59 protein-coding genes, 2 tRNA genes and 1 other RNA gene are annotated in these 52,968 nt (G+C 43.0%); 46 read left to right on the forward strand and 16 right to left on the reverse strand.

Translation table 11 applies throughout. The annotated features are described in order from the left end of the window. Nucleotides 1-1,394, forward strand: a 1,394-nt coding sequence (locus tag O8C65_00680; GenBank protein MCZ7355423.1) for an S-layer protein domain-containing protein, incomplete at its 5' end; no start/stop codon positions are given. Nucleotides 1,395-1,532: 138 nt separating this feature from the next. Here the strand turns inward: O8C65_00680 and O8C65_00685 are convergent. Further along, a complete protein-coding gene (locus O8C65_00685) occupies nucleotides 1,533-2,429 on the reverse strand; it encodes a DUF72 domain-containing protein (GenBank protein ID MCZ7355424.1) in 897 nt (298 codons plus the stop codon). A 39-nt stretch (nucleotides 2,430-2,468) separates the two neighbouring features. Here O8C65_00685 and O8C65_00690 point away from each other — a divergent pair, with 39 nt between their 5' ends. The 4 genes from O8C65_00690 (at nucleotide 2,469) to O8C65_00705 (ending at nucleotide 4,891) form a co-directional block, all read left to right on the forward strand. Next, nucleotides 2,469-3,629 carry a DUF72 domain-containing protein gene (locus O8C65_00690; GenBank protein MCZ7355425.1) on the forward strand — a complete coding sequence of 387 codons (1,161 nt, stop codon included), beginning with the start codon at nucleotides 2,469-2,471 and terminating at the stop codon, nucleotides 3,627-3,629. A 325-nt stretch (nucleotides 3,630-3,954) separates the two neighbouring features. Continuing rightward, nucleotides 3,955-4,107, forward strand: a complete 153-nt coding sequence (locus tag O8C65_00695) for a hypothetical protein (GenBank protein ID MCZ7355426.1) — start codon at nucleotides 3,955-3,957, stop codon at nucleotides 4,105-4,107. Between the two features lie 19 nt (nucleotides 4,108-4,126). Further along, nucleotides 4,127-4,450, forward strand: coding sequence for a type II toxin-antitoxin system VapC family toxin (locus tag O8C65_00700; GenBank protein ID MCZ7355427.1), 324 nt, complete (start codon nucleotides 4,127-4,129; stop codon nucleotides 4,448-4,450). A 234-nt stretch (nucleotides 4,451-4,684) separates the two neighbouring features. Next, a complete protein-coding gene (locus O8C65_00705) occupies nucleotides 4,685-4,891 on the forward strand; it encodes a hypothetical protein (protein MCZ7355428.1) in 207 nt (68 codons plus the stop codon). A 100-nt stretch (nucleotides 4,892-4,991) separates the two neighbouring features. On the opposite strand, the gene O8C65_00710 is transcribed toward O8C65_00705, so the two are convergent. Both O8C65_00710 and ffs read right to left on the reverse strand, forming a co-directional pair. After that, nucleotides 4,992-5,077: transfer RNA gene (locus tag O8C65_00710), tRNA-Ser, on the reverse strand. Nucleotides 5,078-5,252: 175 nt separating this feature from the next. Beyond that, nucleotides 5,253-5,566: signal recognition particle sRNA (gene ffs / locus O8C65_00715), an RNA gene on the reverse strand. A gap of 59 nt (nucleotides 5,567-5,625) precedes the next feature. Between ffs and O8C65_00720 the strand changes: the two genes are divergently transcribed. Beyond that, nucleotides 5,626-5,859 carry a hypothetical protein gene (locus O8C65_00720; GenBank protein MCZ7355429.1) on the forward strand — a complete coding sequence of 78 codons (234 nt, stop codon included), beginning with the start codon at nucleotides 5,626-5,628 and terminating at the stop codon, nucleotides 5,857-5,859. A gap of 1 nt (nucleotide 5,860) precedes the next feature. Here the strand turns inward: O8C65_00720 and O8C65_00725 are convergent. Then, a tRNA-Pro gene (locus O8C65_00725) sits at nucleotides 5,861-5,935 on the reverse strand. 154 nt (nucleotides 5,936-6,089) lie between these two features. Here O8C65_00725 and O8C65_00730 point away from each other — a divergent pair. The 11 genes from O8C65_00730 (at nucleotide 6,090) to O8C65_00780 (ending at nucleotide 16,713) form a co-directional block, all read left to right on the forward strand. Further along, nucleotides 6,090-6,968 (forward strand): RAD55 family ATPase, encoded by an 879-nt coding sequence (locus O8C65_00730; protein ID MCZ7355430.1) that lies wholly within the window; start codon nucleotides 6,090-6,092, stop codon nucleotides 6,966-6,968. Between the two features lie 190 nt (nucleotides 6,969-7,158). Next, on the forward strand, nucleotides 7,159-7,863 hold the full coding sequence (locus tag O8C65_00735) for an AAA family ATPase (protein ID MCZ7355431.1): 705 nt from the start codon (nucleotides 7,159-7,161) through the stop codon (nucleotides 7,861-7,863). After that, a complete protein-coding gene (locus O8C65_00740; GenBank protein MCZ7355432.1) occupies nucleotides 7,856-8,728 on the forward strand; it encodes a hypothetical protein in 873 nt (290 codons plus the stop codon). Before O8C65_00735 ends, O8C65_00740 begins: the two co-directional genes overlap by 8 nt. Nucleotides 8,729-8,747: 19 nt before the next feature. Further along, the gene (locus tag O8C65_00745) at nucleotides 8,748-10,655 is read left to right on the forward strand and encodes an ATP-binding protein (GenBank protein MCZ7355433.1); all 1,908 of its coding nucleotides are present in this window, start codon (nucleotides 8,748-8,750) and stop codon (nucleotides 10,653-10,655) included. Nucleotides 10,656-10,719: 64 nt separating this feature from the next. Further along, nucleotides 10,720-11,076 (forward strand): response regulator, encoded by a 357-nt coding sequence (locus O8C65_00750; protein ID MCZ7355434.1) that lies wholly within the window; start codon nucleotides 10,720-10,722, stop codon nucleotides 11,074-11,076. A 36-nt stretch (nucleotides 11,077-11,112) separates the two neighbouring features. Beyond that, nucleotides 11,113-11,475 (forward strand): response regulator, encoded by a 363-nt coding sequence (locus O8C65_00755; protein ID MCZ7355435.1) that lies wholly within the window; start codon nucleotides 11,113-11,115, stop codon nucleotides 11,473-11,475. Between the two features lie 172 nt (nucleotides 11,476-11,647). Continuing rightward, nucleotides 11,648-12,004: a response regulator gene (locus O8C65_00760; protein ID MCZ7355436.1), complete on the forward strand. Its 357-nt coding sequence runs from the start codon at nucleotides 11,648-11,650 to the stop codon at nucleotides 12,002-12,004. A 6-nt stretch (nucleotides 12,005-12,010) separates the two neighbouring features. Continuing rightward, nucleotides 12,011-14,314: a PAS domain S-box protein gene (locus O8C65_00765; GenBank protein ID MCZ7355437.1), complete on the forward strand. Its 2,304-nt coding sequence runs from the start codon at nucleotides 12,011-12,013 to the stop codon at nucleotides 14,312-14,314. A gap of 37 nt (nucleotides 14,315-14,351) precedes the next feature. Continuing rightward, the gene (locus O8C65_00770; GenBank protein ID MCZ7355438.1) at nucleotides 14,352-14,723 is read left to right on the forward strand and encodes a response regulator; all 372 of its coding nucleotides are present in this window, start codon (nucleotides 14,352-14,354) and stop codon (nucleotides 14,721-14,723) included. 1 nt (nucleotide 14,724) lies between these two features. After that, complete coding sequence (locus O8C65_00775) at nucleotides 14,725-15,468, forward strand: response regulator (GenBank protein ID MCZ7355439.1); 744 nt, start codon at nucleotides 14,725-14,727, stop codon at nucleotides 15,466-15,468. Between the two features lie 36 nt (nucleotides 15,469-15,504). Then, complete coding sequence (locus O8C65_00780) at nucleotides 15,505-16,713, forward strand: PAS domain-containing sensor histidine kinase (protein ID MCZ7355440.1); 1,209 nt, start codon at nucleotides 15,505-15,507, stop codon at nucleotides 16,711-16,713. 11 nt (nucleotides 16,714-16,724) lie between these two features. On the opposite strand, the gene O8C65_00785 is transcribed toward O8C65_00780, so the two are convergent. Further along, nucleotides 16,725-19,886 carry a hypothetical protein gene (locus O8C65_00785; GenBank protein MCZ7355441.1) on the reverse strand — a complete coding sequence of 1,054 codons (3,162 nt, stop codon included), beginning with the start codon at nucleotides 19,884-19,886 and terminating at the stop codon, nucleotides 16,725-16,727. A gap of 340 nt (nucleotides 19,887-20,226) precedes the next feature. On the opposite strand from O8C65_00785, the gene O8C65_00790 reads away from it, so the two are divergent. From O8C65_00790 to O8C65_00800, 3 genes are read left to right on the forward strand one after another with little or no spacing between them, the layout of a single operon-like run. After that, on the forward strand, nucleotides 20,227-20,661 hold the full coding sequence (locus tag O8C65_00790) for a type IV pilin N-terminal domain-containing protein (GenBank protein ID MCZ7355442.1): 435 nt from the start codon (nucleotides 20,227-20,229) through the stop codon (nucleotides 20,659-20,661). 35 nt (nucleotides 20,662-20,696) lie between these two features. Beyond that, the gene (locus tag O8C65_00795) at nucleotides 20,697-21,116 is read left to right on the forward strand and encodes a type IV pilin N-terminal domain-containing protein (GenBank protein ID MCZ7355443.1); all 420 of its coding nucleotides are present in this window, start codon (nucleotides 20,697-20,699) and stop codon (nucleotides 21,114-21,116) included. 57 nt (nucleotides 21,117-21,173) lie between these two features. Beyond that, on the forward strand, nucleotides 21,174-21,635 hold the full coding sequence (locus tag O8C65_00800) for a hypothetical protein (GenBank protein ID MCZ7355444.1): 462 nt from the start codon (nucleotides 21,174-21,176) through the stop codon (nucleotides 21,633-21,635). A 20-nt stretch (nucleotides 21,636-21,655) separates the two neighbouring features. Here the strand turns inward: O8C65_00800 and O8C65_00805 are convergent, their stop codons facing one another. Together O8C65_00805 and O8C65_00810 are read right to left on the reverse strand one after the other, a co-directional pair. Next, the gene (locus tag O8C65_00805) at nucleotides 21,656-23,494 is read right to left on the reverse strand and encodes a type II secretion system F family protein (GenBank protein ID MCZ7355445.1); all 1,839 of its coding nucleotides are present in this window, start codon (nucleotides 23,492-23,494) and stop codon (nucleotides 21,656-21,658) included. Continuing rightward, nucleotides 23,491-26,076, reverse strand: coding sequence for an ATPase, T2SS/T4P/T4SS family (locus O8C65_00810; GenBank protein MCZ7355446.1), 2,586 nt, complete (start codon nucleotides 26,074-26,076; stop codon nucleotides 23,491-23,493). Before O8C65_00810 ends, O8C65_00805 begins: the two co-directional genes overlap by 4 nt. Before the next feature lie 328 nt (nucleotides 26,077-26,404). Between O8C65_00810 and O8C65_00815 the strand changes: the two genes are divergently transcribed. From O8C65_00815 to prf1, 16 genes are all read left to right on the forward strand, one after another. Continuing rightward, a complete protein-coding gene (locus O8C65_00815; protein MCZ7355447.1) occupies nucleotides 26,405-27,094 on the forward strand; it encodes a helix-turn-helix domain-containing protein in 690 nt (229 codons plus the stop codon). A 41-nt stretch (nucleotides 27,095-27,135) separates the two neighbouring features. Further along, the gene (locus O8C65_00820; GenBank protein MCZ7355448.1) at nucleotides 27,136-28,176 is read left to right on the forward strand and encodes a hydroxymethylglutaryl-CoA synthase; all 1,041 of its coding nucleotides are present in this window, start codon (nucleotides 27,136-27,138) and stop codon (nucleotides 28,174-28,176) included. Between the two features lie 12 nt (nucleotides 28,177-28,188). Beyond that, nucleotides 28,189-29,358 carry a thiolase domain-containing protein gene (locus tag O8C65_00825; protein MCZ7355449.1) on the forward strand — a complete coding sequence of 390 codons (1,170 nt, stop codon included), beginning with the start codon at nucleotides 28,189-28,191 and terminating at the stop codon, nucleotides 29,356-29,358. Between the two features lie 2 nt (nucleotides 29,359-29,360). Next, nucleotides 29,361-29,771: a Zn-ribbon domain-containing OB-fold protein gene (locus O8C65_00830; protein MCZ7355450.1), complete on the forward strand. Its 411-nt coding sequence runs from the start codon at nucleotides 29,361-29,363 to the stop codon at nucleotides 29,769-29,771. A gap of 366 nt (nucleotides 29,772-30,137) precedes the next feature. Next, nucleotides 30,138-31,094 (forward strand): site-specific DNA-methyltransferase, encoded by a 957-nt coding sequence (locus O8C65_00835; GenBank protein ID MCZ7355451.1) that lies wholly within the window; start codon nucleotides 30,138-30,140, stop codon nucleotides 31,092-31,094. Beyond that, a complete protein-coding gene (locus O8C65_00840) occupies nucleotides 31,063-31,677 on the forward strand; it encodes a BglII/BstYI family type II restriction endonuclease (GenBank protein MCZ7355452.1) in 615 nt (204 codons plus the stop codon). The genes O8C65_00835 and O8C65_00840 overlap by 32 nt, the downstream gene beginning before the upstream one ends. A gap of 277 nt (nucleotides 31,678-31,954) precedes the next feature. Then, on the forward strand, nucleotides 31,955-33,037 hold the full coding sequence (locus O8C65_00845) for a site-2 protease family protein (GenBank protein MCZ7355453.1): 1,083 nt from the start codon (nucleotides 31,955-31,957) through the stop codon (nucleotides 33,035-33,037). Between the two features lie 304 nt (nucleotides 33,038-33,341). After that, nucleotides 33,342-34,148 (forward strand): molybdopterin-synthase adenylyltransferase MoeB, encoded by an 807-nt coding sequence (gene moeB / locus O8C65_00850; GenBank protein ID MCZ7355454.1) that lies wholly within the window; start codon nucleotides 33,342-33,344, stop codon nucleotides 34,146-34,148. A 15-nt stretch (nucleotides 34,149-34,163) separates the two neighbouring features. After that, nucleotides 34,164-34,388, forward strand: a complete 225-nt coding sequence (locus O8C65_00855) for a sulfurtransferase TusA family protein (protein ID MCZ7355455.1) — start codon at nucleotides 34,164-34,166, stop codon at nucleotides 34,386-34,388. After that, a complete protein-coding gene (locus O8C65_00860) occupies nucleotides 34,385-34,690 on the forward strand; it encodes a DsrE family protein (GenBank protein MCZ7355456.1) in 306 nt (101 codons plus the stop codon). The genes O8C65_00855 and O8C65_00860 overlap by 4 nt, the downstream gene beginning before the upstream one ends. Then, entirely contained in the window at nucleotides 34,690-35,034 is a 345-nt protein-coding gene (locus O8C65_00865) for a DsrE family protein (GenBank protein ID MCZ7355457.1), read from the forward strand. The genes O8C65_00860 and O8C65_00865 overlap by 1 nt, the downstream gene beginning before the upstream one ends. A gap of 2 nt (nucleotides 35,035-35,036) precedes the next feature. Then, nucleotides 35,037-35,282 carry a hypothetical protein gene (locus tag O8C65_00870; protein MCZ7355458.1) on the forward strand — a complete coding sequence of 82 codons (246 nt, stop codon included), beginning with the start codon at nucleotides 35,037-35,039 and terminating at the stop codon, nucleotides 35,280-35,282. Nucleotides 35,283-35,344: 62 nt separating this feature from the next. Then, complete coding sequence (locus O8C65_00875; GenBank protein ID MCZ7355459.1) at nucleotides 35,345-36,526, forward strand: hypothetical protein; 1,182 nt, start codon at nucleotides 35,345-35,347, stop codon at nucleotides 36,524-36,526. 69 nt (nucleotides 36,527-36,595) lie between these two features. After that, nucleotides 36,596-37,468 (forward strand): ATP phosphoribosyltransferase, encoded by an 873-nt coding sequence (gene hisG, locus O8C65_00880; protein ID MCZ7355460.1) that lies wholly within the window; start codon nucleotides 36,596-36,598, stop codon nucleotides 37,466-37,468. A gap of 61 nt (nucleotides 37,469-37,529) precedes the next feature. Further along, nucleotides 37,530-38,471: a beta-ribofuranosylaminobenzene 5'-phosphate synthase gene (locus O8C65_00885; GenBank protein MCZ7355461.1), complete on the forward strand. Its 942-nt coding sequence runs from the start codon at nucleotides 37,530-37,532 to the stop codon at nucleotides 38,469-38,471. A 167-nt stretch (nucleotides 38,472-38,638) separates the two neighbouring features. Further along, on the forward strand, nucleotides 38,639-39,886 hold the full coding sequence (gene prf1, locus O8C65_00890) for a peptide chain release factor aRF-1 (protein ID MCZ7355462.1): 1,248 nt from the start codon (nucleotides 38,639-38,641) through the stop codon (nucleotides 39,884-39,886). A 2-nt stretch (nucleotides 39,887-39,888) separates the two neighbouring features. Here prf1 and O8C65_00895 read toward each other — a convergent pair whose 3' ends face one another. Further along, on the reverse strand, nucleotides 39,889-40,089 hold the full coding sequence (locus tag O8C65_00895) for a hypothetical protein (protein MCZ7355463.1): 201 nt from the start codon (nucleotides 40,087-40,089) through the stop codon (nucleotides 39,889-39,891). Between the two features lie 187 nt (nucleotides 40,090-40,276). Between O8C65_00895 and O8C65_00900 the strand changes: the two genes are divergently transcribed. Further along, nucleotides 40,277-40,702, forward strand: coding sequence for a hypothetical protein (locus O8C65_00900; protein ID MCZ7355464.1), 426 nt, complete (start codon nucleotides 40,277-40,279; stop codon nucleotides 40,700-40,702). A gap of 128 nt (nucleotides 40,703-40,830) precedes the next feature. On the opposite strand, the gene O8C65_00905 is transcribed toward O8C65_00900, so the two are convergent. Beyond that, nucleotides 40,831-41,196 carry a hypothetical protein gene (locus tag O8C65_00905; GenBank protein ID MCZ7355465.1) on the reverse strand — a complete coding sequence of 122 codons (366 nt, stop codon included), beginning with the start codon at nucleotides 41,194-41,196 and terminating at the stop codon, nucleotides 40,831-40,833. 25 nt (nucleotides 41,197-41,221) lie between these two features. Then, the gene (locus tag O8C65_00910; GenBank protein MCZ7355466.1) at nucleotides 41,222-41,521 is read right to left on the reverse strand and encodes a hypothetical protein; all 300 of its coding nucleotides are present in this window, start codon (nucleotides 41,519-41,521) and stop codon (nucleotides 41,222-41,224) included. Nucleotides 41,522-41,636: 115 nt separating this feature from the next. On the opposite strand from O8C65_00910, the gene O8C65_00915 reads away from it, so the two are divergent. The 9 genes from O8C65_00915 (at nucleotide 41,637) to O8C65_00955 (ending at nucleotide 45,703) form a co-directional block, all read left to right on the forward strand. Continuing rightward, nucleotides 41,637-41,792, forward strand: a complete 156-nt coding sequence (locus tag O8C65_00915) for a hypothetical protein (protein MCZ7355467.1) — start codon at nucleotides 41,637-41,639, stop codon at nucleotides 41,790-41,792. Between the two features lie 493 nt (nucleotides 41,793-42,285). Further along, a complete protein-coding gene (locus tag O8C65_00920; GenBank protein ID MCZ7355468.1) occupies nucleotides 42,286-42,840 on the forward strand; it encodes a hypothetical protein in 555 nt (184 codons plus the stop codon). Nucleotides 42,841-42,966: 126 nt separating this feature from the next. Further along, nucleotides 42,967-43,374: a hypothetical protein gene (locus tag O8C65_00925; GenBank protein MCZ7355469.1), complete on the forward strand. Its 408-nt coding sequence runs from the start codon at nucleotides 42,967-42,969 to the stop codon at nucleotides 43,372-43,374. Beyond that, complete coding sequence (locus tag O8C65_00930; protein MCZ7355470.1) at nucleotides 43,371-43,826, forward strand: hypothetical protein; 456 nt, start codon at nucleotides 43,371-43,373, stop codon at nucleotides 43,824-43,826. The genes O8C65_00925 and O8C65_00930 overlap by 4 nt, the downstream gene beginning before the upstream one ends. Before the next feature lie 48 nt (nucleotides 43,827-43,874). Beyond that, the gene (locus O8C65_00935) at nucleotides 43,875-44,267 is read left to right on the forward strand and encodes a DUF2178 domain-containing protein (protein ID MCZ7355471.1); all 393 of its coding nucleotides are present in this window, start codon (nucleotides 43,875-43,877) and stop codon (nucleotides 44,265-44,267) included. Further along, nucleotides 44,264-44,677, forward strand: a complete 414-nt coding sequence (locus O8C65_00940) for a hypothetical protein (protein MCZ7355472.1) — start codon at nucleotides 44,264-44,266, stop codon at nucleotides 44,675-44,677. The genes O8C65_00935 and O8C65_00940 overlap by 4 nt, the downstream gene beginning before the upstream one ends. After that, the gene (locus O8C65_00945; protein MCZ7355473.1) at nucleotides 44,674-45,099 is read left to right on the forward strand and encodes a DUF2178 domain-containing protein; all 426 of its coding nucleotides are present in this window, start codon (nucleotides 44,674-44,676) and stop codon (nucleotides 45,097-45,099) included. The genes O8C65_00940 and O8C65_00945 overlap by 4 nt, the downstream gene beginning before the upstream one ends. A 138-nt stretch (nucleotides 45,100-45,237) precedes the next feature. Next, nucleotides 45,238-45,525, forward strand: coding sequence for a hypothetical protein (locus tag O8C65_00950; protein ID MCZ7355474.1), 288 nt, complete (start codon nucleotides 45,238-45,240; stop codon nucleotides 45,523-45,525). Next, the gene (locus O8C65_00955) at nucleotides 45,509-45,703 is read left to right on the forward strand and encodes a helix-turn-helix transcriptional regulator (GenBank protein MCZ7355475.1); all 195 of its coding nucleotides are present in this window, start codon (nucleotides 45,509-45,511) and stop codon (nucleotides 45,701-45,703) included. Before O8C65_00950 ends, O8C65_00955 begins: the two co-directional genes overlap by 17 nt. 166 nt (nucleotides 45,704-45,869) lie before the next feature. Here O8C65_00955 and O8C65_00960 read toward each other — a convergent pair whose 3' ends face one another. The 6 genes from O8C65_00960 to O8C65_00985 all read right to left on the reverse strand — a co-directional run bounded on the left by O8C65_00960 (nucleotide 45,870) and on the right by O8C65_00985 (nucleotide 52,764). After that, nucleotides 45,870-46,403 carry a hypothetical protein gene (locus tag O8C65_00960; GenBank protein ID MCZ7355476.1) on the reverse strand — a complete coding sequence of 178 codons (534 nt, stop codon included), beginning with the start codon at nucleotides 46,401-46,403 and terminating at the stop codon, nucleotides 45,870-45,872. Nucleotides 46,404-46,430: 27 nt separating this feature from the next. After that, entirely contained in the window at nucleotides 46,431-46,730 is a 300-nt protein-coding gene (locus O8C65_00965) for a hypothetical protein (GenBank protein ID MCZ7355477.1), read from the reverse strand. Nucleotides 46,731-47,014: 284 nt separating this feature from the next. Next, on the reverse strand, nucleotides 47,015-48,196 hold the full coding sequence (locus O8C65_00970) for a hypothetical protein (GenBank protein ID MCZ7355478.1): 1,182 nt from the start codon (nucleotides 48,194-48,196) through the stop codon (nucleotides 47,015-47,017). 159 nt (nucleotides 48,197-48,355) lie between these two features. Then, nucleotides 48,356-49,522 carry a hypothetical protein gene (locus tag O8C65_00975; GenBank protein MCZ7355479.1) on the reverse strand — a complete coding sequence of 389 codons (1,167 nt, stop codon included), beginning with the start codon at nucleotides 49,520-49,522 and terminating at the stop codon, nucleotides 48,356-48,358. Between the two features lie 40 nt (nucleotides 49,523-49,562). Beyond that, the gene (locus O8C65_00980; GenBank protein ID MCZ7355480.1) at nucleotides 49,563-50,858 is read right to left on the reverse strand and encodes a hypothetical protein; all 1,296 of its coding nucleotides are present in this window, start codon (nucleotides 50,856-50,858) and stop codon (nucleotides 49,563-49,565) included. A gap of 25 nt (nucleotides 50,859-50,883) precedes the next feature. Beyond that, nucleotides 50,884-52,764: a S8 family serine peptidase gene (locus O8C65_00985; GenBank protein MCZ7355481.1), complete on the reverse strand. Its 1,881-nt coding sequence runs from the start codon at nucleotides 52,762-52,764 to the stop codon at nucleotides 50,884-50,886. Nucleotides 52,765-52,968: the final 204 nt, after the last annotated feature.

The raw sequence follows: 52,968 nt of genomic DNA on the forward strand, positions 1-52,968 counted from the left end.
TGCCCCTGCAGGAAGGCTATGTCCTGAAGGCAGTGGATATAGATCTGAGTGCCCGGACAATGCTCATCTCCCTGTTAAAAGATGGGAACGTAGTAGATCCAGGAACTCCTCTAAACGCAGGCCAGACCTATGTTTATGCACCATCGAGAGTGGGTGCTGTATCAGACCTCCCTATTATTATGATACGATTTGACAGCGTGTTCTCAGGCACAGAAGTGCAGGCTGCCTTCTTGAAAGGTGTGTTCCAGATATCACCGAACCCAACCACGATTAAAACCGGGAACGTATACAATGATATGAAAGTGACAAATGTCGGACAGGATAAAATCGAGATGAAGAATAATAATGCTATCAGCCTGGATAATGGCAAAATTGAACAACTAATGGGCGATATTAACCTGAAAGTAGGTGACACCGCAGCCACTGATAACCTTCTCCGGTTTTATTTTGCTGTGGATGTAACCCCTGAAAAGGTGGCAAACCAGCTTGTAATAGATGCTCCGACTAAAGCAAATGCTGGAGATGTACTTAATGTAAAGGTTACAGCAGGTGGTAATCCTCTGGACGGCGTATCTGTAGCGTTGAGTTCTGCTGATGCAGGCCAGACTGATAAGAATGGCCTCCTCAACTATACCCTGCCAAAAACGCTGAAAGGCATTTACAACATAACAGCAACCAAGCTGGGCCTCCAGAAGGCGACAAGGAGCATAGAAGTCCTGCAATATGTTGAGTACAGGCTGAGTATAGACGCTCCGACGACTGCTAACCAGTTTTCTCCAGTCTATATAAATGTTACATATAATGGCTCTGCAATCAGCGGAGCGACTATAGTGTACGACAATGGAACTATTGGCGCAACTGATAATAACGGCGTATTGAACTACACTCTACAAACAAGCGGCACGCATACCATATCGGCATCAAAGAGCGGTTATATCACGGCTGAAAGAGATATTAACGTCAGGGCGCCTTTTTCCCAGTATCAGGCGCTCAATATCAATATTACTCCAGGCACTGTTTTCGTAAACGAGCAGGCTTTAATCAGGTCGAATATCACAAATGTAGGCACGAAAGCGGATACACTCCCTGTGGAACTTATTTCTAACGGGACAGTCGTTGACAACAGGTCAGTCTCTCTTGCCCCGAGTGAGATAAAGGAGATTAATTTTACAAGAAAAGAAACCCTGCCGGGGAATTATACGATTGAAATACTTGGACAGAAAGGGTTACTGGAAGTTAAGGAACAGCCAATAAATTACCTTCTGGTAGGAGGAATTGCAACTGCCCTCGGAGCTATCATAATCTATGTGTTGACTGCTAAAAGCAAGCTGAGCCTTGAATTACTGAGACGGAAATTGAACCTTTCTGGGAAACCCGGCAACAAAGGGCCTTAATATGGCCCTATTTGTAAGCCGGGTAAAGCCCTAAAGCATATTTTAGATTATCCGCTGGGGCTCACCAAAGCCTTTCAGATCTAATTAAGAGCTGGCGTCCAGGAGAAAATTCCGAGTTCACGTATTCGAGATGAATGATTATTTCAAAGCCCCTATCACATCTTCAACATCCACGTATCTTCTGTCCGGCAGCTTCTCAAGCAACATACAAGCATGCACATGCTCCACATCTGATAGATCAAACACCTTCCACCCCTGTTTTTCTATTAATTCGCTTTTGGTGGCAGGGAATTTCGCATCCTCTTCAAGCACCGATTTAATTGATGCCAGTCCGGTAGTCTTCGTGAGATTAGGAAAGCTTCTGCTTTTTTCATAAACCTTGAGTCTCGCCGCATCCATGTACATCTTTGCCCCATGGAAGGTGAGGTATGCTACACTTGTACTTTTTTCCTTTACGCGTTCATCAATTTGGCGCATCTCCGTATCATCGAACTGGTATAGATTGTGTTCTCCGCGCCCGAAAAGGCGCGTGTAAATTATGTCTGAATCGATATCTGGCAATTGCCGTGAGATATCGGTGCATTGGATTATTCCGAGATCACGCATTAATTCAATCGTCTCTCGTGTTATCTGCCCGCGTATCTCCCAGGCCAATCTGATTTTTCCGAAATTAAATGAAGAAATTAAATCTCTTATGTCCTTCAACTTTTCATGTGGATCGAAAGAAGCCGGGGTCTGGATATGCAGTACTTCAGCCCTCAGTTCGTTGCAGATACGAAGCGAATTATGGAGTATTTCATGACTCTCCGGAATGGGGGTAAGAAAATACTTATGCGTGAGGTCCTGGTGACAGCGTACCGAGAACATAAAATCAGGAGGCACTCGCTTTCTCCATGACCTGACCATTTCAATGGATGGGGTTGTGTAGAAAGTCGAGTTCACTTCCACAAAATCAAATGCCTTTGCGTATGCAGCAAGACGATCCATTCCAGGAACCCGGAAATATGCCCATCCGCCTGCGCCAATGTATAACATAGACATAAGTATTAATCGCAAGGGATATAATTACCTTTCATGGGCACGATTCGATTAGGCTGCTCGGGCTGGGATTACAGGGATTGGGCTGATGTATTTTATAAGACAGATGAGTCAAGACTTCAGGCATATTCACGTATTTTTAATACAGCTGAGATAAACTCCACATTTTATAGCTATCCATCACAGGGTATCGTATTCGGCTGGGAAAAGTATACTCGCAATGATTTCAAATTCGCTGTAAAGCTGAACCGCATAATAACCCATGAAAAGTTGCTCGATATATCAAAAGGCGTTGAAGATGACTTGAAACGATTCTGCGAACTCATGAAACCGCTTCAGGATAAGGGAAAGCTTGCCTGCATCCTTATTCAATTGCCGCCGGGGATGAAATTCAGAAAGGACAGGATCGAGGAATTCCTCAAAATATTGCCCGCAGATATACGTTTCGCTCTTGAATACAGGAACAAGACATGGCTCTCCGATGAGGCCCACAAATTGCTTTCTGATCATAATGTTACTGCTGTGGTCGTGGATGAGCCGCTGCTTCCCGCAGAAATCAGGCTCACTTCTGATATTGCCTATGTGCGCTGGCACGGACGGGGGGAAAAGATGTGGTACAACTACCGATATTCAAAAGGAGAGCTTGCGAGATGGATACCGAAAATCAGGGAGATGTCGCAGAGTGTTGATGTTTACGGCTATTTCAACAACCACTACCACGGCTATGCACCAGAGAACTGCATAGATGTATTGGAGATGCTCGGGGTTGCCACGCCTGGGCAGAAAGAAGTAAGACAGCGCATGTCGGAGTACTGGAAGGGAAGGAAAGCAGTTACAAAGACGCTGAGCGATTTTATGGAGCAGGAAAAAGAGGCCATATCAACATTGCTCTCTGGATATATCGAAGCTACAAGGCTTGAAAAAGCAAGAGAGATAAAAGATATTGAATTGATCGAAATGGGAGGCGATAAGATTGTGGCCGACGTGAAGGGCTATTCGGTTTATATTGACCTGGAAAGGAGGTTCATACTGCATGATTGTCCTGACTGGAAAAGAACTAAGAGAGAAGGACGATTCTGCAAACATGTCGGAGCGCTTATTCTTGCGCTGCCGGAGGATAAGGGGAGAGCGGTGCTCGGGAACATCAGGAGGCAGCAGTGGGAGTTCAGCCAGTATACGGGGAGGGGAAGTGGTTAAATTAATCACAACTAACATAACAATAAATCTCATTATTATCTTTCCACCATTTTGCAGAGATATTTTATGAAAGAATATTCGTAGAAGCAAGGATCTGCTAAAATGATTTGCTTTGAAAAGAATGCCGATGGATGGTATAAATGAAATGAAAGCGAAAATGGTAATGTATCGCAAGAAAAAATTATCTAATCTTTGAAACGATGTAGATAAGATGGTAAGACTTTAAAAACCAGGGATGAAACGTACGTGAACACAGAAGCCATCGTAGGGATTTGATGAAAGAATTAAAGAGACCAGTGTCTATTGATGAACCATTGAGGTATTGATGAAAGAAAGTAAAAATAAGCCAAGTAAATTCGCTGGCGGCTGGAAAATGGATGAAATAGAACTTCTTAAAATAAAAGATGAATTGAGAGAAAGCTGGAAAAGATGGGAGTTTAACAGATACCGACAGCCTTATTCATCTCCTCAGGGATGAAGAAAATGCAGTAAGCAAAATACGTAAGCTTGAAAAAAATGAAGAGCTTGCGACTACTGATATAAACGCTTTCGAGCTGTACTTCGGCGCATATAATTCAAGGGATAAGGATAGGAACATCTCTTCAGCAAACGGACTTCTTAAGACCTTGACGCTGCTGCATACACGGGAAGAAAGCATGGAAACAGCAGGGAGGATCTTTGCAGAAAGAAGGGCTAAAGGTAAAATGATAGAGATAAGGGACCTGCTTATTGGGGCTATTGCTTTACAGAACGGATATAAGCTCCTCACCAATAACGGAGGACATTTTGAAGGGATGGAAGGACTGGCTCTTCAGGAGTAAATCAGAGCGAGGAGAGGGGACTTGAATCCTTGAGTTCCTTGCGGAACACGGGATTAGCAAAGCAGAGCGAAAAAAGCATAAGATAATATTAAGTAGTACGAAAAGAGAAAAGATATTATGACCACAGTAGGAAAACACCTCAAGTTTGATTACACAGACGTTCTTTTCTGGCTTGGTATCCTGATCATTGTGGCATGGATGATAGGCAAGATAGCTGGATTGATCTGATTTCACATGGTCCTACCTGTCCTGATAGAATTAATACCCATTTTTGGTGGAGTAGTTACGCTGGTGGCTGTCGCTTTGAAGATAGGGAGATTGTTGCAAAAACTTGATACTGCTATTGAAGATATAGAGGAAATCAAAAGGGATATCGGCGACATCAAAGATGAACTGAAGGAAATGGACAAGCGTCTAACTCTCTTAGAAACAAGACAATAATCTGCAGGACTGATGCAGGCCGAAAATATTAACCGAATATCTTTGTTATTTATAACGCTTGATTTAATATCTGCTGATTTATGTTCCTGCGAAGAAGAAGCGACGAGAGGGGGACTTGAACCCCCGAGCTCCTTGCGGAACACAGGGTTAGCAACCCTGCGCCATACCGGGCTTGGCTATCTCGTCACTCGACGGCATCTAATTTACTGTTTGCTATTTAACACTTATTGCTTTTCTCTTTTCGGGAAATTTATAGGCACATCGAATATCATAAAAACGCGGATTAATTCTGCGCATCTGCGTTTATCCGCGTTCATCTGCGGTTTAATACTCGATAAATTCATCCGCGGTTCAATATAAGTAGCGGGCACACCCTCGGTCGCTGTTCCTCCCACTGTCCAGTGGTTCACAAACTCGCCTCCGCCCCGCGACCCCATAAGCGATAGTTGTACACGGGTGGTATGCTCCCTTCCGGGCCTGAACCATTATCCGCGATTAAGACACAAAGACCTTCCTTCAGGAAAGCCCTTGTACCAACACCAGCCCCATAGGACGGGGTTTCACAGTAGAATCTGTGGGTTGGGCAATAGTTAAAACTTCTTCCTCAGGCTTCGCCCCCCGCTGTCGACGGTTTCGGGTCACAGGTAACGCCGAGTTACCCGGGCTAGCCCGCCGCAGCTAAATTGTTTTTGCATGCAATAAAGTTATCTCAATTAAAGTCATAATAAGGGCATATGGAAGAATTGATCGGTTTTGTTGCAAGCAATCATAAGGCAAGCAAGATCCTTGCCGTGCTGGATTCAAAGGGTCCGATGGACAGCGCCACAATAGCCAAAGCAACTCGTTTGGTGGGGGCAGAGAAAAGCATGGAAGAGCTGGTCGGGAAAAAGTTGATAACACACACGGGTGGGAAGTACGCTTTGACGGAACTTGGAAAACAGGTCTCGCATAAGCTTCGCGGGGTATAAATGGGGCCGCTGAGATTTGAACTCAGGTCTCATGCACCCCAAGCATGAAGGATGGACCAGGCTACCCTACGGCCCCTCGATGAACTCGAATCGTCCACCACGGGTGCACAGCCTTAGAAGTTCTCTCAGTATTTTATCCTTTCTTTTTAACCACCATTTTCTGGTTGGTTTTCAACATTTTCATAATTGGCAGAAATATTTATAATGTTATAATAAGAATATTAAAATAGGTGATTAAAGTTAAACTGAACAGGATTCCTACCGGTATTTCTTCTCTTGACACGATCATACACGGGGGGTTCCCGTCTGGCAGCATGGTGTTACTTGTGGGAGATGTCGGGGCTGGGAACACGGAGTTCGCCTATACATCCGCTATCATGCTCTCCTCATTAAAGAATGAAGGCACGAAATACAATGCCGCAAAAAAACACCTTGAATCCTTCATGACCGAGAGGGATGTGCTGAAAATTCCGGGAAAGATCTGCTATATTTCATTTGTTCATTCAAAAAAGGAGATCCTTATGGAGCTGGAGCGTTCTTTTCCTCCAGAGTTCTCGGAAACGTTGTCCAACAACCTTTTCTTCAAAGACTTTTCATCAATATATTTTAAGACTTCCATATCACCGGCCCTGAACGTTGAGGGAAATACTGACATAAATATTTTGAAAAGTGTTGGCGGGGTTAAAGGTCTTCTGAAAGAACTGGTATACATCCTGGATTCCAATGCCCCTCACAATCTCGTGATAATAGATTCTCTGACCAACCTTATCCGGATATGCAACAGATCCATGGACTGGCAGGACCTGATATCTTTTCTTGAAGATCTGCAGCAGAGGTCAAAGAAATGGGACGGGCTCGTGTACCTGCCTCTTGGCAAAAATATCTTCGGGATCATGAAGGAAGAAGAGGTAATGGATGTGGCTGACGGGGTATTGATGTTTGAGTGGGTACAGGAAGGGTTTTCGAGACAGCAGACCATGTACATAAAAAAATTCAGGGGTCTGATGCCTCATTTGACGAAGGATAATATTATGCGGTTTGATACCAAGGTAACAAACACCGATGGTTTTGTTGTTGTGAACGTCAAGCGCATCTCTGGGCGCAAATAACAGAAAAAGGGACAATACAAAAGCAAGCAATATTTTCAAGTACGTTTCTTAATACACCTTTTAGACCGTAACCTTTATGTCAAATTATATATATGATAATGATTATCAACATAATGACATATATAATCGGCCGGTAATGAACTTCAAATGATTTGGGCATAACCCCCGGGCTAGTTCAGGAGTTGTTGTAATGATACGGGTAAGTACGGGAATAAGCGGTCTGAATGAGATGATAGAGGGTGGTATCCCGGCCGGGCATACGATAGCCGCCATCGGTCCCCCTGGCGCCGGCAAAACCACACTCTGCCTGCAATATGTTTGGGACGGTCTTATGAAGGACGAACTGTGCATGTACATAAGCCTGGAAGAGGAGGAGGAAAAACTCTTAAAGACGGCTCTAAATTATGGATGGGACTTTCAGAAATATATCGACAGGGGGACTTTATCGCTGATAAAGCTGGATGCCCTGGACATAAATGGTACCATGGAGAGGATGCTCTCCGAACTGCCAAAGCTGATTTCTAACACCGGGGTGAGGCGCATTGTTATCGATCCTTTCATACTTGTGGAAATGGCTTTTGACAATGACCACAAGCGCCGTGTCAATATTTACGAACTGGTGAGGACTATCGGGAGAACAGGGGTCACTACAATTATCACATCGGAGGCACTGAACGGGTACCATTCGCATTTCGGGATCATAGAATATATCGTGGATGGCGTTTTTGTCCTTGAGGTGATACATTCCAAGGAGAGGGGCTCTCTGATATATGCCATACAAGTAAACAAACTGAGGTGGTCAAGCCATTCCAAGGATATGAAACCTTACGCGGTCACGAGCAATGGGATCGATGTCTATCTCGATTCTAATGTTTATTGGAGTGAGAATGACTGAGAAACCTGAAAGCATGTACAGAAGATCCCTTCAGCTGACCGCGAGGATATTGAAGGACACTCCAAGATTATTAAGGGATAAAAGCGAGAGTAAGAACAAAGATGTGAAACCCCCCGTCAGAACAGAACCGCCAGCCGTACAGCCTCCGCAGCAGAAAAAAGAGATCACACCTCCTGCAATAAGGGCCTATTCTGATAGACCAGCCGAAATAGGCAAAGCCGTGCCAATACCGATATTACAGTCCCGGGATGGCGATCTGTATCAGAAGCTTTCGAAGGAGATCATTTTTTCCGACACCGAAAAAGTGGTTTCAATAATCCTTGATCCTTCAATGATATTGAAGGTTGACCTTGCGCTTCTGCAGATATTATATGGGAAAGGGATGAAAGGAATAATAATCTGCGCCGGGAGACCCGCTGATTCCTATATCAAGTTGTTGCGGAGCACCGGGTTAAATCCGGATTCTCTGGTCTATATAGATACTCTGACTTATTCCTCCAAGAAGAAAGATGATACACAGAGCACAAGACCAGTATTGCGCCAGTCCTTCTATTACCAGGAGAAACAGAATATAAAATTAGTACCACATCCTTCAGATTTTACGGCTATAGACGTGGCCTTCAGCCAGGCAGTGAAAGAACTTTTAGCGGATAACGAAGAAGAGCGGCTATTCCTTCTTATTGATGGTATTGCATCCCATCAATTGTACGTAAAACCATCTGCATTGGGCGCATTTATCCATATACTGGTGTCTAAAGCCAGGAGCTGCGATATATTTACAGCCCTGCTCCTGTCCGAAGGCGTTGATCCGATTCTCATCAATACGATAAAAACGTTCAGCGATAAAATAGTTTCAATAAAATAATAAATTGGTTGGGGCATTAATGAATGTAAAGAATTATGTATTGAAGGTACTGGAGATCATACTGCCGGTCTTCTTTATGGGATATTTCCTTGAATCGTTCAGTCATGTTTCATCTGCCCTGGGAGCTTATTTTGAAATCACAACACAGTTGCTGCCGCTTGTCATGTCTTTTTCTATCTTTGTGATAACATGGTATGCGTTTAATAAAAGCATGGATAATCATTCCCTTTTCCTTGGGGCGGTTTTTTTTTGCATCGGGCTTCTTGACGTGTATCATTTACTCTCATATCCGTTTATGCCAGCTTTTCTCACCCCAAATTCACTTGAGAAGGGGGCAAAATTCGCAATTGTGGCAATGATGGTTTCTGCCCTTCTGTTTTTTGCAAGTGTGTTCATACATAAGAACAGTTATCCTGGTCTCATTAACAAGACGTTCCTGTTCGTCATGGTAGTCGCCATTTCATTTATATCCCTTATGATGGTATTATTTTTCCCGGATTATCTTCCTGCAATGCTTGACCGTGACGGTGGTCCTTCTTCAGGATTTTTGTTGATCCAATTTCTTGCGTCAGCGATCATAGTTTATGCAGGTTACCTATATGCAATCAGACTTAGAGAAACAGATCAGAAGAACATACTTTGTTTATTGTACGGCTTTGCTGTTTTTATTTCCAGTTATCTTGTCTACCCCTATCATGGCTATTCGGGGCACTTACTGAAGGCAGCGGGTTTCTACTTTATTTATCTCGCCCTGTATAAGTCCTCCGTAGAAGAACCGTTCAAGGAGGAGACGCGGGCTGAGTCAAAGCTTCGCTATGCAGCGGAGGAGAGGTACCGGTACATGGTCGACAATGCCAACGATGCCATCATTACCACTGACCTCGAAGGCAGGATTACTTCATGGAACCGGAGCGCCGAGAATATTTTGGGACGAACTGTTAAGGAGGCGATGGGCGCTAAGCTCGCATGGTTGACCGTTCCCCAGGATATGCAAAGCGAGTTCGGACGGATCATTAATATTGTCATGTCGGGCGGGATAGTTTCGGGATTTGAAACAGTGCTCCAGCGAAAAGATGGGATAAGGATGAACGTAAGTTTGACAGTTTCTCCCTTGAGGGATGCAAACAATGAAATGATAGGTCTATCGTGTATTATCCGAGATATAACGGATCGCCTTCAGGCTGAAATGATACGGGAAGAAAATCTGCGACTTTCAGTCACTATCAAGGCGAAATCCGAATTCTTGACTTTAATGAGCCATGACCTGGGAACACCATTAAACGCGATGATTGGTTTTTCGGAGCTCCTGAAACAGGGCATACCCGGGAATTTGAATAAAAAACAGGAGCAGTATGTGGAAAATGTCATCACAAGCTCAAAGCGCATGCTTGATATTATTAACGATATTCTCGACCTTGGCAGGGCGGAAACTGGAAAAATAGATCTTGTCATAGAAAAGATCCCGGTCCCGCAGACCATCGAGGAGACAATAAACCTCTTGAAAGAAAAAGGAACAAAGCATAATGTTGAGATGAAAAGGGAATTCGATCCCGAACTGGAATTTATTGAGGCAGACAGGCAGAGATTCAAGCAGATTCTGTTCAACCTGGCGAGCAATGCGGTAAAATATAGTAAGAAAGAGGGGGGAACTGTAACCTTAACAACGAAAAAAGAAAAAGACATGGCGAGAATCTCGGTCTCGGATACCGGAGTCGGGATCAAGGATGAAGACATGGAGAAACTCTTCAAGCCATTCGAGCAGCTTGATTTAGGCATCTCAAGTACATACGGAAGCACCGGTCTTGGTCTTGTGATAACAAAGAAGCTTGTGGAACTTCATGGCGGAAAGATCATGGTGGAGAGCAAATGGGGAGAAGGAACCACGTTTACATTCTGGCTTCCGATCACAGCGAGGAGACCGGTCTGAAAATGTGAATATGATAATTATCATGGACAAGTTTATATAGCGTATGACACCAAATTAGTATAAAATGGCCAAGGTACTGGTGGTCGAGGACAATCCTTTGAACATGGAACTGGTGCTCGAGGTACTCGGGGTGCACGGCATAATAGCTCATGAGGCTAACGATGGGGAAGAAGCTGTCATAAAAGCAGAAAAAGAAGATTTTGATTTGATACTTATGGACATCGAGCTGCCTAAAATGGATGGCGTGGAAGCGACAAGAATAATTAAGAGTAAAAATAAAAACGTACCTATAATTGCTTTAACCTCGTATGCAATGAAAGGGGATAAGGAACGCTTCCTTGCTGCCGGCTTTAATGAGTATATGTCAAAGCCCATTGAGATTTCCGAATTCCTTAGAAGATTGGAAAAATACTGCTTTTAGTTGAGGAACTTGAGTCGAAAGAAAAAGGAATAAAAAATGATAAAAGTACTCGTTGTTGAAGATAATCCACTTAACATGGAGCTGGTACTTGAGATACTGGAAACACACGGCTTTGCTGCCGATAAAGCGGAGGATGGAGAAAAAGCTATTGAAAAAATGGAAAACGAAAACTATGACCTGATACTCATGGATATAGAACTTCCAGGCAAAGATGGAGTTGAAGTGACAAAGATTATTAAAGAGAAGTATAAGAAAACTCCTGTAATTGCTTTGACCTCATATGCAATGAAAGGGGATAAAGAACGCTTCCTTGCTGCCGGCTTTGACGAGTACATGTCAAAACCCATAGATATCTCTGAATTTATGAAGCGGTTGAAAAAATATTGCGGTGAAAAATAAGTAAAGCTGTGCAAATTTCTTCTCATGACGACCCGTAGTATGAATCTTAAATTTCTATAATATTATGAACTATCTTTATTTTTGTTAATGAGCGAAAAACAATATTGGATATTAAGTTCATGGGCTAAAGACAGCTTTATATAACTCATCATACTAATAATTACAATAACAAATGATGAAAGTACTTGTTGTAGAAGACAATCCCCTCAACATGGAACTGGTGCTTGAGATTCTTATTATGAACGATGTGATTCACGATAAGGCACTGGATGGGAAAGAGGCTGTAAGGAAAGCGGAAAAACAGTCCTATGATTTGATCCTCATGGACATCGAACTCCCGGGAATTGATGGGGTCGAAGCGGCGAAAATAATTAAAAATAAATCTAAAAATGTTCCTATTATTGCTCTGACCTCGTATGCGATGAAGGGCGACAGGGAACGGTTCCTGGAAGCAGGCTTTGATGATTACATATCAAAACCTCTTGATCTGGGCGAATTTCTTAAAAAATTGGAGAAATACAGGAAGTAGCGGAACATGAAGCAAGAATTAAAATTGTTGATAATCGTGGTGTCCGTTTTCCTTCTGGGATACTTTTTCGAGCAGGCGATAAACGCCTCTGGAATCTCCAATTCTGTAGAAAATACAGTTGAACTCTTCTCCGAGCTTTTCTCGGTGTTCGTGGCATTTTCGATTTTTGCCATAACATGGCATGCATATAATAATAGCAAGGATAACCATTCTCTATTCCTGGGTTCGGCATTCCTGGTTGTCGGGCTGCTGTGCCTGTTCCATACGCTCTCTTATCCTTTTATGCCCGAGTTCATAACACCAAATTCCTCTCATAAAGCGGCTATTTTCTTTATTGAGTCACGGCTCATCCTGGCGCTGTCTTTTCTCATCAGCGTGGATATTTATAAGGATACGTTTCCAGGATTGATTAACAGGCGTGTACTGATATTTTCAGCAATTGCGTTATCTCTCATCTCACTCGCTTTCATTATCCTATATCAAGACAATCTGTTTGCAGGGTATGAACCTGGGAACGGTTATTCGCCAGAAATGGTGTTCATATCTGGCATGATCATAGTAATCATCTTATACACAGGTTATCTGTATAATAAGAGAATAAGGGAAACCGGGCAAAATAACTTGACCCTTTTAATAGACGGTTCTATTGTCGTGGCTCTTAGCAATCTTGTGTATTTCTCTTATGGGTTTTCCGGGCATTTCCTTATTATAACGGGTTTCCTGTTGATGTATATAGCTCTTTACAAATCATCCGTAGAATTGCCCTATGAAAAGCTGTCCATTGCAGAGGAGAAGCTTTACCATGCAGCCGAGGACAGGTATCGAAATTTGTTCGATAATGCCAGCGATGCAATAATAACAATTGACCTTGATGAGAACATCACCTCATGGAATAATGCGGCTGAAAAAATATTCGGATGGGCTGCGCAGGAAGCGATAGGGAAAAAATTGTCAAATTTGATCTTTCCAGCAAGTGAAGAGAACAAGAAGAATACGATAATCAGATGCATCAAAGCCGGAGAGGCGATTTTAGGAATTGATGCAGTGACTCTGCGTAAAGACGGGAGAGAAGTCTATATGAGTATGACGGTCTCCCCCTTACGAGATGCAAACCAGAAGGTAATCGGCATGGCAGGTATAATGAGGGACGTCACCGAGCGGCGGCTGACGGAAGAAAAACTGGCGCAATCTGAAGAAAAATACCGAAATCTAATCGACAATATCCAGGATGGCGTCTTTATTGTCCAGGATGCTAAAATCCAGCTTGCAAACGAGGCGTTTGCCAAAATTGGAGGGTACACGGTGAACGAGGTAATCGGAAAGGATTTCAGGGACTTTGTCGCGCCGGAAGATCTGGAAATGGTTGAAAACAATTATGCACGGAGGCTCGCAGGAGGGAATGTCCCCAAAGAATATGAATTCAGGATACGGCACAGGGATGGGAAGACAGGGGTCATTGTAAATATGAACGTGGGACTTATTGGGTATCGTGACAGGATGGCAATTATGGGGACCTTGAAAGATATCACAGAGCGCAAGAAAGCAGAGGACGTGCGCATTGAAAACGTGCGCCTCACGCTTGCCAACAAAGCCAAGAGCGAGTTCCTGGCGACCATGAGCCATGAGCTTCGGACGCCTTTGAATTCCATAATCGGCTTCTCAGAACTCTTGAAGCAGGGAGCGCATGGTGCATTGAATGAGAAACAGGAGCACTATGCGAATAACGTTCTTACAAGCGGAAAACACCTGCTCAACCTTATAGATGATATTCTTGACATCTCCAAAGTGGAGGCGGGGAAGATGGATATCTTTATCGAGAAGATGTCAGTGCCCGAAACCATAAATGAAACTTTGGAGCTCGTGAAAGAAAAAGCAAGCAAGCAGAGTGTAGTTGTTAAAAAGGAATTTGATCCGGAACTGGACTTCATAGAGGCTGACAGGCAGAAATTCAAACAGATCCTCTTCAACCTGCTCAACAATGCAGTGAAATTCAGCAAGAATGACGGAGGTACTGTCACGGTAACAACCAAAAAAGATGGAGATAAGGCGAGGTTCTCGATTTCTGACACGGGTATAGGAATAAAAGACGAACACATTGAAAGACTCTTCAAGACGTTCGAGCAGCTTGATTCCGGGATATCCAGAAACTATGGGGGAACAGGACTTGGGCTTGCGATTTCAAAGAAGCTCGTGGAACTGCATGGCGGTGAAATCTGGGTAGAGAGCAGATATGGAGAGGGAACCACGGTTACGTTCCTGCTGCCTGTAGCCTCGAAAGCAGATGAAACCAAATTAACAATTGCAGGATGAAGACAACTTTATATATTAAATGATACTAATGATTACAATGATGACAAAGGTGCTCGTTGTTGAAGACACCCCTCTGAACTTGGAGCTGGTGCTTGAGATACTCGATGAGCAGGGTTTCACTGCCGACAGGGCGGAGGATGGGGAAGAAGCCATCAAGAAAACAGAGAAACAGGTCTATGACCTTATTCTTATGGATATCGCGCTGCCAGGAATGGACGGAGTTGATGCTGCAACGATAATCAAACAAAGACCTGAATATAAGAAAGTGCCTGTGGTGGCTTTGACCGCATTTGCAATGAAAGGGGACAAGGAAAGACTGCTCGATGCGGGTTTTGATGATTACATATCAAAACCCATTGATGTGCCTGAATTCATAAGGAAGATACAGAAATATAAAGGGGCAACCTAGAGTGACCAAATCGAGAATACTTGTTGTGGACGATGAGCAGCTGAATGCTGAACTTCTCGAAGGGATGCTCTCCAGTGAATATGATGTTGTGACGGCATTTGATGGAAATGAAGCATTGGGCAAGGTTGAAACAAGCCTCCCTGATCTTATTCTCTTGGATGTAATGATGCCTGGCATGAACGGCTACGAGGTGTGCAGGAAAATCAAAGCCAATGAGAGAACCATGTCTCTTCCTGTTGTAATGGTAACCGCCCTGAAGGAGAAGGAAGACAGGATAAGAGCTATAGAAGCAGGTGCGGACGACTTTCTTTCCAAGCCAATAGATATGCATGAATTGAGTGCACGGGTAAGGTCGCTCCTTAAGATCAAGCAGTACCATGATGCTTTGACAGCGGAGCAGGAAAAGCTCCTCATATTCAAGTCGGCTCTAGACAGCATGGACGATTGTGTGATAATTACCAGCACAAGCGGCGATGTGAGATTTGTCAACCCCGCGTTTGAACGCAGGTTCGGATATCCGCTTTCGGAGATAGGCGGGAAGCATGTCAGCATAATCCGGCATCCGGAAAGTACGCTCTCACTTGACAGGGAGAGCCTTATGCAGGATTCAAGGCATGAGTGGAAAGGGAATCTGGTAGGGGTAAACAGGCATGGGCTCAAACTTAATATGGGCATTAAATGCTCCCCGATAATAAAGGAAAAGCGCCAGATAAATCTGGTATTCGTTCTGAGGGAAAAGGCGTGAAAAGAAAAATCTCTCCAATAAGGATGTTGTAGCAAGATGAAAAACGATGACAGGCCAAAATCTAAGCTCATAAATGAATGTGTGGAGTTGCGCCGAAAGGTTGCTAAATTGGAAGACAGAGAAGCCAGGCTGAATGAGGCCAAAGAAGCGGTATTTGAAAGTGAAGAGCTCTATCGCGTGCTTGTAGAGCTTACACCGGATGCGATCATCGTCCACAGCGGCGGGAGGATCGTTTTCACGAATCCGGCCGGTGCAAAGCTTCTCGGAGCAAGAGGTTCCAAACAACTCATAGGTAAACCGATACATGATTTTTTGATTTTCTGGAAAGTCGATGCGAATAAGAAGGATCAAAGGAAAGACGTATTCAATATTGAAGAAAAACTCAGGAGACTCGACGGTAGAGAGATTATGGTAGAGGTAACAGCTAGTCCTTTCATATATAAGGGAAAGCCTGCGGTCCAGGCCGTGCTTTCGGATATCACGGAAAAGAAAAATGCAGAGGACATGCGCCTCGAAAACGAGCGCCTCATGTATTCGAACAAAGCAAAATCAGAGTTCCTCGCATGCGTAAGCCATGATCTTCGCACTCCCTTGAATTCGATAATGGGTTTTTCCGACCTCATGAAGCAGAAAACTGCGGGAGAACTGAACCAGAAGCAGGAGCGCTATATGGATAACATCCTCACAAGCAGCAAATTCCTGCTTGAGCTCATAAATAATATTCTTGACCTGTCCAGGATAGAAGCCGGGAAAATTGAACTCATTATAGAAAAGTTCGAGGTTAACAGGGCAATAAATGAAATAGCAGTTCTCCTTAAAGAGAAAACATCGAGGCGTAATATAATTCTTGAGAAAGATTTCGATCCGGAACTTGAGTTCATCGAGGGTGATAAGCAGCGGTTCAAGCAGATCTTTTTTAACCTCCTCGGGAATGCTATAAAATTCAGCAAGGAAAAAGGGGGAACAGTGACCATCAGAACAATGAAGAATGGCGATATGGCGCATTTCTCGGTATCCGATACCGGTATAGGGATCAAGCAGAAGGATATTTGCAAACTGTTCACGAATTTCCAGCAGTTAAGACCTGATATATCCCAAAAATACGGGGGCACCGGGCTTGGGCTCTCTATTACGAAGCAGCTGGTGGAATTGCATGGGGGAAAAATAATGGTCGAGAGCAAATACGGCAGCTTATCTGGGGTTTTATATTATCAGAGTGTTGGCAATTACACATTAGGAGATTAGCCATAATCATTTCAACTGGAGTTCACCCGCTGGTAGTCCAGGTAAAGCGTAGCAATCTGGGTTGAACTTGCATTTACATCCAGATAGCGGACGAGAACATAGTATCTGTTTATCTGACTCACGCTTCCATCTGTTGTGGCTGTATCCTGGAGCAGCTCTCCTGCCTGCAGGGTAATGTTGAAGTTCGACAGGGAATTACTGCTAAGGGTAGTCTTATTGTTCCAGCTCGAATTCGTGCCGTTCCAGATCTGGAGAGTGAAGTTATCATTCGATACATTGTATCTGAGCTGGAGCACCTGAGTTGTGCTGTCCGGGATACCCGTGGTATTGGTAGTAATGTTAAGGTCATAGACTGGCGTGTACCCGTGGATGCGCTGGTAGTCTATGGACAGGTTGCCCGGTCCTGTGGAGTTTTTGTCGATATACATTACGCTCACGTTTCCGGAATTGTATTCGGTACCGTTTAATGTATAGCTGAATACCGTCCATGTGGATGAATTCAGGCTTCCCCTGTTGTTCCATGCCGTTCCGTTGAAAACATACACAGAGTAACCGCCGGCTGTGTCATTGCTGTAGTTTATTTCAAGGTAGTAGTTTGTATCTATAGGAACCGAGGAGGTGTTTGTTGTTATATTCAAGCTGGAAGAATTGAGCGTGATATCCGGGTTATCCCATCTGACTTCCATCCATCCGCAACCGCAGCTACCCATGCCGCCATCGCTGGTAACATCCAATGTAGCGTTCAATAGTATGGTGTAGTTAGTGCCGTTTTGACTGAAATCCGAGGGAGATATCGAAAAATTGTTATAATTTACCCAATTCATGCTGCTTGGATCGACGTAATCCATGGGGTAAATCAATGTTCTGCTGCGGTCTGGTTTAATTAGGGTAACATTAAACGTACCGTTTACTCTAAGGCCATGAGCAATTGGCACAGAAAGATTCCTCAGACTAAAGCTTAGGTTTCCAGAATATGGGGTTCCATTTATCGATGAAATGTTCGGAGAACGCCATGATGCTTCTATAACGTCCCTTTTACTGCCCACGTTAATGCTTAGATTTACAAATAAGCTGCTAGGAGGGGTGCCAATACCGTCTGAACTGGTGTTACCGGCGAAGACTACATCCGTACAGACGCAATCAACAATAGTTCTATAAGAAAAAATCCATGAGCCGTTGTTGGTTGCAAAATTCGTCCAATTATTTCTTGCTTTGACCGCTGCTTCAGTGAAATTGGCAAAAGCCCCAGTGGCATTACTCTGCATATTTGTCCAGTTGGTTATGCTCCCTTTGGTCGTGGCATTGCTGTACACATAGGTATAATTGTTCCTCTGCGGTTCGCTAAATAAAGCCATTGCACCGCCATCGCTACCGTTCTGGGCATTGCTGAGGTTCGTGACGGTGCCGTTAGTGCTCAGGAAACCGAACACGTAGGTGAACACGGACGGGGTGGTGGCCGTATCATTCACCCATGTTGCATTCATATTGCCCGATGAATCCACAGTGCGTGTCCCTATGGTATGCGTAGAGTTGGGCCTGAAATAGTTCGCATTGAAGGACTGCGCAGGGCTGTTGCTCACGAAGACTCCGTCGATATACACCTGCGCATGGTCAAAGTCTGCATCTGCCGGGTTTGTCCACGTCCAGTTTATGGACAGCGGCGTAGTAGTATTGTGAGTTAGATTTGTTATGCTGGCAGGCGGCACAGCCTCCGAAGCACCTCCTGTGACGAACATATACTCGCTGCTGTTCACACTCGCATTGCCCGGGCGACTGCTGTTGATTATGAAGTAATATGCAGTATAGGGAGTCAGGGGACCTAAAGAAACATTATGTGATGAATTCTGCACATCACAAATTACCCTTGTATAAATCCCCGCTACCTTTCCATAGCTTACGCAACCATTGCTGCTGACATTCGCTGGAATATCGAGAGAATTGAATATATATCCTCCTGGCGTTTGATTAGCCGCTACGGTCACGGTATCGTTAGTATCCCATGTTATGATTGCGGAAAGGTTGGTTACACCAGCGATATCGATATCTGTTATTTCAAGATCCGTATCATTAGATGTATCCAGTGTCATTTGGGCATTTCCACTGCCATCGGTTGTGACTGAAGCCGGAGATACGTTGCCCTCGCCGGCTGAAAAGGAGATGGTTTTGCCAGCATCGATCTGTCCTGTTCCGTTTTTTAACGTGGCTGTGACCGTGTATGATGGCCCGGTGCCTGTATATGCGAGGGATATGAACCCGTTCTGTGAGGATGCCGGGTAAGCGAAAGTAGTGGAATACGCTGGATCGGATATGCTTGAATCAATATAATACAGGCCTGAACCGGTTGTCTTGAGCTGTATATTTGCTCTGCCGTCAGGCCCCGATACCGCCGAACTCTGAAGGAGGGTAGCAGTCGAATAAGCATTTGTTGGTGCTCGCGTGCTGTTGACGCTGAAGCTTACTTGCTTGTTGGGAACAGGATTGTTGTAAAAGTCCTGTACTTCCACTTCAAGGCTGCTAATTCCATTTACAGGCAGATTGACATTCTGCGGAGTCACCCTGAAAAGCCTCACTGGCGGAGAATGGGCAGGGGGTTTTTTGGGCATGGTCGTGACCTGCGTTTCACCCATTCTTATTACTATGGAATCGAAATATGCTATGACAATGCCATTGGCAGTGTCTATTTTTTTGATCACAGCTCCCTGGTTTTGCAGGCTCGATGGGTTGTTTGGGTCAGTCCACCAGTCCGTATACCGTGTGTGAAGGGTAAGCCACACGTTATTACCCACTACGGAATTCTTTGCCGCCGATGTGGAATAAATGTTCATCACCCTGCTCCCGATGTCTCTTATATTTTCAGGCTCGGTAGCATTCACACCCAGCAGATAGAGCGTGCCGTTGGCAAGGAGGGTCTGGGCGCTGTTTGTATAATTTGAGCCGTTGCGCCTTATCAACCCGTGCTCATAGGTGAAAGAGCTCAGGTTCGAAGTGCCGTGCAATGCGTAGGTTATTGTGCTCGTGCTCACGTTCTTGATGCTCGTTGCATCATCCATGCCGTCCGGAAGCACCTCATTGTACCGGACTTCAGCCCAGACATCTTTCTGGATGCTCAATGTGGTCCAGGCAGTCTCTTTCGGGTTGTAGACGAGAAATTTTGGTGAATACTTGAAACCCATGGTCACTGAGAGTTCCAGACAGGAACGAAGGTTAACTGCACATTTGTAAGGATTGTGATGCCTATGGCCAGGAGAAGGATAGCCCCGAGGATGGGTGATACGGCCTCGTCGTCTTGCAGTATGCCATATCTCATTATAATCATAATACTATGTTACCATATAATAATCTTTGTCTCGCAAGCGGAATCCCGGCATCCCCTATGTAGCTATTCCTGATGTATCACGATTCATTTTCGGGCGTTTCCTGTGCCGCTTCCCAGAGCGTTAATTTTCGGAATATTTAAATAGCATCATTATCATTATAAACATTATAATGTTATTCCAATGAGGTGATCTTGAAATGGTTAAAAAGAGTAAGAAATCCGGCAAAAAAAAATTCAGTAAAGATGATGAAGCTGTTTCCGCAGTCGTAGGAGTTATTCTCATGGTAGCGATAACCGTAGTCATGGCAGCTATTGTTTCTTCCTGGGGCTCAGGAGTTAAGGCGCCCGCATCTCCTCCAACTGTAGGGATTGATATTTCCCGAAACACCTATAACATCACTTTAACGGTAACAGCAATAGACCCGCCAAGCGCCGCACCATTACCCAATATTTCAGCCAAATATGCTAACTCCACATTAGATATTGGCACCTATACATGGGGCAATCTATCAAACGTAAACGTAGGAGATTCAGTGGTAATAGGCGCCAATGAGTCTGGACCCAGCCGGTTAATTATTGTAGCCCAATATAAAGACGGATCAAAAAAAGTTCTCTATAGCCAGGATACGTAGCATTCCAGTATTCTTCTTTTTTGAGTGCAAGAATAATGAAATCTGAAAAAGATAGATCTGGCAAAAACGATGAAGGTGTCTCTCCTGTCGTAGGAGTGATTCTGATGGTGGCAATTACTGTAGTAATGGCAGCTATTATATCCTCATGGAGCACGAGTGTCAAGAACCCGACCGCTCCGACCACCGTTGGTCTGAATATCCAGCGTTCCAGCTCAAATAATAACAATATTACTATTATCGTATCATCCATCGACCCCGTGAGTGCTGCACCCATACCCTATATAAATGCCACATATACGAATTCTTCAAACGGTAATATTGTTGCAAGCCTGGCAAATGCGAATGTAGGGGATTTGTCAACAGTACCTGCTAACGAAGCAGGGCCAAACAAGCTGGTGGTTACAGCAAAATATAAAGATGGTTCATCAAGAGTTCTGTACAATCAGATTATATAATCCCTTTTTTTATTCCGGTCATGGAATTAAAGTGTTGTTTATTCAAGAGAAAGTATTGTGTCAAAAAATAGAGAAGCCGATAAAATAAATTCAAGCATTAAGAAACGCATACTTGAAAATACCCTCGGGAAGAGCAGCGAGCATTATTTCATTCATACAATAGGTGTCATCATCATAACTGCGCTCCTAATCCCGCTTGCATTTCTCGTACTCGACTGGACATCCGGTATCAGACCCTCACCTGCACAGCCAGAGATATCGATCTCGGTAACAAGATCAGATCGGAACCTTGTTTCGGTCATGATATTATCCATCGGGCATAAAGAAACTGTCATAAAACACCTCTCATACAATACCTCTCAGGGTACCGGATTCATCAATAGAACCGATAGCCCTTTTGAGTTCGTGCGAGATGTTGGGGATTATGGGGTTATCCCGTTATCAGGCTATAACGAATACCTTGAGATCACAGCCGTTCTTGGCAACACAACGACCAGAATGTATAGCGGGAAAATATGAAATATTTACCTATAGCCTGTTCATGCCATGAACATAAAAAGGACATACGCAGCAGTAATCATTATCAAACTATGTTTTAATCCCCGCCTGGCATCCCCTTCACCGATCTGCCCTGCGACAAGACCGGAAAAGAACCCTTCCAGGAGAGAGGCATGGAAAAAAAGCCTCACATACAATGGCTTATCAATGCCAGAAAAGGCTATGCCTTCTACCGTTTCCCCCACTGAATCGGCTGAAGATGCCTGCATCTGCGGAAGAAAACCGGTTACCAGCGACCAGATCACATATAGAAAAACAAAAAATGAGATATAAAGTATAACTATCTGCATCCTGGTCTCTCTTTTTCTGTCCTCTTCCAGCGACTTTGCGATCTGTGCATCGGTTGAGGCTATCATAAGTGTGTCTTTTATGTTTCCGGTCATCCTGCTGGCATTTTCTATAAGGACGACGACCCTTTGCACCGTGACCGTGCTTACACGTTTTCCAAAATTCCGGAAGGCTTCAACTATACTGCCGTTCAACTCAATATCTGTGTTCAATTTATTTATTTCGGAATTCAAGATTCCAAGATTTGAGGACATAAGGCGTTTCAGGGATGCAGAAATGGTCAGGCCAGATTCATGAAGGTGGGAAAGCCTGCTCAGGAATTCGGGGAAATTCTCTGATATCCGCTCAATCCTCCTGAAATGCGCTTCCACGAACAGCGCGTAAGGAACCAAAACAATAAGCGTTGTAAAAACGAGATAGTCATCGATCTTAGAAATAAGTTGGTCATACTCGAGGCCGTAGTAATTATAGGTTGAAAGAATAAAGAACATCAAACCAACTGGAATTGAGAGGGATAGTATTCTTTCCGGAACCTCTGTCAGTTTTTTTAAGGGGTTCTTGAGAAAATCGTAGATCTGCATTCGCATATTTGCTTTCTGGACGAGGGGATTTTTGCTGTCTTCTTTTGAATCCTCCTCAATTTTAATGCTGGAATTTGAACCTGTTCCCTCGGCCAGGGAAGAAATAAAAAGGATGAAGAGCAGAGATCCGCCAGGAATTAAAAGATAGACGATACTCAGAAGAAGGAGGAATTTTGCACCGCCTATAAGGCCCAGGACTACAAGGAGGACAATTATAAAAAGCGGGCCTGCAGCAAGACCGGTGACGTATATCTCAGAGAAAAGGCTCAGTGTCTCCATGAACGCTTTATTCTCATTCAACGCTTTCAGCCTGTACTGCTCGGATTTAGCAAGAAAAAATGCAACCAGGTTCCCGCCGCTCGTGATCAATGTTGCAAGGCTCTCAAGAAAATTCTTAAAGCTTTCAGAGGGTGAATTGGATGCCGAGTTTTTCAATGAGGACTTGATGTCAAGGTTCAGGATCCTGGTATCTACCAGCAAACCCGCGGCTTCACGTGAAATCTCTCCATAGATATCTTTGTTCTTTACAATTATTTCAAAAAAACTGATGATGTCGCTGTTCCCACGGCTCAGTGCATGCATCAGGGCAATTGTGTGAGGCATTACGATATCTATCTTTCGGCCCCGGATCTTTGCCTGAAAGGATGGATAGAATAACACCGCGTTATAAACGGTGAAGCCAAAAATGAGTGCCAATAAAGGTATAATCAAAAATGAGATATTCCCGAGTATCGGCGTTAATCCGTCCTGGATAAGAACATACACGAATACCCCAAGCGGCAGCGATAAAAATACAGAAAGGAAATAAGCTCTTGAAATATACACCGCGAAAGGCACGCCAATGCGGGCCTGGGCATATTTATTAGCGAGCTCGGGATTATCTTCTGCTTTTGCCGATCCACGCCGCCCGAATAAAGTGTATGAAATGCGGTCAATGACATTAGAGCTCATTTAATCTCACTCAGGAGAGTTTTCCCCCCGGAAATCAGACTCATAACATTTTCCGGGTCGGAGCTATACATCCATATTATTTGGGAAACATCCCGGTAATCGCTTATGTCATTATCTATCATATACTGCAGGACTGCCTCTCGGTTCCTTAGTTCCGTGTCCATCCTTTCCCTGCTCCACCCCCTGCTGTACATTATGTCATCAAGTATTTTCGAGGAACCTGCACTTTCAATCGTATCATGCAAGGGATTCCATGTATACAGATCCCTGATGCTGATGTTGCCGCTTGTCGTATCTATACCTACGAATTCACAGAGGGTCTCCAATCTCCTTACTCTTCTTCCACCCACATATTTCAGCACCTGTACGACCATTATATCGAGGGAGCTCAGCATCATCAGGGGAATGTTCAAAGGCTCGTTAAGCAGCCTGTTGACTGCGGATTGTATGCTGTCTGCATGCATTGTGGAGAATGTGGTGTGCCCTGTGTTCATAGCCTGGAACAACGCATAAGCTTCCTTACCCCTGACCTCTCCCACAACCAGGTACTCAGGGCGCTGCCTCAATGCGGAGCGAAGAAGTTCGAACATGTCAATCGGTGCAGCTTCCTGTCCCAGGAAGGTCTCCCTGACCACCCCGGGTATCCAGTTCTTGTGGAACAGGGTTATTTCTCTTGTATCCTCGATGGTAATTACCTTCGATTCTGAGGGTATAAAAAGAGATACTGCGTTCAGGGTCGTAGTCTTGCCGGACGCCGTTGCCCCCACAAATATTGCGCTCTTGTTGTTCTCAACCGCGAGCCACAGATATGCCAAAGTTTCCTTATTGAAAGTTCCGTATTTTATGAGATCGGGGGGAGTGAAAGGCGCTTCCCTGAATTTTCTTATTGTGATAGTACCGCCCTGCGTGGTTACTTCACGTCCCAGGGTGGCCTCAAGACGCGAACCGTCCGGAAGCCTTGCGTTCAGCATTGGATACCCGGAAGAAATGGATTTGCCGCATATCTGGGCGAGTTTCATTATTGTCTCATTGAGCTCTTCCTCCTCGAAGGCGATGTTCGTCTCTATATTCGCGTATTTCCTGTGGTAGAGGTATACAGGCAAATCCGCTCCCACACAGGAGATATCCTCGATCATCGGGTCTTTTAAAAGGACATCAAGCTTATCATATCCCACATATGTTCTCTTTATGAAATACCAAATTTTCTGCAGGGATTTCATATCAAGATTGATCCCGTATATTTCCAATATTTTCGCAAAGTTGTTGTAGAGTATGATATCCTTGTTCAATTTGCCAAAATCAATCTCACAATCAAGGAGAATGGCCCTGAGGTCCTTGCTCACCCTTCCCAGGAGTTCCTCTTCAAAGGGATCAAGGACCGGCTCTGAAACGTGATATATATTCCTGCGTGTTTCCCTGTTATTGAGTATAGTAATGAGAACATAAGGTTTTAATATCCATGTCTGCTCGACCATCTCAAAATCTTTTGGCGGGATAAAACTGACGATATCGCCGTATTTGCCTGAGTCGTATTCAGGGATTTCCCTGATTTCTTCGCCTTTGAGCCCGCTCTGTATCAATTCGCAAAAAGCCTTTATCGATCTTACGATCTTTCCACTGCTCATTGCATGTGATTTCCTGGTCTTTTTCGAGCTCTTCTTTAAATTCCCGGAATCCTGGATATTTTCTGGTAGATTCTCAATGATATCGGATTGGTTCTCTGTGAAATCCGTCGTTTTGTACCTCACAATATTATCGAGCTGGTTTTCTATGTCCCGGGGCAATGCGATATCCAGGGTTTTATTCTCTATAATTTCCACAGGTTTATGTTCAAAGAATTCTCTGGTTTTATTTTCTGCGATATCCCCGAATCCATCCTCAGCAAGATCCTCGAATTTGCTATCCTGATTATCCTCTAATCTGTCCTCAACTCCATCTTCGAGTCTGTTATCCCGGACATCTTCGAATCCCATCTCGGCAAGATCCTCGAGCTTGTTATCCTGTCCATCCTTGAATTCCTCTTCAGTGAGATCTTCGAGCTTGTTATCCTGCCCGTCCTTGAATTCCTCTTCAGTGAGATCTTCGAGCTTGTTATCCTGCCCGTCCTTGAATTCCTCTTCAGTGAGATTCTCGAGCTTGTTATCCTGCCCATCCTTGAATTCCTCTTCAGTGAGATCTTCGAGCTCGTTATCCTGCCCGTCCTTGAATTCCTCTTCAGTGAGATCTTCGAGCTTGTTATCCTGCCCATCCTTGAATTCGTTAACCGCGAGATCTTGAAGTCTATTACTGAGTTCATACTCGAATCTGGTCCCGGAAGGATTTTTATGATTGAATTCCTTTTTTTTCCGGAGCCTGTTTTTCGTGATGTTCTGGAGTTTAATTTTCTTTATATCTTCTAATTCAAGCTCTGATGCGTCTTTAGGCTCAGGTTTCTTGATCTCTTTGGGTAATATGTAACTGAAAATATCACTTTCAATTTTCGAAGAGTTCTTGTTTTTGCCTTTTGTAGTCCGTCTGGCTTTATTTTTCGTTGTGTTTTTGGACTGGTTTTTCGTAACAGGTTTGGACTTTTTTTTGTCCATTCCTATATTACGAACCCTCGAATCGATCATCATTCTATTTTTAAACATCAAACTATATATGATTATGCTAATCATAATGTAATAAACATCGGGCCTGTGACAGAAAAGTATAGAATTATCAAAAAGTTATACTGTATAAAGAAGCTCACTACTTCGTTATTTGACGATAGCCGCTTCGTTAGTTTTATATGCTCCAACATCGTTACCCAGCATTAACATGACCGAAAATGCAGCTATTGCTTCTTCGTCGTCTGATGCTCTTTCTTCCGGTATCTCTCCCGCCATCAATGGCGGTTATCAGAGTATCAGGAACAGGCTTGCGGAAAAGATGGCTGGAGAAATAACGCTCTCAGATAACCCCGGCGAGACATTGAAAAAATGGCGCTCCGTTTTTGAGATTTCCCAATCCGACCTTGCGGCGTTCCTTAAAGTCTCACCCTCAGTTATCAGCGACTATGAAAGCGGCAGGAGGAAATCCCCAGGGATTTTCATTGTCAGCAAGATAGTTGATGCAATCCTGGATATGGATACGGCAAAAGGCGGATCGAAGATCCGTTCATACGAAGGCATTCTCCAGGGTGGTTTTAATCAGGAAGCAATTTATGATATCCACGAGTATCTTTCGCCCATCTCGGTGGAGGAATTGACCAAACTTATCAAAGGAGAAATTGTATACGCTCCAGGCAGCGAATTCATAAAACCGTTATACGGCTACACGATAATTGACAGCTTGAAGGCGATTCTCACGCTTTCTTACAACGAATTCCAGAAATTGTACGGGTGGAGTTCTGAAAGAGCGATGGTATTCACTAATGTTTCAACAGGGAGGTCGCCGATGGTCGCACTGAGGGTGACTAACCTGAAACCCGCCCTTGTTGTGATACACGGGCTTCCGGCATCACAGGTTGATCCGATAGCAGCCAAGATCGCTGAAATAGAACGAGTACCGCTGATAAGCTCAGTCATGCCAATAAGCGATCTGATCCGTGCGCTTCAATCGCACGATATAAAACACTGAATATTAATAATATATAAAATTGAAAAGACTGAGGTAAAAAAATGAATGTAGGGATAGTTTCATATGGAGCTTACATACCACGCTACAGGATAAAGATCGAGGAGATAGCCAAGGTATGGGGCGATAATGCAAGCAGTATAATTGAAGGGCTTATGGTTTATGAAAAATCAGTGCCCGACATGGACGAGGATACGATCACGATAGCCGTAGAGGCTGCCCGTAATGCTGTAAACAGGGCAAACGTGGATCCCGAAAGGATAGAGGCGGTATATACAGGCTCGGAAAGCCATCCTTATGCCGTAAAACCCACAAGCACTGTTGTGGCAGAGGCTATCGGTGCCACCCCAAATTTGACCGCTGCAGATTTTGAGTTTGCCTGCAAGGCAGGTACGGCGGCGATGCAGGCATGTATCGGAATGGCCGAATCGGGCATGATCGATCTCGGGCTGGCCATAGGTTCAGACGTGTCACAGGGAGCTCCAGGCGATGCTCTTGAGTTCACTGCTGCCGCTGGCGGTGTAGCATTCATCATTGGAAAAAAGGACATAATAGCGAAGATAGAATCAACGTATTCATACACCACGGACACGCCTGACTTCTGGAGAAGGGAAGGTATGCCATATCCGGAGCACGGCGGGAGATTTACCGGGGAACCCGGGTATTTCAAGCATGTCACATCAGCGGCCACCGGTCTTATGGAAAAACTTGGCTCAAAGCCTTCAGATTACAATTATGCCATATTCCATCAGCCCAATGGAAAGTTCCCTGCAAAAGTTGCCAAAATGCTTGGTTTCTCAGGAGAGCAGATCAAACCCGGCCTGGTGGTATCCCGTCTTGGGAACACATACTCTGGTTCCTGCATGATGGGACTCGCGGCTACCCTTGACATTGCTAAACCCGGGGACAGGATATTTGTTACCGCCTTTGGCTCGGGCGCAGGAAGCGACGCGTTCAGCATGACAGTCACGGATAAAATCGATGAGGTTCGAAATGGGGCGCCCAGTGTTGAAGAACTCCTGGCTAACCCTGTGTACATAAATTATGCTACATACGCGAAACATAAAGGCAAGATCAAATTATAAGGAGATGATTTCATGAGGGACGTAGCAATTATCGGAGTGGGATGCACTGAATTCGGCGAGTTATGGGAAAAATCTTTCAGGGAAATTTTTGTGGAGGCTGGAATAAGTGCGATAGAGGATGCAAATATCCAGGGCGGGAAGATCGAGGCGCTCTATGTGGGGAATATGAGCGGAGGCCGATTTATCGAGCAGGAGCACCTTGGTGCTCTGATCGCTGATTACTCAGGTCTTGCAAGCCTCCACATACCTTCGACGCGCGTGGAGGCGGCGTGTGCCTCTGGAGGACTGGCGCTGCGGCAGGGGATCATTGCCGTAGCATCGGGCTATCATGATATAGTCATAGCAGGCGGGGCCGAAAAAATGACCGATGTGGATGTCGTAACCACCACAGATGCGCTGGCAGCGGCAGCTGACAGGGAATGGGAGGGCGTGATGGGCGCGACTTTTCCAGGGCTTTATGCGATGATCGCCAAACTTCACATGCATAAATACGGGACAACCAAAGAGCAACTTGCACAGGTTGCGGTCAAGAACCACCACAACGGAACAATGAATCCGAAAGCCCAGTTCCAGAACGAGATCACTGTTGACACTGTGCTGAACTCGGTCATGGTGGCTGACCCTCTTCATGTCTTTGACTGCTCGCCTATCACGGATGGCGCCTCTGCCGTGGTCATTGCGCCTGCAGATATCGCCAAGAAGTATACAGATACGCCTGTGTACGTGAAAGCGTCGGCTCAGGCAAGCGGCACGCTGTCGCTTCACGACAGACCTGATATAACAACGATCGATGCCACCACGGCTGCAGCTAACAGGGCATATAAGATGGCAAAGATCACGTCAAAAGATATCGATTTTGCAGAAGTGCATGATTGTTTCACAATAGCAGAAATATGCGCGATCGAAGACCTCGGTTTCGTGAAAAAAGGAGAGGGCGGAAAAGCTACTGAAGAAGGCATGACCGCCATCGGAGGCAAGATACCGATAAACCCATCCGGCGGGCTGAAAGCATGCGGCCATCCAGTTGGAGCGACAGGAGTTAAGCAGGCTGTAGAAATCACATTGCAGCTGCGTGGTGATGCCGGTAAAAGGCAGATAGACGGCGCGGAAATAGGCCTTACGCATAACGTGGGTGGTTCAGGCGGTACTGCCGTTGTTCATATATTCGGAAGGGAGAGGTAACAATGTCGGTTCCAAGATTCTGGAGAAGGCTTAAAAACCTGTATAATCTCATAGGCACAAGATGCCAAAAATGCGGTGTGCCCTACTATCCACCCAGGAACATGTGCCCGAAATGCAGGAGGACCGGGAAAATCGTTCCTCACAAGTTCAGGGGCCTGGGAGAAGTGGTGACATATACCATAGTGCACAGCTCTACCAAGGATTTTGAAAAACATACCCCATACATTCTGGCAATCATCAAACTCGAGGAAGGTCCCCAACTTACTTCACAGGTGATATGTGATCATAACGATATCCATATCGGGATGAAGGTAAAATCGGTGTTCAGAAGACTCGGGGAAGAGAGCGAGAAGGGTATGATTTATTACGGCACGAAATTCGTTCCTCTGGCAAATCCGTCAAATAAGATTTGACAAATCTCGGATTCATGAAACCTGTCAAATAAGGATTTATTCTCTCTGGATCCATTAAGAGATGAATGTAACATGAAGTTACATCTATTGGGCATGAGGGTTTCTATCTTTCATTGTTTTTTCTGCATTCAATTAATCATGGAGAGCACGAAATAACATAATTTCAGATGAATACTTTCGCTCCGCTTGCCAATTATTTAAGTGCCGTTATAAACTATCATTAAATTCAATAATGGAAAGCAAAGGTATGAAAATGGATAATAACTTGATAAGAATGAAAAAAAATCATACTTCCAAGGAAAATCTATATTCATCTATAGTGACGATATAAGCTAGCGAATAAGACGAGGGTAGCAGAAGGCAATTATGAAATTGATAGAGGATGAATTTCAAACATATCATAAAGTTATTTTAGGTGATACGTTACAGAATTTAAAGAAATTTGAAGATGATAAATTTGACTTAATTATAACATCTCCTCCATATAATGTTGGAAAAGAATATGAAGTAAAAAAATCTATCGAAAAATATTTAGAAGAACAAGATGAAGTAATTGAAGAATTAATTAGACTAACTTCGCCTAAAGGTAGCATTTGCTGGCAAATAGGTAATTATGTAAATAAAGGAGAAGTTTTTCCTTTAGATATTTTCTATTATCAAATTTTTAAAAAACATGGATTAAAACTGAGAAATAGAATTATTTGGCATTTTGGTCATGGATTACATGCATCGAATAGATTTTCAGGACGCTATGAAACAATTTTATGGTTTACGAAATCTGATGATTATAGTTTTAATTTAGATAATGTGAGAATCCCTGCCAAGTATCCTGGAAAAAGATATTTTAAGGGACCTAAAAAGGGGCAAATATCAGGAAACCCCAAAGGCAAAAATCCATCCGATATATGGGAAATAGTAATTGAAGATTGGGAAAATGAACTATGGAATATTCCAAATGTAAAATCAAATCATCCTGAAAAGACAGATCATCCTTGTCAATATCCTGTTGAACTTGTTGAAAGATGTATTTTGGCTCTTACCAATGAAAAGGAGAGTTGGGTTTTAGATCCATACGCGGGTGTAGGTTCTACTTTAATAGCTGCAATAAAAAATAAGAGAAATGTAATAGGTATTGAAAAAGAAGAAAAATATGTAAATATCGCCAAAGAAAGAATAAATAAATTATTAAATGGAACCTTGAAAGTCAGACCCATTAATAAACCGATACATACTCCATCACCAAAAGATAAAGTAGCACAAATTCCTTTAGAATGGTTACATGGTAATATAAATGAAAATAGCTCAGAAGTATTCACATCTTAATGGCGAAGAATATTTGATTGTTCATCATAAAAATTTGTATGATGAAATAGTTGAAATAATCACTAACATAGATGCTAGCAGATTAAAAAATAAAATAAGCAAGGAAAAGACCAAAAAAGGAAAATCGCTTTACAGTCCAAGAAATATTAATAAGGAATTTGAAGAGAAGTTTAGACCAAAAAATTGGAAAGAAAGCAGATACCAATATTATATTACATTAGATAGAAAATTAATGGAAGAAAGCATTTCCATACCTTATAACGAACAGAAAGAGTTTTTAATGACGCATGGAGAGAAGAATCCAATTTTTTCTTACAATCAGACAGATTTTGTCAAAGATAAAATTGCTGTAGAAGTACAATTTGGAAAATATCCATTTGTCGCCTATGATCTATTTGTCAAACATATGCTCTTTTATTCAGGTGGTGTGATTAATTTGGGGATTGAAATATTGCCTACTAAGCTAATGCAGTCTGAAATGTCATCAGGAGTGGCGTATTATGAAGGGGAAGTATATCACGTATTAAGACACGGTAGAAATAATCCGCCGGTTCCATTGTTGATTTTAGGTGTTGAACCTTGATCTGAAAAGATACATATCTTTGATACCCTGAAAATTTATCTCAATATGTGCCCGTGCTAAACGATAAGTTATTTACTTAGGAATATTGTTATTGAGTTAAATACAAAATGGCAATAAATAACATGAATTATTATAAAATAGGCGTATATTTAGATTGTAAATTAATAGATAAAGCGAATAAAAAATATAAGCGCTCCTTTTTATAACTTTATAAAAGTCCATTACATACTAAAGAATAGTTTATTAACATTATACAGGATAGAGAATATTGGTTGAAATGAATAATCTGTCTCATAAGTCTTCTACAGTCGATGAACTGGCTGAAAAGATCAGGCCCTTTTTTTCAGTTTACGATATCCAGCAGCAGGATGATAATATCTATTTCTTTGGGGTCCCGAAAGAAGATATCAAGTTGATTTACCCAAAACTCTGGTCTGTTTTCGCTGAAAAAGGGTATCAATTCATCCCCAAATATGAATTGGGGGAACACATGCTTATAGCCGCGCCCATGAAGCCGGTGCGCGAGCGGCGCTGGATAAATATCGTGCTGGCTCTCGCTACTGTTATTACCACGATGGTCATGGGCTCATTCCTTTTCGGGGCAGATCCCGTAGGTAATCCTTCGGATGTATTGAAAGGTATCCCTTTCACTATCGCGATCATGACCGTTCTGGGAGCCCATGAAGCAGGGCATTATATCGTGGCAAAAAAACACGGCATGCACACCTCATTGCCGTATTTCATCCCGTTCCCGAGCCTGATAGGCACGATGGGCGCAGTGATAAAGCACAGGGGGCCGATACCCAGCCGGGAAGCGCTTTTTGATGTGGGGATATCGGGCCCGCTTATTGGCCTTATTGTCTCGGTTATCGTGACGATCATAGGATTGCTTCAACCTCCTGTCGCCCATGCATCACAGGGATTCCAGATGCAGCTTGGGCTTCCGCCCCTTTTTGAATTCATCACGCGGTTCATTTCAGTCGACGCCACCTCCCCGATACATCCGATAGCTTTCGCGGGCTGGGTGGGGATGCTTGTAACCGCTTTAAACCTGATACCGGCGGGGCAGCTCGACGGAGGGCACGTTCTTCGGGCAATGCTTGGTGAAAAGGCATCGCATATCTCAACCATATTGCCCTTTATACTGATCTCCCTTGGATTTTACGTGACATATTTCCTGAAAAAAGATGGCTTCATGTGGGTCTTCTGGGGGCTTCTGTTATCCCTGTTCGCGGTGGCGGGACACCCGAAACCCCTTAACGATGATGTCCCGCTTGGCAAAGGGCGAATGTTGCTTGGAATTGTTACCTTTATTCTGGGGTTACTCTGTATTACATTGACTCCTTTTCAGGTACAATGACAAATGAAACATACATTTCTAGATTCCGTATCCGCGTATGCCCGCAGGGCATATCGCGTAGCGATATCCACGTATGGCGGAGCCATACGTCAAGGGTTGCGCCCCTTGAGGACGCGTCCACGTATGCCAGTACGCTTGCATACGTGTGCACGGCGTCAACTGACGTGACCGTTGTGCGACGTCAACTGGCGCAACGGTTGACGTGGACGCGCCCTACCGAGGCGCGACTTAAAACCACAAATTATTTATGGTAGTAATACTTCAGAGGTGTAAATAATACTCCCAGTAATAATATGGTGATAAAATGTTAGGTGGATTCAGCGAAGAACAGATAAGAAGATACTCGCGTCACATCATCCTGCCGGAAGTGGGAGGGAAAGGCCAGAAAAAGCTTCTTTCTTCCAGGGTATTATGCATAGGTGCAGGCGGGCTTGGTGCCCCAATTATCGAATACCTCGCCGCCGCAGGCATAGGTACGCTTGGGATTATTGATGATGACACGGTTGACCTGAGCAACCTCCAGAGACAGGTCATTCATGGGGGAAATGTAGGAAAACCCAAAGCAGAGTCAGCGAAACGGTTCATCAACAATCTCAACCCGGACGTCGAGGTCAAAACATATATCGAGAGATTGAATGCAAATAATGTGATGGATATTTTCAATGAATATGATATCGTTGTGGATGGCTCGGATAACTTTGCGACAAGATACCTGGTGAATGATGCCTGCGTGATTACGAACAAACCGCTCTCTCACGGCAGCATATACAGGTTCGAGGGACAGGTCACTACGATAATACCGCACAAAGGACCATGCTATAGATGTCTCTTTGAGCATGCACCCCCGCCGGGAATGGTGCCGAGCTGCCAGGAAGCGGGCGTACTTGGCGTTCTTCCCGGGATAATCGGTGTCATTCAGGCAACCGAGGTCATGAAATATCTGCTCGGGATCGGCGAACTGCTCGTGGGGCGGCTTATTTACTATGACGCGCTCAATATGAGCTTCGATGAGATCAAGGTGCGCTGGAACAAGAGCTGCCCTGTATGCGGTGAAAAACCTAAGATAACATCGATACAGGAAGAGATATATGGTGAATCGTGCAGGATTTGAGGAAATGGTGAGACAATGGCGATAGAACTTGATTTAAAGGGCGAGGTCTGCCCGTATACCTTTGTGAAGACAAAGCTGAAACTTGAAGAGCTTGAAAGCGGTGAGGAACTTGCAGTGACATTTGACCATGCTCCAGCCGTTGAGAACGTGCCGCGCAGCCTGAAGAACGAAGGTCACAAGATACTCGGGATAGAACAGCAGGGCGACCACCTCTGGAAGGTAAGGATTCGCAAGGCATGAAACTCGGGATACTTTTGACCACAAGCCCGGAGAATGAGAATACCAATACAGTTATAGCCATCAGTAAGGCTGCTCTGGGGCAGGGCCATTCGGTTTCCGTTTTTTTAATGTACGATGGCGTGTACAACGTCCATAAAAAAGAGTTCGTGGAACTGGTGGAAAAAGGGATCGATATAACCGTGTGTGCGCTGAACGTGGAGCAGCGAAAGGTCAGCAGGGTCGATGACATACTATTCGGGAGCCAGTATGACCATGCGTGCATAGCAAGCGATGTGGACAGGTTCATATCTTTTGGTGAATAATGAAAAAGATAACAGTGATAGTAAGAAATCTTCCCCTGAACACGCGGAGGAATGCAGAAGCGCTGAGGATGAGCGTGGGCCTGACGCTGCGTGAGGATAAGGTCACGGTTGTTTTCATGGACGACGGGATTTATACTGCCACCCCGGCCAAGCCCGAGCTGGTCAATTTTAAGCCGATGCACAAGGAATTCGAGGCTCTTTCGATGCTGAAATGCCGCCTGCTGGCTGACAGGCCATCCATGGAAAAGAGGGGAATATCCAGCCTTCTTGCGAATGTGGCTGCGATAGAGCGAGAAGAGATCGTGAAAACGATAACCGAATCCGACATTGTGATACCATTCTAATTATGAAAATACTGCACATTATCCGGAGCCCGAATTATGTAACTCCATTGGAGATAGCAAAAGAACAGAGCAAAGAGCACGATGTGGCGATACTTTTGCTTCATGATGCAGTGTATGCTAAGCCTGAAGGAAAAGTCTACGCATGCGCGCAGGACGCAGAAGCAAGGGGTGTTTCAGGGCATGAGCGCGTGGGATATGAAAGGATCGTAGAAATGCTTTTCGAATACGATAAGGTCGTATCCTGGTAGTTGAGAATAGACTTTATTGAAAATATTCCAAAAGTATATACTTAGTAAGAGTTATCGAAGATATGGTGGTCGATACGGATTATAATGAGGTAGATAATAGAAGCCTTCGTAGCTATGGAATACACGGGGCTCTGGGGCTGCTGATAGGAATTGGCATCGCTGTTCTGATAGCGTTTATTCTTGGCATTATGATTTCATTTGCAATCCCTATATATTTTAATCCGGGTTTTCTCCCAGGGTTAGTTTTCGTACTGATTTTTGTGATATACGGGGCCTATGTAGGGCATATTCTGGGAGGGAGGGAAGGATCCATACGATTATTAAAAATGGGCCTATTGGCAGGGGTTTTTTCAGGCACTGTGTTCACAGCTTTCCTGGCAGCGAATTTGATTGATTTAAGTAACCCATTTAACTATATTTCCGTTTCACTGTTTGTTATTGCAGTATCCATGTTTGCTTTCCCCAGACCGAAAAATATGCTATTGCTGGTAGCATTTAGTATTTTGGGAAGTGCCCTGGGATATGGTGTATACCTGGTGGGAGATAATATTGCAGCTTACCTCAATAGTGCCCTTGCGGTGAACTTCATAATAGTATTTATTATAACAACGGTTTTTCTGTTAGTTTCAATAGGAATACCCGGAGCTTCTATAGCTATCGGAATGTATATTTTGGAGGGAACCACTTATACAAAACATGAAATTCCCATGTTTTTAAAAATATTAAGGATCGTGGGGATTGTCCTAACGCTCATAATACTTCTTGTTGCCTCTATAACGATTGTCAATATGGCAAAATATGCAAGTATATCATCGGAAACTCGTATCGCTACAAATGGTGAAAAAACAACGATTTATGTTCCAGTTCTGCTTGATGAGAATGGGAAAGTGCTGGAAATGTATGAGAAACCCAAGCTGACCGGTGATGCTGCAGCTGAAATAATAGAGACAAACCACGGGAAAGCTCTCAAAATAAGTGGTTCAGGGGTATTCGCAGTGAGCACGAGTCAGAAGTTCGGAAGGCTTTCTGAAAAAGAAAGCACTGAGCTCGTTAACCGTTTTGTCCTCAGTATGAGCAATACAACGCATTTCGGGGTAGGTCAGAGAATGTATGCGTGGATATACTCAGAAAGTGATGTCAACGAATTCCGCATTGATCTTACAATGGATAATGGGAGGGGGAGGATATTATCAATAAATGAGGAACCGATAAAGCTGGCAAAGGGATGGCAGGAAGTCCGGTGAGGATATGGCCGTTTGATTCATACTGGCAAAAGCTTTTAATCAGGAGAATCATTACAAAGGCGAATCAATATGATAGACATCGCCATCCCAAAAGGAAGCCTTGAAGAACAAACGCTTCTTCTTTTCAAACAGGCAGACCTTGAGATAAAAAAAACAGACCGGGAATACAATCCGACAATTAAAGACCCGCGAGTAAAAAAGGTAAAGATACTTCGCCCGCAGGAGATACCCAAATATGTGGAAGAAGGTTACTTTGACCTGGGAATATCAGGAAAGGACTGGGTGATGGAATCGGAATCCGACGTTGTCGAGGTCGCTGATATGATATACAGCAAACAGGGGGAGGGAACAGTTAAGATCGTCGTGGCGGTGCCGATCGAAAAAGACATCAGGACTGCAAAAGATATTAAATCCGGGAGCAGGGTCTCGACAGAGTATCCCAAGCTCACAAAAAAATTCTTCGATAACCTTGGCATACCTGTGGACATCCGCTATTCTTATGGTGCGACCGAGGCAAAAGTCCCTGAACTCGTTGACGTGATAGTGGATTTGACAGAGACAGGCTCCACGCTTCGCAAAAACGGTTTGAAGATCGTTGATGTCATACTTGAATCCACTACAAAACTGATCGCGAATAAGAAAAGCTGGAAAGACCCTGTAAAACGCAGGGAGATAGAAGAGATCAAGATCCTGCTGCAGGCTGTACTGGAAGCACGAGGCAAGGTGTTTATCGTTATGAACATCCATGAGGACAAACTGGACGGTGTTGTGGGATGCCTTCCTGCCATGAAAAAACCCACGGTCTCGAAACTCTACAAATCAGATTATTATGCTGTGGAGACCGTCGTAAGCAAGAGCGAGATCAATACGCTCATCCCAAAACTCAAAAGCCTCGGCGCTGAGGATATCCTCGAAATGGATATAAGCAAAATAGTGCATTGAAATAATCGAACGAAGATAAGAAGTGCCAGTCTTCACAAGGTCTATCCGGGTTGATACGTGTATGTTAAAAATCACCACGCCATCGCGTCTTCACATTACCCTTATCGACATGAATGCGGGCATAGGGCGTGTGGACGGCGGTATCGGGCTGACGCTGGAAAAGCCGAACATCGTTATCAATGCTCGGAGATCGGACATTGTTGAGATCATCGGGAAGAGTGAGCATATTGAACGTATGAGAAATGGCGCTTTGAAACTCCTGCCCGAAGGAGAGGGGATACACATAGAAATAGAACATGACTATCCCTCCCACATCGGCCTTGGCTCAGGAACGCAGGCTGCCCTTGCGGCAGGCATGGCAGTGAACAGGCTATACGAATTGAACCTGAGCGTGTACGAAATTGCAGTAAAAGTAGGGCGCGGCGGGACAAGCGGTATTGGCGTTGCGGCATTTGAAAGCGGTGGTTTCATACTGGACGGAGGGCACAGGTTCAGCGAGAAAAAGGATTTTCTCCCATCTTCTGCAAGCGATCTTCCCCCGGCTCCTGTCCTTTTGAGAAATGATTTTCCTGATTGGGATATCGTAATCGCGATCCCGGAGCATAAAGGAGCATCCCTGAAAAATGAAGTGAACATATTCCAGAAAGAATGTCCGGTGCCCTTAAAAGATGTTGAAAGATTATCCCATATTATCCTGATGCAGCTTCTTCCTGCGCTTGTGGAGGAGGATATTGTTACATTTGGAAGCGCAATCAATGCGATACAGAAGCTTGGTTTCAAGAAAAAAGAAGTGGAACTCCAACCTGTTTCCGCGAAGCTGATGGAGGCCCTGAGGGAAGGAGGCGCATACGGTGCAGGTATGAGCTCGTTCGGGCCCACGGTTTACGCTTTCGGAGAGGATGCAGAGAACCTGGAAAAAATTGCCCGTGAATTCCTCGGGAAAAAGGGGGAGACATTTATCACAAGAGCGAGGAACGAGGGAGCAAGAACAGAAACCAAATGATATTTTTCACCAAACAATGCAATTATCTTGAGGAATCATTTTAAACATTTTTGCAATAATTTCAACCACATCGAGATAGGGAATATGAATTCATAAAATCTTATGTTTTACTCAACATTTATCTATAATAGTAGATATGAAAGAATCAAATCCCACGGGAGCTAAAAATGGTCGAATCAGAAGCCCATAAAAAGTACGAATTCAAAAGAACGCTTGAGGCGCTCCGCAATAAAAAAGGCAGAGGCACTGAGCTCATCTCACTTTATATCCCTCACGACAAGCAGATACATGAAGTCTCAAGCCAGCTGCGGGAAGAATTCGGCCAGGCTTCAAATATCAAATCAAGAGTGACAAGACAGAACGTGACCGGCGCCATTGAGTCGCTGCTCTCAAGGCTTAAACTGATACCGAAAGCTCCCGTGAACGGTGTGGTGATCTTCTGCGGGGCCGTGGATATAGGCGCGAACAAGACAGATATGGAGACCTACATAATAGAGCCGCCGGAAGCCATTGTTTCCTACAAATACCACTGCGACTCATCCTTCCTTCTCATCCCGCTCGAAGACATGCTCCATGAGAAAAAGACCTACGGCTTGATCGTGCTCGACCGGCGCGAGGCAACTGTTGGATTGTTGCGCGGGAAGCACATCGAGGAAATGGCGCATTTGACTTCCATGGTCCCGGGTAAGCAGCGAAAAGGTGGACAGAGTTCGCACAGGTTCCAGCAACTCCGTCTCATCGCGATAAACGAGTTCTATACGCGCATCGCAGACGCGGCGAGTGAAGTATTTCTTGCGGTTGACCAGAAGGACTTCGAGGGTGTGTTCATCGGGGGACCATCGCCCACCAAGGAAGAATTCGAGAGCGGAAGCTTTCTGCATCATGAGATCCAGAAAAAGATCCTCGGGCTATTTGATGTGGCGTATACAGATGAATCCGGTCTGTATGAGCTTTTTGACAAACTGGGCGATGCTCTGCAGGACGTGGAGGTAGTGCAGGAGAAGAAGTACATGGAACGATTCCTGCGAGAGCTGGTGAGTGATAACGGCCTTGCTTCGTACGGGGAAGAACAGGTCAGGAAGAACCTCCAGATGGGTACTGTTGATACCCTTTTATTATCGGACGAGCTTCGGAAGCTTCGCATCACGATAAAATGCGGTAACTGCGGGTTTGAGGAAAAGAAAACTATCACCAAGAAAGCGGGGGAAGAGGAATACCAGCCCGGGAATTGCAAACAGTGCGGTAGCAGCCTTAGCATCCAGGAGTCGGTGGATATCGTGGATGAGCTTTCAACCATCGCTGACCAGATGAGCACCAACACTGTGTTCATTTCAAGCGCATTTGAAGAAGGGAACCAGCTTCTGACTGCATTTGGCGGGATCGGCGCAATATTGAGATATAAAACAGGGATTTAAGATTAATCTTTCTTGTTCACTGAGTACTTTACGGTAAGGTCGATGGTGAGACCGTTGATGGATTCTTCATCTGAGCGGAGTACCTCTTTCAGGTCAGCACTTTCTAAGACCTGCAGGATGTGGTCTTTTATTTTTATATAGCGAACGTACTCCTCGACAGTGAGCTGGTTTTCATTGGTTGTTTCTATTGAGATCGAGCTCATCTTTCCTCGAAAATGTTTGTCCTGGCATTAGAATAGTTTTCAACAGCACTTAGATTTAACGCTTTTAAGACCGGTATCTATTCAGCGCGGCAAGATAATGCAGGACTCATGTTCCCGCCGGAAAAAAGCATGACATTTTCGGAAAATCAAGAAAAAATATTAAGGAACATGTCCATTAGGAATTGAAATGAAAAATGTGATAAAAATCGGAATAATAGTATACGGCGTCTTTTTTTTTGGGATTGCATTTCTATTGATGGGAGGTTCACATGTCTTCAAGGAAAATAATGGGGAACCGAAAACAGATAATCTCGATATGGAGCGGTCAATAAACACTTTGAATGACAGCGACTGTTCAAAGAGCGGGTTTTGTATGGGGGACAGAGTCGAACTCACAGCAGGAGGCGAGCAGGCCGGCATGCATCCAATAAATGGCACGATAATAAAAATTTCAGATAGAAAAATCCTTACTGTCCTAACGGCGCCAGACGAAACGGATGAAAATAGCTTGACTCTCATATCTGAAGATTGGGTGCAGCATTTTAAACCAGAGAGCGAGTCCGATACAGCATCGCAACCTGTCGTGGTGGCATCTGACACCAGCGAGGAGTAGTATTATTTTTGGAGCATTTTACGAGGAATATATTATAACAATATTTAAAAATTGTGACAAATATGTAAAGATACAATTAAAAAGACCTTAAAATCATACATTAATTTTTGAAGAATTCTTTAAAATATTCATGATTCTCTTTCCTCTTTTACTTGCAATGTACCTATAAGAAGAGATAATCCAGCTATTAAAACAATTGATATTATTTTAAGACCAAAATAAAATAAATCGTAGAAATAAGCAGAGAGCGAAATAATATATAACGAAATGTAAACTATTGCCATCTTTTTTCTTTGTTTTGAGTCCGAAACGGCAATAAGGAATACTATCATCAAAAAAAAGAAAGTAATACTGGATCCCTCTTTTTCCATATAAGCTGCTACAGTTCCGTATCTTGAAACAACAAAAAATTTTGAAGCGATGTATGAAAGTAAGGCAAGTATTAATGGAATTATTGTCAATGATATTTTTATGAATATTGTTCTTGTGTTCATATTATTTATAAATATTGTTTAAATATTATCCTCCTGGGTAATTCTCAATAGAGGGAGTCGTAGTTGTATTCGATACCATGAAAAGCAATAAAAAGATCACTATTACAAACATCATTATGCCGCTGGCAATAACTGCTACTGCAATAGTACGTAGGGCAACATCTGTACTATGTTTGTATGCGTAAACACCACTTACAAGCTGGACGATTCCGAGTACTGGTGCTACAAAAGGAACCAGGACACCTAGAACTAAGCTGAAAAAAATAATTAATAAACCGAGAACGAATTCTCTGCTATTGACCCTAATTTCTTTATATTCTACCATATTCTTGATAATCCTCTGACCAATGAACCTTTGTTCTATTTATTTCCAGAGTTCGATCAAAATCTTCCGTCTCCGTATACCTATCATATCTATCCATGGGTCGAGAAGGCAGGCTATGCAAAAATGCAAAGGAGCAGGGGTTCTAGCCGGAGTAAACTATATTCCCGTATTGCCATTTTTATCCGATTCCGAGGAACATCTTGATGAAATGATAAAAACTGCCAAAAAGTACGGCGCAGATTTTGTTTTTGTGGGCGGATTAACACTTTAGACTCCTGAGTCCAACGAGATTCGGTGGGGCTTACAAATATATTTATTTATATCTTAAATCATAATATGATTATTAGTAAAAAAATAAACTTTTGGTTAGCCATCACAATTTCTGCGGGTATTCTACTATGGTCCATATATGCACTAATGCAAAGTCCAACACCATACCAGACAGGTTTGATAACGGGCGTTCTTCTTGGCGTTTCTGTGGGTGCTTTTATTGGACAGGCGTATGACTCGAAAGAGTAAGGATATTAAGCCCGGCCGAACTCTGCGGTCGCTTCGCTCCCTTGCCTTCACTTCGTTCGGATCGCTGAACAAGGGTTTTTATCACTCCTCCTGCTGCTCCACCGAATCGCTTAGGCAACTCGATAAAAACCCTGATTTCAACGAAATCACCCCAGCCCGCCGCACGACGACCGAAATGTTTAAATGAAATTAAATGTTATATATTTATAACATAAAGTTGTAAATAAATAACTTTGGGTGATGGTATGAAACTATCAAAACAAATGAATTCAATAATCGGCCTTATACTATTTGGCATCGGCATAGCTATGGTGGTGTTTTTCGGAACTGAAGGAACTACAGGATTTGGGTGGATGTTTTTTTGGGGAAGTACATGGTACTTATATTCCGGCGGATTGATTAAAAAACGAATGCATTTACTGGCTATCGGAGCTGTACTTTTGCTTGCAGGCAGCCTCATATTTCTTTTAAATAGTAATGCGCCTCACAGGTTCATAGACCTGATATTCGGTGGCATATCAATCACAATCGATGGCATATGGTTTCGTAGATTTAAGAAAATGATAAATCAACAAAATAGTGGCGATGAAAGAACACACAAATTCTTAGTTCATGGCGCGTACTACACCTGGCTTGTTATGATTGTGCTTTGGTTTGCGTCCGTGTTTTTGGATATGTCGGGGATAATAAATATCGGCACAATTTCACCTATAGCTATGTTTCTTGGATTGATACTGCTATTATTCATTCTCCCCTTTGTTTTTGTTCTATATTTTGAACGAAGAGGAGATGTCTGGTGAAAGCAAAGTTGTAACTGGATAACTTTTGGTGATTGGATGATAATGGAAAGCAAAATAAATATTGCAGTAGCACTCGGATTTCTTGCCCCGGCTTATTTGGTACTTTGAAATAAGAGGTGATATGGAATGAAACTCTGGCAAAAGCTTTTGGTTCTATTGTGGATAGTGGTATTAATTCACTTGCTTTGGGGCGCGGCGATAATACTTCAAGGGGGCACACTTGAAGAAGCGAAAACCGCAACACATCCGCTAGGAATCGTTATTTTCCTCCTTGGCATCATATCCGGGCTTGCCCTGATAAAAGGCGATGGGGAATTCTTCAAGCCGGATGAGCGGACACTAAAATTATCCGGAGTTGCCTTCCGATATTCGTGGATTGGCATGACAATGACCGTTGCTGCATTAATAGGAATAGATGCATTTTACCCCACAAAATTGACAGTACCTCTGGTTCTTTGGATGATGGGTGCGGCTGTATTGATTATTCCGTTTGCGCTTCTTCAATATTTTGAAAGAAAGGGTGATGCGAAATGAAAATAATAAACAACAAGATTTATCTTGGCACTGTACTTTTTGGCCTGTTTAATATACTGTTTGGCGCATTGGAGCGCTTGAATATCATACCCCCTTCGGGTCCAAACCCGGGATTACCAAGTATTGTCGCAGGGATGATAATTCTTGCAATAGGGCTATATTTATCAAGAAAGCCGGAATCCGAAGTTATGATTGACGAACGCATAAGAAAACGCGCGATGAAAGCCAACACAGCAGCATTTTTGATAACTTTTTTGTATGTGGTATTTTTAATGCTATTTGATATGCTGTGGTCTGTGAACCTGATTAATTTGGGCGATTCTTTCCTGGGTTTTCCAAGCCCGGGGGATTTTACGCACCTTTTCCCTAGATATATGTCGATAATCTTAGTTGCCATTATTTCGGTGACTGCGCTCGGGATTTACTACAATAAAAAAGGTGATGTAGAATGAAACTCAAGAAAAATTCTAATTTGAAATGGTTGTTTATATCGTCTAGTGATGATGTTGTTGGGACTGATAGATATAGCATATAATAAGAGTATAGGAATTGATCATTCGGGATACATTTTCATAGGTATATTCTGGTTTTTATATTATCTGAACTTATCAAAAAAGTCGAAAACAGAAACACTGATAGATGAAAGAGATATAAGGATCCGGGAAAAATCCGAATATAAAGCGCTTCAAATTACCTTAGCGTATATTGTGATTCTTACTGTTATAGATCTGGTCTTTGGTGCTCTTGGATATTATGGCAACAATTTCATGGTTTTCATGACAAATGAATATCTTATTCGAAGTGTATTACGTTTGGCTTCCATATCGGGCATTACAATTGTTTCGTGGGTATTGCTGATATTATATTATGGGAAAAAGCAGGAATTGAATTGAAATTCAGGAAAGATAAGGATATCATAAAATTTATTGGAATAAGCCTGGGCGCACTTCTGGCTGGAATTATCATTTTTTTATTTATCGAACCAATTAGCACTATCGGATTTCTTTTAATTATTGGTGGTCTTATAGGATTAATAACCGGTTTAATCGCGGCCACTAAATCTAAAGAAGATTTAATAGAAGACGAGCGGTCTGTAAGAGTCCGGAAAAAAGCCGGATATTCTGCGTTTATTGCAACCCTGCTGATTGGAGCAATAATCTTGCTCCTCAGATTGCTGAAAATCTCCCCCTCATTAACCCCGTCGAGAGAATTAGCTGAAGTGGTCCAGGATATATGGATTATCGGACTCTGGATTTTCATTGTGTTCAGGTGGTACTACAACAAAAAAGGTGAGGTGGAATGAAGATTAAGGAAAATAAAAAAATGCTATTGAAGAGTAAGATTGAATTGGCCATAAGCGTATTTATGCTTGCATTTGCATCTTTTTGGCTCCTTCAAAATATTTATGAAGGAAAACCGTATTACGAACCCTTGATTTTCATCGTTGGTTTGAGTTTTTTGATAGGCGCATATTTCAATATCAAAAGGTTCAAGGCAGAATCAGAAGGAAAAACAATAGCTGATGAGCGGTCACGCAGGATTGGGGCGAAATCTGGATTATTTGCATATTTGCTTCTTATTGCGGCCCTTATGGTTTCCGGCGTGGTTAACAGCGCCTTTAATTTAGGGCTGGAATATACAAGCACGGTATATGTGATTTGGATTGCTTCCCTGTTTTCATGGATAATTATTGGGCATTATATTGACAAAAAAGGTGATGTATAATGAAAACAAGAGATATATTACTTCGCGAATGTCTCGTAGGCGTGTTTTTTGTCCTGTGGGTATGCTCTGGCTTTCATTGTATTATGAGAACACTTTTGGCAAAGCGCTCAGCGGGTTTTAATAATTCTTGGGATTTTCATGTCGATTAAAACCTACAATAAGTGGAATAAATGGAAGGATTCAGACACCCATATCGACGAGACTCTTACCGACGAGCGCTCGGAGTTAAACACGCTCAGGGCATCAAGGACAGGTTTCATGTTCCTCTACGTATCAATAACTGTCTTGTTCACATTACTCGGTTTAAAGCTGATAAATGAAATGATATTCACGGCGTTGATCGGGCCTGTTTTTGCTGTCGCCTCTGTCTTATACGTCCTGTTATTTTACAGATACGAAAGGGGGGTTAATGAGAACGCGAATTAAAGAGCTCAGGGCAAGATATGATTTAACTCAGGAAGAACTTGCCAAAAAGGTGGGTGTAAGAAGAGAAACTATTGTTTTCTTAGAAAAAGGAAAATATAATCCCTCCTTGAAGCTTGCTCATGATATAGCTAAAGTATTGAAATCAAAAATGGAGGAGGTTTTTATCTTTGAGGAGTAATCAGGGGTAGTATTACAATAAATGTCACTGAAATCATAATTAAAATGTCGCAAATGTGTGAACCCATAATTAACTTTAGCAAAGCGAGGAAGAGGCATGTGGTAGATATTCTGGAACAGTTAAAGTGAAATTCACATCCCGCCTTGCCTCGCCAGGCATCATCCCTTTAGGTAGTGTTGCCTTTTACGAGTGTTTTCACAACTTCCTTCTCATTAATATTGGATTTTATAACAATAACATAATATGTATCTGATAAAGTTCTAATTAGCTCTACATAAACAAAATAATTATTTTCGAATGCTGAACTATTTAAAATCACAAATTTCCCTGATTCAATAGTAACATGAAAATCAATTTTGTTGTATCTGTTTTTTTCCAGCAAATTCTCATAACTTTGAAATGCATCAGATGAAACATTATAATCTCCCCCATATGAAAATGAAGAAACTTCGATACTTTTTCCCGGAGTTCGAACCGAATATTTATAATTGTATTTTTGAGGTTCTAAAAAATTCCACGAAATCTTTTCCCAAGACAGATTTCCTTTTCCGTCGTAAGTTAGACCCCTGAACATTAAAGAATAAAATGGGAAGTCCTCACCTTTTGGACCAATATAAGTATTGTTTGTAATTGAAATGATTATAAAACAAATAACTGTAACTGATATAATCAATAGGCCTATTTTCACTTTTTTATTCATGAGTTTCCTTACTTTAAAAAAATAAAATTATCTTCCTGGATAATTCTCAATCGAGGAGGTCGAGGTTATATTCGATACCATAAAAAGCCATATTACAATTATCATCAAGAACATCAAAATACCGCCTGTAATAGCCGCTATGGCAATAGTACGCATGCCAACATCTATGGCATGCCTGTAAGCATATACACCGGTTACTAACAGCGAAACACATAGTGCTGGTGCAACAAAAGGAACTAGGAGACCCAAAGTCAAACTGAAAAAAATAATTAATAAACCGAGAACGAGTTCTCTGCTATTGACCCTAATTTCTTTATATTCTACCATATTCTTGATAATCCTCTGACCAATGAACCTTTGTTCTATTTATTTCCAGAGTTCGATCAAAATCTTCCGTCTCCGTATACCTATCATATCTATCCATGGGTATACTTCGCCACGCCTTATTTCGCGATGCTTCTGTTGGTTTTGAGCTATATAATTATTTCCAGATATTGCTCCGAGATTTTAACTCCGACCATTTCAGTACCATGTATGATTTCTTTCCCTGATAAAAATTAAATTCAATCTTATTTATAACTTTATCAAGACGCCAAGAAAGTTATACTATTTTACTTTCTTTTAATTAATAGCACTGCCAGTATTGCTGAAATTGCGAAAATTACTTCGAACGCAGGGGTTTTTGGCGGTGCGGTCGTTGGTGCTGGTGTTGGTTTCGCTGTTGTGGTCACTGGTATATTTGGAACCGTGGTCGGATTCGGTGTTGTTGGTGCAGGTGTACCGATCCCAAGTCCGATTGTATCTACTACGAACCCTTTGTCAGAACCGCTTTTACCGTAGTGGCACCTGAAGCAAAAACCGCTGCTGACCGTGATTTCAGAGAATTTGGATGGCTTCGTATCCAGATTGCCATGGCAGGTATTGCACTTGCTATCATTCCCACCGTAATCAACGCCGTGGCTGTCTTCGCCAAACATCCACTTCGAGAACGATGGATTGATCGAGGTCGAAGTGTTCGGATGAGTGGTTGGCGTATAGTCAATTATCGTCTGTTCTCGCCCTGAATACGGTGGGCCGAGCGTGATAACTTGGAATCTCTGCGGATTTGTCTTCAGGGACAATATGATATAGACATCTCCCTGAGATCTCCCCAGTACCCCCTTGTTGGTGGGGTCATAGTAACTGACCGTTGGATGATCATAACCCTGCCCTGCGGTAAAAGTTTCGATTCGATAGGTCGGATCTGAAAGGTTGCCAATAACAGATACCCGCAGCTTCTGTCCCACGAACTGGTGGATATCCTTTGTCGGGTCATCAATTCGTGTTGGAATGAGATCGCCCCAGAGATTATTTGTCATAATGTAGCGATTGCCTGCATACCCATAACTTCTTAGACTAAACCGTGCTGTGCCGGAAGTAATAGTTGCAGCATTAAAAGGTCTATTGAGAGACTTAACGACTTCGTAGGAGCATTCACGTATGCTAAAATTACATCCCCAGCTCACTGATTCGTTATTAGATACATTAAGCCTCTTCTCTGTCTGCTCCATGTCTTGTAGTTCGCTGTCTCTGGAGACGTTCGAGATTTTCCCACTTCTTATTATGACAACCGCCTCAGGATCAATAAATTCGCCATCATATATGGACAGTACAGCCTGAATGATGGACGTTGCCCTGATATCCCCTTTGCCATCAAGGCTGGGCTCCAGATTGATCGTTAATGTTCCAGCAGCAACAAGCCCTGTACCTAATATGAACAATATCACAAATACTGCAATGATGTGGATTTTCATTTTTTAATTACTTCCTGTAAGCTGTCATTTGATATACTAACCTGCTTCTACTAATCCGAATCCAGGACTTATCTATTCCAATATCACCCAAATCAACAGGATTTATTCACCTGTACAATCAGCAATTTTCTTGCATTAATGCACCATCCGATATTTAATTTATTTTCCTAAAACAAATTGGTAATCCTCGTAATTAACTATATCTTCAGTAGACCTTCCCTCAAAATATATTTGATATAAACCTTGCTTTGCAGCCTGGCTCACATTCACTATGAGGCTAGAACGTAATTCGCATCCTTCTGTACATTCTTTTTGGAAAACCACTACATCTGGTACTATAAATAAATCCACTTCTTTTGGATTTTTTTCTGTAGAACCGTCGGGATATCTTGCATATACACTGTAATTCAAATATACTTTTGTTCCCTTGCTGACAGAACCACTGATTGTCAGATTTATCAGAGTGGATTTTCCTCTCCCGATAGAAGGGATATTCGGATTCTTAGCCAAATCGTAATCAGAAGTGAATATCCATACTTTCGGTATCTGACTATTCATTAGAAACAAAGATTGTAGTACTTTTTTATCTTCAAAATCGATTACATACTGGACATTGACATCTTCCATGCCTATCGAAACAACGGGAAAAAATCCGGAGAAATTTCCTATATCATAAAAATTTAATCTCACTCCAATGATTCCATAACTTTTGCCTTTTAAAAGAGTGTCATTAACCGCAATTGCCACCGCTTCTGCCTTTTCTTCTTCACTCAGTGGCGGGGCCTGTTCTCTGGTATAACCTATATTCCATACATCTTTCTCTGGAAGTGGCAGTTTTCCACCTTTGCCGATCTTAAAAGACAATACTGAGCTTTCAAAAGCCAAACCTTTATCTCTCCCGCTGATCATTATATAATAATCCCCATCAGCAGCCGTTTTATCAACAGTGACTGTCAAATTAGAATATAATTTCTCTGGCGCTTCTCCGGCATTTGCCGTGCGCTTGAAAATCAACGGCTTTTGATCAGGGATTAAATGCATGCCGTCCGGAGCTAGCTCCAGAGAGCCATTGGTATGCACCATCTCGGTTTTATAATTCAGAGAAATCTCGTTTCCTTTTTTGACATTTATGCCACTTATAGCAAAATTGACGATTGTTGAATTCCCCCTGTAGGCAGGTGGATTGTATGAATCAACAGTGGTAAGAACATCTGGAATAACTTTTTGAATTTTCTCTTTTTGTTCGAGGCATCCGGTTATCAGTACTATAGAAATAAAGGCCAGTAAAATCTTTAATGAATTTTTCATGAATTTCTTTGAAATCATATCACACTTTTATAATATAAAAAATAAATATTGATGTCCATCAATTGGAACTGTATTCCCATTTCAATGTTCTGAGAGTTATATTATCCGAAGGTTTTGAGAACCTGACTATAAAATAAGGTTGTACCGAAGAACGACTCGCAGGATACTTCTTTTGCAGTTTAACAAAAACAGTTCTTCCTGTTTTAGTAATGTCTATAAGTCCTGCATCAAATGCAGGCGATTCTCCAAAGAAAACAGCTACAGCGGTTTCGTTGGTGAAGTTTACATCAGGCACCTCTGGCTTATGGGTCTTGAGATAACTGCTGTGCTTCATCCAGACATTAGTCCACTCTGTCCGGTTGTTGATTATTATGAATATCGAATTTGTATACCCACTCGATTCGCCGATTGCAACTGTTCTGAAAGCCACCTGTGTTTCTTTCTCGAGGATTATCTCTATTCTTTTTAATTTTTCGGTCCCGGTAAAGGCATTCTGCAGGGTCATTACTATGCTCTCCTCTCCATCCCAGCGCTTCGGGTAGCCGCGAATAATATAATCAAGCTCTTTTCCTTCGCATTCGATGCAACCCCTTTTCAAGTCTCCTAGATAATAATCTTCTTCGATCTCCTCTATATCAGAATAATTTCTTAAAGCAGGATGTTCGAATGAAATTATGTCGATCAGTGAAGGGGATGACCTATACCCGCTCTCTGCAACCCTTGCCAGAAGTTTACCCTCAATATCAATGAAGTCAAAAATGGGCTCTTTCGGCAATAGCTCTTTTTTGATCATTATAATATGATATGGAGCACTTTCAACAGCAGCTCCCGGACCAAGCTTGAATGCAATGATCACATTAAAAATATTATCCGCTGCAGTGATATTTCTTATCTCAATTTCAGGACCCTCGGCACGACCTATTCGCCCCATCATCGCGGCTATGACAGAATAGTTGTCAAAATCGGATGGTTTCATTTGCCTTGGTTTCGTAAATATGCCGGGATAAATTGACCCCTCTAATCTTAAAGGCCCCTCTCCTCCCTGCCAGGCTAGGTAACCCTGATTATCAAGGAAAGATACCCATTCGCTATAATTAGTAATCACTCTAAAATAAGGTTCATTATAAGATGAATTTGACCAGTAACCCCTTGACCAGGTCTCGAAAGTAATGTTGATTTTTAAAAGTTCTGTCTCATTATATGCAGGCAATTTTTGTTCAGTCGGAGCTAATGTAGGTTTAGGTGCAATTATTTTTGTCTCATTAGGGGCAGGTAACTTTTTAGATTCTATACATCCAAGGGATGCTACCAGTACTACAAAAAACAATATTAGGATTAAAAATTTGATTCTCATGTTGATCCCAATAAAAAAATAAGGGTTACGCATATGTGTAAGCAAACCCTAGGTATTCATATGATGCAGATCCATATTTTTTGATCCTTGCTTTGAAGGTTCCAGTTGTTCGCGCAGTAAACTCAACTATCTCATAGCTATTGTCATAGCTGGATGAGAAAGCTACTGTGTTTCCATTGGGATCAAGGATGTATAGGTCTAAATCCGACACTAATGTATCGCTTGTTGGCGGATGATTGGAGTCGGGATGAGAGTCCCAGGCTATAGCTACCCTGACCTTTTGTCCTGCCGATGCGGTGAACGTATAGTCCTTAGGGAAATTACTGGCTAACAACATTTCTCCTGATATACGGTTGTTATTTACGGTATAATATGCATTCGAAATGTCTATTCCGCCAGCGCCATCGTATTCGCTCAACATGCTGCTTCCTTCTATGTTATGTACAGCAGATGCCATGATAGCAGCTTTCACAGTCTCTGGCCATAGTGTCAGCCAGCTTTTTGTCTGCATGAGCAGTGCAGCTTCTGCAGCAACTGCTGGTGCTGCGTAGCTTGTTCCAGCTCCTACAACAACATATACCCAGGGATTGGCAATATGTGTACTTGTAATGTACCTGCTTCCATGTGTAGCTACGGCTATTACCTCTGGTTTTTCTCTATCCATATGCGGTGAAGTTGGATCTTTATAGCTTGAACCTGCCCACATAGTATCATCTAACCATTCAGAGGAATCTTTATCATCGAATCCTCCAACAGTAATGATGTTATAGGCTAATCCCGGTGAAACAACATTCCCACTAGTTTGTCCCTCGTTCCCGGAGACTACAGTTACTGTTTTTCTATTCTCCCATACAACGTGATCATAGTATCTATCAATCCCTCTCATAACTAGGCCTGTATCGTCTCCCCAGCTGTTGGTCAGTATGTTTGCGCCATTGGTAATTGCCCATTCTGAAGCTGCAATCATATCAGATTCCGACCAGCTTCCTGCATTTGCACTTAATATTGCAGGTACTCCATAAGAGATTCCTTTGTACGTAGGATGAGTACTTGCAATTATTCCCGCAACTTGGGTAGCATGTGAATCTGGACCTGCAGTTTTGTAGGAAGGCCCTGGTGTAAGATAGGGATTTTCGGTCGTAAAGCGCCCTTTTTCGACTACTGCAACTTTGATTCCACTTCCCATAATTCCCGCGCTCCACACTGGCTGTACTTTTACGGTTTGAGCCACCATATTTAGTGCGGGTTTAAATTGTTTTGCAAGGTATACTCCATCAACCTCTGGTATGTTCTCTATTTCTGCCATTAATTTTGCAGGTACCTCCGCATAAATCAGGGGTGCGTACTGGGAAGCATATTTTATATTTATATTCTTTGATTTAAGAATATCAAGGACCGGTTTTTCTTTTTGTGCGTAATCCTTTCTCTTTGCATCAAGTATCTTGTGATTCTCTTCATCGCTGATTTCGCCCACTGATATTGGTGCTTCTATTGCAGGATTTAACCAGATTCCCATTTCAACTGTATCGTCTGGATTCATTTTTTGCAGTTTTTCTTGCAGTTCTATCTCTTTTTTCCCATATTTTTCTTTATATATGGCAATCTCCATATCCCTCACTGCCTTCATGTCTGCAATGTTGCCTGCTTCGTCAAGGTCGACAAGGTAAGCATCTGTGGTTTTCGTATCCAGAGCTTTCACACTCCAGATTTTCTTTTTGGACAAGGGAAAGTTCGCTTCTTTTTTATTCATCACCATAAGCCTCTCCTTCGGTACCGCATGCTTCTGCGCTATATACTCCAGAGCTTTTTCTGTTTTCGTCTTGCTTACATCCGGACTTGCCCCCATTGAAGGGATAATTACAGCCGTCGCCAGCAGCATCGCTGCAAGCAGAGCGCCTAATTGCATTCCTTTACGTCTCTTAATATTTTATTTCAATAGAAGATAGGATCCAATTCTATGGCACGTACCCTATTATCTTTACTTAACTCTTTGATTTTTTGCTTTGTTATATTTGAAGTAGAGGCTATACTTATCTCTTCATCGACCAGTTTTCCATTTTCTATGTGAATGGAAACATCCCCCATAATCCAACTTTCATTACTGTATTTT

It is taken from the genome of Candidatus Methanoperedens sp. (genome assembly GCA_027460535.1).
In the GTDB taxonomy this organism is placed as follows: domain Archaea; phylum Halobacteriota; class Methanosarcinia; order Methanosarcinales; family Methanoperedenaceae; genus Methanoperedens.

Excerpts from the sequence above, each read along its gene's own strand:
- O8C65_00955 (MCZ7355475.1), top strand. The coding sequence starts at position 45,509 with ATGAGAACGCGAATTAAAGAGCTCAGGGCAAGATATGATTTAACTCAG.
- O8C65_00805 (MCZ7355445.1), bottom strand. The coding sequence starts at position 23,494 with ATGAGCTCTAATGTCATTGACCGCATTTCATACACTTTATTCGGGCGG.
- O8C65_00985 (MCZ7355481.1), bottom strand. The coding sequence starts at position 52,764 with ATGCAATTAGGCGCTCTGCTTGCAGCGATGCTGCTGGCGACGGCTGTA.
- O8C65_00825 (MCZ7355449.1), top strand. The coding sequence starts at position 28,189 with ATGAGGGACGTAGCAATTATCGGAGTGGGATGCACTGAATTCGGCGAG.
- O8C65_00705 (MCZ7355428.1), top strand. The coding sequence starts at position 4,685 with ATGGTCCTACCTGTCCTGATAGAATTAATACCCATTTTTGGTGGAGTA.
- O8C65_00865 (MCZ7355457.1), top strand. The coding sequence starts at position 34,690 with ATGAAAAAGATAACAGTGATAGTAAGAAATCTTCCCCTGAACACGCGG.
- O8C65_00820 (MCZ7355448.1), top strand. The coding sequence starts at position 27,136 with ATGAATGTAGGGATAGTTTCATATGGAGCTTACATACCACGCTACAGG.
- O8C65_00685 (MCZ7355424.1), bottom strand. The coding sequence starts at position 2,429 with ATGTTATACATTGGCGCAGGCGGATGGGCATATTTCCGGGTTCCTGGA.
- O8C65_00765 (MCZ7355437.1), top strand. The coding sequence starts at position 12,011 with ATGAAGCAAGAATTAAAATTGTTGATAATCGTGGTGTCCGTTTTCCTT.
- O8C65_00910 (MCZ7355466.1), bottom strand. The coding sequence starts at position 41,521 with ATGGTAGAATATAAAGAAATTAGGGTCAATAGCAGAGAATTCGTTCTC.
- O8C65_00845 (MCZ7355453.1), top strand. The coding sequence starts at position 31,955 with ATGAATAATCTGTCTCATAAGTCTTCTACAGTCGATGAACTGGCTGAA.
- O8C65_00930 (MCZ7355470.1), top strand. The coding sequence starts at position 43,371 with ATGAAAATAATAAACAACAAGATTTATCTTGGCACTGTACTTTTTGGC.
- O8C65_00720 (MCZ7355429.1), top strand. The coding sequence starts at position 5,626 with ATGGAAGAATTGATCGGTTTTGTTGCAAGCAATCATAAGGCAAGCAAG.
- O8C65_00785 (MCZ7355441.1), bottom strand. The coding sequence starts at position 19,886 with ATGGGTTTCAAGTATTCACCAAAATTTCTCGTCTACAACCCGAAAGAG.
- O8C65_00875 (MCZ7355459.1), top strand. The coding sequence starts at position 35,345 with ATGGTGGTCGATACGGATTATAATGAGGTAGATAATAGAAGCCTTCGT.
- O8C65_00960 (MCZ7355476.1), bottom strand. The coding sequence starts at position 46,403 with ATGAATAAAAAAGTGAAAATAGGCCTATTGATTATATCAGTTACAGTT.
- O8C65_00770 (MCZ7355438.1), top strand. The coding sequence starts at position 14,352 with ATGATGACAAAGGTGCTCGTTGTTGAAGACACCCCTCTGAACTTGGAG.
- O8C65_00970 (MCZ7355478.1), bottom strand. The coding sequence starts at position 48,196 with ATGAAAATCCACATCATTGCAGTATTTGTGATATTGTTCATATTAGGT.
- O8C65_00750 (MCZ7355434.1), top strand. The coding sequence starts at position 10,720 with ATGGCCAAGGTACTGGTGGTCGAGGACAATCCTTTGAACATGGAACTG.
- O8C65_00980 (MCZ7355480.1), bottom strand. The coding sequence starts at position 50,858 with ATGAGAATCAAATTTTTAATCCTAATATTGTTTTTTGTAGTACTGGTA.
- O8C65_00735 (MCZ7355431.1), top strand. The coding sequence starts at position 7,159 with ATGATACGGGTAAGTACGGGAATAAGCGGTCTGAATGAGATGATAGAG.
- O8C65_00905 (MCZ7355465.1), bottom strand. The coding sequence starts at position 41,196 with ATGAACACAAGAACAATATTCATAAAAATATCATTGACAATAATTCCA.
- O8C65_00965 (MCZ7355477.1), bottom strand. The coding sequence starts at position 46,730 with ATGGTAGAATATAAAGAAATTAGGGTCAATAGCAGAGAACTCGTTCTC.
- O8C65_00830 (MCZ7355450.1), top strand. The coding sequence starts at position 29,361 with ATGTCGGTTCCAAGATTCTGGAGAAGGCTTAAAAACCTGTATAATCTC.
- O8C65_00925 (MCZ7355469.1), top strand. The coding sequence starts at position 42,967 with ATGAAACTCTGGCAAAAGCTTTTGGTTCTATTGTGGATAGTGGTATTA.
- O8C65_00915 (MCZ7355467.1), top strand. The coding sequence starts at position 41,637 with ATGCAAAAATGCAAAGGAGCAGGGGTTCTAGCCGGAGTAAACTATATT.
- O8C65_00695 (MCZ7355426.1), top strand. The coding sequence starts at position 3,955 with ATGAAAGAAAGTAAAAATAAGCCAAGTAAATTCGCTGGCGGCTGGAAA.
- O8C65_00810 (MCZ7355446.1), bottom strand. The coding sequence starts at position 26,076 with ATGGACAAAAAAAAGTCCAAACCTGTTACGAAAAACCAGTCCAAAAAC.
- O8C65_00815 (MCZ7355447.1), top strand. The coding sequence starts at position 26,405 with ATGGCTGGAGAAATAACGCTCTCAGATAACCCCGGCGAGACATTGAAA.
- O8C65_00790 (MCZ7355442.1), top strand. The coding sequence starts at position 20,227 with ATGGTTAAAAAGAGTAAGAAATCCGGCAAAAAAAAATTCAGTAAAGAT.
- O8C65_00840 (MCZ7355452.1), top strand. The coding sequence starts at position 31,063 with ATGAAAATAGCTCAGAAGTATTCACATCTTAATGGCGAAGAATATTTG.
- O8C65_00690 (MCZ7355425.1), top strand. The coding sequence starts at position 2,469 with ATGGGCACGATTCGATTAGGCTGCTCGGGCTGGGATTACAGGGATTGG.
- O8C65_00860 (MCZ7355456.1), top strand. The coding sequence starts at position 34,385 with ATGAAACTCGGGATACTTTTGACCACAAGCCCGGAGAATGAGAATACC.
- O8C65_00870 (MCZ7355458.1), top strand. The coding sequence starts at position 35,037 with ATGAAAATACTGCACATTATCCGGAGCCCGAATTATGTAACTCCATTG.
- O8C65_00895 (MCZ7355463.1), bottom strand. The coding sequence starts at position 40,089 with ATGAGCTCGATCTCAATAGAAACAACCAATGAAAACCAGCTCACTGTC.
- O8C65_00835 (MCZ7355451.1), top strand. The coding sequence starts at position 30,138 with ATGAAATTGATAGAGGATGAATTTCAAACATATCATAAAGTTATTTTA.
- hisG (MCZ7355460.1), top strand. The coding sequence starts at position 36,596 with ATGATAGACATCGCCATCCCAAAAGGAAGCCTTGAAGAACAAACGCTT.
- O8C65_00855 (MCZ7355455.1), top strand. The coding sequence starts at position 34,164 with ATGGCGATAGAACTTGATTTAAAGGGCGAGGTCTGCCCGTATACCTTT.
- O8C65_00945 (MCZ7355473.1), top strand. The coding sequence starts at position 44,674 with ATGAAGATTAAGGAAAATAAAAAAATGCTATTGAAGAGTAAGATTGAA.
- O8C65_00740 (MCZ7355432.1), top strand. The coding sequence starts at position 7,856 with ATGACTGAGAAACCTGAAAGCATGTACAGAAGATCCCTTCAGCTGACC.
- O8C65_00935 (MCZ7355471.1), top strand. The coding sequence starts at position 43,875 with ATGATGTTGTTGGGACTGATAGATATAGCATATAATAAGAGTATAGGA.
- O8C65_00950 (MCZ7355474.1), top strand. The coding sequence starts at position 45,238 with ATGTCGATTAAAACCTACAATAAGTGGAATAAATGGAAGGATTCAGAC.
- O8C65_00795 (MCZ7355443.1), top strand. The coding sequence starts at position 20,697 with ATGAAATCTGAAAAAGATAGATCTGGCAAAAACGATGAAGGTGTCTCT.
- O8C65_00780 (MCZ7355440.1), top strand. The coding sequence starts at position 15,505 with ATGAAAAACGATGACAGGCCAAAATCTAAGCTCATAAATGAATGTGTG.
- O8C65_00745 (MCZ7355433.1), top strand. The coding sequence starts at position 8,748 with ATGAATGTAAAGAATTATGTATTGAAGGTACTGGAGATCATACTGCCG.
- O8C65_00760 (MCZ7355436.1), top strand. The coding sequence starts at position 11,648 with ATGATGAAAGTACTTGTTGTAGAAGACAATCCCCTCAACATGGAACTG.
- moeB (MCZ7355454.1), top strand. The coding sequence starts at position 33,342 with ATGTTAGGTGGATTCAGCGAAGAACAGATAAGAAGATACTCGCGTCAC.
- O8C65_00755 (MCZ7355435.1), top strand. The coding sequence starts at position 11,113 with ATGATAAAAGTACTCGTTGTTGAAGATAATCCACTTAACATGGAGCTG.
- prf1 (MCZ7355462.1), top strand. The coding sequence starts at position 38,639 with ATGGTCGAATCAGAAGCCCATAAAAAGTACGAATTCAAAAGAACGCTT.
- O8C65_00900 (MCZ7355464.1), top strand. The coding sequence starts at position 40,277 with ATGAAAAATGTGATAAAAATCGGAATAATAGTATACGGCGTCTTTTTT.
- O8C65_00975 (MCZ7355479.1), bottom strand. The coding sequence starts at position 49,522 with ATGATTTCAAAGAAATTCATGAAAAATTCATTAAAGATTTTACTGGCC.
- O8C65_00885 (MCZ7355461.1), top strand. The coding sequence starts at position 37,530 with ATGTTAAAAATCACCACGCCATCGCGTCTTCACATTACCCTTATCGAC.
- O8C65_00920 (MCZ7355468.1), top strand. The coding sequence starts at position 42,286 with ATGAAACTATCAAAACAAATGAATTCAATAATCGGCCTTATACTATTT.